Annotated in this window: 45 protein-coding genes, 2 rRNA genes, 3 pseudogenes and 1 riboswitch (1 of these 51 only partly in view); of the genes and pseudogenes, 20 read left to right on the top strand and 30 right to left on the bottom strand. The window is 45.2% G+C overall.

Annotated elements, in window-relative coordinates:
- Positions 1–5 precede the first annotated feature (5 nt).
- The 14 genes and pseudogenes from ACXAC1_RS01900 to ACXAC1_RS01965 form a co-directional block, all read right to left on the bottom strand.
- Positions 6–1,595, bottom strand: coding sequence for an ABC-F family ATPase (locus ACXAC1_RS01900; protein ID WP_133560652.1), 1,590 nt, complete (start codon positions 1,593–1,595; stop codon positions 6–8).
- Between the two features lie 115 nt (positions 1,596–1,710).
- Positions 1,711–3,744, bottom strand: a complete 2,034-nt coding sequence (locus tag ACXAC1_RS01905; RefSeq protein ID WP_475058157.1) for a putative bifunctional diguanylate cyclase/phosphodiesterase — start codon at positions 3,742–3,744, stop codon at positions 1,711–1,713.
- A gap of 79 nt (positions 3,745–3,823) precedes the next feature.
- The gene (locus ACXAC1_RS01910; protein WP_475058160.1) at positions 3,824–4,579 is read right to left on the bottom strand and encodes a substrate-binding periplasmic protein; all 756 of its coding nucleotides are present in this window, start codon (positions 4,577–4,579) and stop codon (positions 3,824–3,826) included.
- Positions 4,579–5,583, bottom strand: a complete 1,005-nt coding sequence (locus ACXAC1_RS01915; RefSeq protein ID WP_475058163.1) for a GGDEF domain-containing protein — start codon at positions 5,581–5,583, stop codon at positions 4,579–4,581. The genes ACXAC1_RS01910 and ACXAC1_RS01915 overlap by 1 nt, the downstream gene beginning before the upstream one ends.
- Positions 5,584–5,718: 135 nt before the next feature.
- Complete coding sequence (locus ACXAC1_RS01920; protein ID WP_475058165.1) at positions 5,719–6,303, bottom strand: hypothetical protein; 585 nt, start codon at positions 6,301–6,303, stop codon at positions 5,719–5,721.
- A 136-nt stretch (positions 6,304–6,439) separates the two neighbouring features.
- Complete coding sequence (locus ACXAC1_RS01925; RefSeq protein WP_475058167.1) at positions 6,440–7,687, bottom strand: sirohydrochlorin chelatase; 1,248 nt, start codon at positions 7,685–7,687, stop codon at positions 6,440–6,442.
- Positions 7,688–7,753: 66 nt separating this feature from the next.
- Complete coding sequence (cobN, locus tag ACXAC1_RS01930; protein WP_475058170.1) at positions 7,754–11,602, bottom strand: cobaltochelatase subunit CobN; 3,849 nt, start codon at positions 11,600–11,602, stop codon at positions 7,754–7,756.
- 12 nt (positions 11,603–11,614) lie between these two features.
- On the bottom strand, positions 11,615–12,691 hold the full coding sequence (gene cobW / locus ACXAC1_RS01935; RefSeq protein ID WP_475058172.1) for a cobalamin biosynthesis protein CobW: 1,077 nt from the start codon (positions 12,689–12,691) through the stop codon (positions 11,615–11,617).
- 9 nt (positions 12,692–12,700) lie between these two features.
- On the bottom strand, positions 12,701–13,480 hold the full coding sequence (cobM, locus tag ACXAC1_RS01940) for a precorrin-4 C(11)-methyltransferase (RefSeq protein ID WP_475058174.1): 780 nt from the start codon (positions 13,478–13,480) through the stop codon (positions 12,701–12,703).
- A 21-nt stretch (positions 13,481–13,501) separates the two neighbouring features.
- The gene (cobJ, locus tag ACXAC1_RS01945; RefSeq protein ID WP_475058177.1) at positions 13,502–14,278 is read right to left on the bottom strand and encodes a precorrin-3B C(17)-methyltransferase; all 777 of its coding nucleotides are present in this window, start codon (positions 14,276–14,278) and stop codon (positions 13,502–13,504) included.
- Positions 14,279–14,378: 100 nt separating this feature from the next.
- Positions 14,379–14,678, bottom strand: coding sequence for an MliC family protein (locus tag ACXAC1_RS01950; protein WP_475058179.1), 300 nt, complete (start codon positions 14,676–14,678; stop codon positions 14,379–14,381).
- A 74-nt stretch (positions 14,679–14,752) separates the two neighbouring features.
- Positions 14,753–15,247 (bottom strand): CZB domain-containing protein, encoded by a 495-nt coding sequence (locus ACXAC1_RS01955; RefSeq protein WP_475063764.1) that lies wholly within the window; start codon positions 15,245–15,247, stop codon positions 14,753–14,755.
- Between the two features lie 6 nt (positions 15,248–15,253).
- Positions 15,254–16,249: pseudogene (locus tag ACXAC1_RS01960) on the bottom strand (methyl-accepting chemotaxis protein); the annotation flags it as partial.
- Positions 16,250–16,253: 4 nt separating this feature from the next.
- Positions 16,254–16,790 carry a PAS domain-containing protein gene (locus ACXAC1_RS01965; RefSeq protein WP_475058181.1) on the bottom strand — a complete coding sequence of 179 codons (537 nt, stop codon included), beginning with the start codon at positions 16,788–16,790 and terminating at the stop codon, positions 16,254–16,256.
- Between the two features lie 214 nt (positions 16,791–17,004).
- A riboswitch (FMN riboswitch) is annotated at positions 17,005–17,152 on the top strand.
- 100 nt (positions 17,153–17,252) lie between these two features.
- On the opposite strand from ACXAC1_RS01965, the gene ACXAC1_RS01970 reads away from it, so the two are divergent.
- A complete protein-coding gene (locus ACXAC1_RS01970; RefSeq protein ID WP_133560679.1) occupies positions 17,253–17,738 on the top strand; it encodes a 6,7-dimethyl-8-ribityllumazine synthase in 486 nt (161 codons plus the stop codon).
- Positions 17,739–17,789: 51 nt separating this feature from the next.
- On the opposite strand, the gene ACXAC1_RS01975 is transcribed toward ACXAC1_RS01970, so the two are convergent.
- Positions 17,790–18,398, bottom strand: a complete 609-nt coding sequence (locus tag ACXAC1_RS01975) for a hypothetical protein (RefSeq protein WP_475058184.1) — start codon at positions 18,396–18,398, stop codon at positions 17,790–17,792.
- A gap of 149 nt (positions 18,399–18,547) precedes the next feature.
- On the bottom strand, positions 18,548–20,722 hold the full coding sequence (locus tag ACXAC1_RS01980) for a malate synthase G (RefSeq protein WP_475058186.1): 2,175 nt from the start codon (positions 20,720–20,722) through the stop codon (positions 18,548–18,550).
- Positions 20,723–21,085: 363 nt separating this feature from the next.
- Between ACXAC1_RS01980 and ACXAC1_RS01985 the strand changes: the two genes are divergently transcribed.
- Positions 21,086–22,681: an isocitrate lyase gene (locus tag ACXAC1_RS01985; protein ID WP_475058188.1), complete on the top strand. Its 1,596-nt coding sequence runs from the start codon at positions 21,086–21,088 to the stop codon at positions 22,679–22,681.
- A gap of 229 nt (positions 22,682–22,910) precedes the next feature.
- Positions 22,911–23,456 carry a glutathione peroxidase gene (locus ACXAC1_RS01990; RefSeq protein WP_475058191.1) on the top strand — a complete coding sequence of 182 codons (546 nt, stop codon included), beginning with the start codon at positions 22,911–22,913 and terminating at the stop codon, positions 23,454–23,456.
- Positions 23,457–23,494: 38 nt separating this feature from the next.
- Here the strand turns inward: ACXAC1_RS01990 and ACXAC1_RS01995 are convergent, their stop codons facing one another.
- From ACXAC1_RS01995 to ACXAC1_RS02005, 3 genes are read right to left on the bottom strand one after another with little or no spacing between them, the layout of a single operon-like run.
- Positions 23,495–23,896, bottom strand: a complete 402-nt coding sequence (locus tag ACXAC1_RS01995) for an MmcQ/YjbR family DNA-binding protein (protein ID WP_475058194.1) — start codon at positions 23,894–23,896, stop codon at positions 23,495–23,497.
- Positions 23,883–24,377 (bottom strand): GNAT family N-acetyltransferase, encoded by a 495-nt coding sequence (locus ACXAC1_RS02000; protein ID WP_475058197.1) that lies wholly within the window; start codon positions 24,375–24,377, stop codon positions 23,883–23,885. Before ACXAC1_RS02000 ends, ACXAC1_RS01995 begins: the two co-directional genes overlap by 14 nt.
- Positions 24,374–25,477, bottom strand: a complete 1,104-nt coding sequence (locus ACXAC1_RS02005; protein ID WP_475058199.1) for an AbrB family transcriptional regulator — start codon at positions 25,475–25,477, stop codon at positions 24,374–24,376. Before ACXAC1_RS02005 ends, ACXAC1_RS02000 begins: the two co-directional genes overlap by 4 nt.
- 250 nt (positions 25,478–25,727) lie before the next feature.
- Between ACXAC1_RS02005 and ACXAC1_RS02010 the strand changes: the two genes are divergently transcribed.
- Entirely contained in the window at positions 25,728–27,293 is a 1,566-nt protein-coding gene (locus tag ACXAC1_RS02010; RefSeq protein WP_475058201.1) for a methyl-accepting chemotaxis protein, read from the top strand.
- Between the two features lie 12 nt (positions 27,294–27,305).
- Here the strand turns inward: ACXAC1_RS02010 and ACXAC1_RS02015 are convergent, their stop codons facing one another.
- Positions 27,306–27,926, bottom strand: a complete 621-nt coding sequence (locus tag ACXAC1_RS02015; RefSeq protein WP_475058203.1) for a phosphatase PAP2 family protein — start codon at positions 27,924–27,926, stop codon at positions 27,306–27,308.
- Between the two features lie 156 nt (positions 27,927–28,082).
- On the opposite strand from ACXAC1_RS02015, the gene ACXAC1_RS02020 reads away from it, so the two are divergent.
- From ACXAC1_RS02020 to ACXAC1_RS02080, 13 genes are all read left to right on the top strand, one after another.
- Positions 28,083–29,231, top strand: a complete 1,149-nt coding sequence (locus tag ACXAC1_RS02020) for an MFS transporter (protein ID WP_475058206.1) — start codon at positions 28,083–28,085, stop codon at positions 29,229–29,231.
- A 614-nt stretch (positions 29,232–29,845) separates the two neighbouring features.
- Positions 29,846–30,919: a TRAP transporter substrate-binding protein gene (locus ACXAC1_RS02025; RefSeq protein WP_475058208.1), complete on the top strand. Its 1,074-nt coding sequence runs from the start codon at positions 29,846–29,848 to the stop codon at positions 30,917–30,919.
- Between the two features lie 117 nt (positions 30,920–31,036).
- Complete coding sequence (locus tag ACXAC1_RS02030; RefSeq protein ID WP_475058211.1) at positions 31,037–31,645, top strand: TRAP transporter small permease subunit; 609 nt, start codon at positions 31,037–31,039, stop codon at positions 31,643–31,645.
- Between the two features lie 9 nt (positions 31,646–31,654).
- Complete coding sequence (locus ACXAC1_RS02035) at positions 31,655–33,004, top strand: TRAP transporter large permease (protein WP_475058213.1); 1,350 nt, start codon at positions 31,655–31,657, stop codon at positions 33,002–33,004.
- Positions 33,005–33,079: 75 nt separating this feature from the next.
- Positions 33,080–34,237 carry an iron-containing alcohol dehydrogenase gene (locus ACXAC1_RS02040; RefSeq protein WP_475058215.1) on the top strand — a complete coding sequence of 386 codons (1,158 nt, stop codon included), beginning with the start codon at positions 33,080–33,082 and terminating at the stop codon, positions 34,235–34,237.
- A gap of 82 nt (positions 34,238–34,319) precedes the next feature.
- On the top strand, positions 34,320–35,816 hold the full coding sequence (locus ACXAC1_RS02045; protein ID WP_475058217.1) for a CoA-acylating methylmalonate-semialdehyde dehydrogenase: 1,497 nt from the start codon (positions 34,320–34,322) through the stop codon (positions 35,814–35,816).
- 196 nt (positions 35,817–36,012) lie between these two features.
- Positions 36,013–36,783: an IclR family transcriptional regulator gene (locus ACXAC1_RS02050; RefSeq protein WP_475058219.1), complete on the top strand. Its 771-nt coding sequence runs from the start codon at positions 36,013–36,015 to the stop codon at positions 36,781–36,783.
- Between the two features lie 364 nt (positions 36,784–37,147).
- Entirely contained in the window at positions 37,148–37,582 is a 435-nt protein-coding gene (locus ACXAC1_RS02055) for a MarR family transcriptional regulator (protein WP_475058221.1), read from the top strand.
- 1 nt (position 37,583) lies between these two features.
- Positions 37,584–38,648, top strand: a complete 1,065-nt coding sequence (locus ACXAC1_RS02060; protein WP_475058224.1) for an HlyD family secretion protein — start codon at positions 37,584–37,586, stop codon at positions 38,646–38,648.
- Positions 38,638–39,657 (top strand): DUF2955 domain-containing protein, encoded by a 1,020-nt coding sequence (locus ACXAC1_RS02065; protein ID WP_475058227.1) that lies wholly within the window; start codon positions 38,638–38,640, stop codon positions 39,655–39,657. Before ACXAC1_RS02060 ends, ACXAC1_RS02065 begins: the two co-directional genes overlap by 11 nt.
- A 222-nt stretch (positions 39,658–39,879) precedes the next feature.
- Positions 39,880–40,878 (top strand): ABC transporter substrate-binding protein, encoded by a 999-nt coding sequence (locus ACXAC1_RS02070; RefSeq protein WP_475058230.1) that lies wholly within the window; start codon positions 39,880–39,882, stop codon positions 40,876–40,878.
- A gap of 59 nt (positions 40,879–40,937) precedes the next feature.
- Complete coding sequence (locus tag ACXAC1_RS02075) at positions 40,938–41,837, top strand: ABC transporter permease (RefSeq protein WP_475058233.1); 900 nt, start codon at positions 40,938–40,940, stop codon at positions 41,835–41,837.
- Positions 41,830–42,999, top strand: a complete 1,170-nt coding sequence (locus tag ACXAC1_RS02080) for a quaternary amine ABC transporter ATP-binding protein (protein ID WP_475058236.1) — start codon at positions 41,830–41,832, stop codon at positions 42,997–42,999. Before ACXAC1_RS02075 ends, ACXAC1_RS02080 begins: the two co-directional genes overlap by 8 nt.
- Before the next feature lie 26 nt (positions 43,000–43,025).
- On the opposite strand, the gene ACXAC1_RS02085 is transcribed toward ACXAC1_RS02080, so the two are convergent.
- A complete protein-coding gene (locus ACXAC1_RS02085) occupies positions 43,026–43,691 on the bottom strand; it encodes a glutathione S-transferase (RefSeq protein WP_475058238.1) in 666 nt (221 codons plus the stop codon).
- A gap of 146 nt (positions 43,692–43,837) precedes the next feature.
- On the opposite strand from ACXAC1_RS02085, the gene ACXAC1_RS02090 reads away from it, so the two are divergent.
- On the top strand, positions 43,838–44,671 hold the full coding sequence (locus ACXAC1_RS02090; RefSeq protein WP_475058240.1) for a polyphosphate kinase 2 family protein: 834 nt from the start codon (positions 43,838–43,840) through the stop codon (positions 44,669–44,671).
- Between the two features lie 213 nt (positions 44,672–44,884).
- Here ACXAC1_RS02090 and ACXAC1_RS02095 read toward each other — a convergent pair whose 3' ends face one another.
- From ACXAC1_RS02095 to ACXAC1_RS02105, 3 genes are all read right to left on the bottom strand, one after another.
- Entirely contained in the window at positions 44,885–45,109 is a 225-nt protein-coding gene (locus ACXAC1_RS02095) for a hypothetical protein (protein ID WP_475058243.1), read from the bottom strand.
- Between the two features lie 2 nt (positions 45,110–45,111).
- Complete coding sequence (locus ACXAC1_RS02100) at positions 45,112–45,324, bottom strand: hypothetical protein (RefSeq protein WP_475058245.1); 213 nt, start codon at positions 45,322–45,324, stop codon at positions 45,112–45,114.
- A 174-nt stretch (positions 45,325–45,498) separates the two neighbouring features.
- Positions 45,499–46,574 (bottom strand): IS3 family transposase gene (locus tag ACXAC1_RS02105; RefSeq protein ID WP_475058248.1). Its coding sequence is split into 2 segments (ribosomal slippage): positions 45,499–46,313 and positions 46,313–46,574, totalling 1,077 coding nucleotides; the frame shifts between segments, so codons are not numbered across the junction.
- Positions 46,575–46,926: 352 nt separating this feature from the next.
- Here ACXAC1_RS02105 and ACXAC1_RS02110 point away from each other — a divergent pair.
- Positions 46,927–47,151 (top strand): annotated as a pseudogene (locus tag ACXAC1_RS02110) (IS5/IS1182 family transposase); the annotation flags it as partial.
- Positions 47,152–47,182: 31 nt separating this feature from the next.
- Here ACXAC1_RS02110 and ACXAC1_RS02115 read toward each other — a convergent pair.
- Positions 47,183–49,423, bottom strand: a complete 2,241-nt coding sequence (locus tag ACXAC1_RS02115) for a methyl-accepting chemotaxis protein (protein WP_475058250.1) — start codon at positions 49,421–49,423, stop codon at positions 47,183–47,185.
- A 252-nt stretch (positions 49,424–49,675) separates the two neighbouring features.
- On the opposite strand from ACXAC1_RS02115, the pseudogene ACXAC1_RS02120 reads away from it, so the two are divergent.
- Positions 49,676–50,291, top strand: a pseudogene (locus tag ACXAC1_RS02120) (IS3 family transposase); the annotation flags it as partial.
- A 28-nt stretch (positions 50,292–50,319) separates the two neighbouring features.
- On the opposite strand, the gene ACXAC1_RS02125 reads toward ACXAC1_RS02120, so the two are convergent.
- The 5 genes from ACXAC1_RS02125 to ACXAC1_RS02145 all read right to left on the bottom strand — a co-directional run.
- Positions 50,320–51,651, bottom strand: coding sequence for an IS4 family transposase (locus ACXAC1_RS02125; RefSeq protein ID WP_475058252.1), 1,332 nt, complete (start codon positions 51,649–51,651; stop codon positions 50,320–50,322).
- 99 nt (positions 51,652–51,750) lie between these two features.
- Entirely contained in the window at positions 51,751–52,302 is a 552-nt protein-coding gene (locus ACXAC1_RS02130; RefSeq protein ID WP_475058255.1) for a DUF2058 domain-containing protein, read from the bottom strand.
- 238 nt (positions 52,303–52,540) lie between these two features.
- Complete coding sequence (locus ACXAC1_RS02135) at positions 52,541–53,704, bottom strand: IS256 family transposase (RefSeq protein ID WP_475058256.1); 1,164 nt, start codon at positions 53,702–53,704, stop codon at positions 52,541–52,543.
- 214 nt (positions 53,705–53,918) lie between these two features.
- A 5S ribosomal RNA gene (gene rrf, locus ACXAC1_RS02140) occupies positions 53,919–54,033 on the bottom strand.
- A gap of 165 nt (positions 54,034–54,198) precedes the next feature.
- Positions 54,199–56,735: ribosomal RNA gene (locus tag ACXAC1_RS02145) — 23S ribosomal RNA — on the bottom strand (it continues 350 nt past the right edge of the window).

Below are 56,735 nucleotides of genomic sequence, written 5' to 3' on the forward strand. Positions count from 1 at the left end.
TGATTTTATAACTCTCTTGACGCAAGGAACTCGTCGTAATTGCCTTGGAAGTGCTCGATCTTGTGATCTTTAATATGCAAAATCTCTGTCGCAAGAGACGATACAAACTCTCGGTCGTGACTTACGAAAATCAATGTACCTGGGTACATTTCTAACGCCATGTTGAGAGATTCAATCGATTCCATGTCCAAGTGGTTGGTTGGCTCATCCATCAGCAGAACGTTCGTTTCTTCAAGGATCAGTTTACCGAAAATTAGACGGTTCTTTTCACCACCAGAACACACCTTGGCTTTCTTCTTAAAGTCATCCGCAGAGAACAACATACGACCTAGGGTCGCGCGTACCACTTGATCATCATCCGATGGTTTACGCCATTGCGTCATCCAGTCAAACAGTGTCATGTCATTATCAAACAAATCGTTACTGTCCTGAGGGCAGTAGCCAAGGGTAGCGTTTTCCGCCCACTTCACCGTACCTTCTTGTGCTTCAATTTCATTCATTAAACAACGCAGCATGGTGGTTTTACCCACACCATTTTCCCCCAGAACTGCTAAGCGCGCACCCGCCTCAAGGATCAAGTTACCACCTTTGAATAACTTCTCACCTTCAAAGCCGTGACCTAGATTTTCAAGGATCAACGCTTGGCGATGAAGCTTCTTCTGTTGATTGAAGCGGATAAATGGATTCTGACGGCTAGAAGGCTTGATGTCTTCTAGTTTGATTTTTTCAAGCTGACGCGCACGAGATGTGGCTTGTTTTGCTTTCGATGCGTTAGCTGAGAAACGAGCTACGAACTGTTTTAGGTCAGCAATTTGTGCTGACTTTTTCGCGTTAGCGGCCATCATAGATTCACGAGCTTGCGCCGACGCCAACATAAAGTCATCGTAGTTACCTGGGTAAACACGTAGTTCACCATAGTCGATGTCTGCCATGTGAGTACACACGGAGTTTAAGAAGTGACGGTCGTGGGAAATGATTACCATGGTCGACTTGTACTGGTTAAGCATCTCTTCCAGCCAACGGATCGAGTCGATGTCCAAGTTGTTAGTCGGCTCGTCTAGAAGCAGAATATCTGGCTCAGAGAATAATGCTTGCGCCAATAGCACACGCAGCTTCCAGCCCGGTGCGACTTCACTCATCGGGCCAAAATGTAACGATTCATCAATACCAGCGCCAAGCAAAATCTCACCTGCTTTACTTTCCGCGCTGTAGCCGTCCATTTCAGCGAATTCGCCTTCTAACTCAGCAACCTTAATGCCGTCTTCTTCGCTCATTTCTGGCAAGCTGTAGATACGGTCTCGTTCTTTCTTTACTTCCCAAAGCTCTTTGTAGCCCATGATAACCGTATCGACGACAGAGTATTCTTCAAACGCAAATTGATCCTGGTTTAGCTTACCCACACGTAAATTAGGGCTTACAGAAACGTTACCAGATGTTGGAATCAAGCTGCCGTCTAAGATTTTCATAAGAGTGGATTTACCACAGCCGTTCGCGCCAATTAGGCCATAACGGTTGCCATCACTGAATTTAACGGAGATGTTTTCAAAAAGAGGTTTGCTACCAAACTGCATGGTAACGTTAGAAGCTACGATCATGGGGAATCCAGAAATTGATAAAGCCCCAATGAAGGGGCTTAGTGATTGATGAGCGTACTATAAAGCCTGTGTTTGAAAAGTCTATGGCATTGATGAAATTTTCATCATGAATGCTTTAAGTTGGCAGCAAGGTTCGCTCTTGCTTTAACAAGGTATAAAACTCTTCATGATGTAACGGTTTAGAGAAGAAATACCCTTGATATAAACGGCAGCCTCGCTCGGTCAGCAAGGTTCGTTGGGCTTGCGTTTCCACTCCTTCGGCAATTACCTCAAGCCCAAGCTTTTCAGCCATTAGCATAATCACATCAATAATTGGCGTTTCATCACTCTCGTGATCGATAGGTGCCACAAAAGAACGGTCAATTTTTAACACATTCAGTGGTAGCTGACTTAGATACCGTAATGAAGAGTAGCCTGTACCAAAGTCATCGATTGAAAAAGCGATACCTTTCGCCTGCAAGGTTTTCATAGTCTCAATGGCGTGTGAGAAATTATCTATCAACAAATTCTCTGTAATTTCGAACTCGATTGCTATGTTTTTTAAATGATATCGTTGCAGAATTGGCTCAATTCGAGAAATAAAATCAGCTTGCATAAAATGAGAGGGGCTAACATTAATCGATATATGCTTAAATGTTTCTGGTAACCCTAAGCCCTGCCATGCTTCTATTTTTTGGAGCACCTCTTCGAGAACCCACTCTTCTATTGCACTAATTTGACCGGATTCTTCTGCAATGGAAATGAACTCGAGTGGTGAAATCACACCTTTATCCGGGTGATGCCAGCGGAGCAAAACTTCAGCACCAGAAATCACATTCTGGTTGGTTACCTGTGGCTGGAGCCATATCTCAAGTTGATTGAGTTCAACCGCGTGGTGAAGGCCTTCCTCTAAATGCCAGCGACTCTGCGCTAGCTGCTGCATGCTGACATCAAAAAACCTATAGCCATGACGTCCACTTGCTTTTGTCTGATATAAGGCAGTGTCTGCTCGTCTCAAAATAGAAGCACTGCTATCCTTTTTTTGCGGGAATATGGTAACACCAATGCTTGTTGTACAATGAATAATATGACGACCAATTTGTACCGGAACGGATACTAGCTCGTTCAATGATGCCGCCATATCTTTAGCGGCATTCTCGGCATCCGTTTCAAATCCATATTCTGGCGGTAACATAATGACAAATTCATCGCCACCAAAACGAGCCGTCACTGCTTCATTGGGAAGAGCGCTTTTCAAACGGTGAGCAAACGTAACCAGCAACTGATCACCTACTTGGTGACCCAAAGAATCGTTAATTGTTTTAAAGCGGTCTATATCTAGATACATCACTGAACCGAAACCAGGCTGGAGCTTCAACAGATCAAGCTTCTGCTCTAAGGTTTCGATAAACAACCTTCTGTTGGCCAAGTCTGTTAACGTATCATAATAAGCAAGCCGTTTTATTTGACGGTTGGCTTGGTCATTTTTATGCCAAATTTGCTCAACGCTTTGAACAAGCTCACCTAATTCATCAGATTTCGCGTAAGGTAACAAAGTTGTATTTTTATTCTCATCCTGATCAAGTTGTACAACCCATCGAGAAATTTCTTGGATTGGCTTAGAGAGGACGTAGTAGAAAACCACAAAAAGCACGCTACTTAATAATACAGTTGCTACGAAACCAGATATAGCCAAAGTAACTGCCCGCCTAGTCAGACCACTTGCTATATAATGTCGATCAAGCACAAGTATCAACTTAGCATTACTTTCATTTATCGAAGGGATTTCGATATCTCGCGTATACTTTTCTGATAAGCCAATTAAGGTGAAACTAAGGTCTGTTAGCCAATCAGAAGAGCTTGATTCGCTTGGAAAAGCTACACCTTTTAGCTCACCAAAATCATCAAAAATTTCAACCGATGAAAACAGCGGGTCAGCTAATATGATTTCCGCCAAATTCTGTACTTGTACATCATCTAAATTATAGATAGAACGCTCTAAAGTAGGAGTATAAAGCGTAACAAGGCGTTCAATATTTGCACGTAAGTTTTCACGAACATGGTCAAGGTCGTTATAGAGCTGCAATGCAGCGGATAATCCACCGATAAGAAAAGATGTAACTAGAATAATTTTCGCTTGTTGAAATGCTATCCTTTGCCCCAATTTCAATGTTAATACCTTTACCTTAAAGCTTAAATGTTAATACCTTTACCTTAAAGCTTAAATGTTAATACCTTTACCTTAAAGCTTATCTAGTTGTATTTAAATATGATGCTCGTATAGCCTCTAATACACCATTAGCTTTAATTTTCTCTAAGCCAGCATTGGCCGTAGCTAATATTTTTTGCGCCCCAGGAAAACCTTTACTAACACAAAGATGAAGAGGCAACCTTGGTTCACGAATCAGCGGAGTTACCTTTAGTTCGTTGCTCATACCCATTTCATTTACAACATACCGCGCGGGATACTCAGCCATATAAAGTAAGTCTACATTACGATATCGAACCGCTTTAATCGCACTGTCCAGATCTGGTGCTGCTTGATGACTAATATCAAATTCTTTTAGTTTTTTTTGCATTCCCCACCCATCAACAGTTGCTACTGAAAAATGTTTTAAATCTGGTACACTCTTAATATCAACTGTACGCAAATTAGATGGGCTCACTACTGCGCGAATCACATAAGACAAAGGGTCACTGAAATATATGTAGTTACTTCTGCCTGGGCGAGCTGTGCATGAGACAGTGCCTGGGATAAGCCCTAGTTCCATTGATTTAAGAATACGTTTCCAAGGCATCACTTTGAATATAACTTGCTCACCTTGCGCCGCGAAAGCAGAGGTGACAATATCAACGTCCATACCACTGATGGTTTGGTCATTCTCATTAACTAATATGTGCGGGGGATAATCTACAACATAAAACTCAATGGCTTGAATATACGCCGCATAGCAAGTCAGCATACTCATAATCAGAGTTACAAAGCTCTTTTTTAGCCATAACATTAATCTGATACCACACAGTTCCGACCCTGACGTTTAGCAGAGTACATTCTTTGGTCAGCCAGAACAATTAAGTCAGTCGCCTTGTTCACCTCATCGATACACGCCACCCCCAAGCTCACAGTAACATTAATTTCTTCGCCACCAACAACGAATGGGGTATTGGATACAACAATACGAATGCCTTCAGCCTGATCTATCAATTCAGCTTTGTCAGACTCAGCAAGCAAACAGAACTCCTCTCCTCCCTGCCGATAAAGTCGTATATTAGAGAAGGTATGTTGGATTCGCTGAGTAAGCTGACTTAGCAGTTCATCTCCCGCTTCATGTCCATAAGTATCGTTGACACTTTTGAAGTAATCAAGATCCAGCATCATTAACCCCAAGCCACTGCGAGCCTGGAGGTACTGTTCGAAGTCTTGCTTGAATGCTAGGCGGTTCTTGATTCCAGTTAAAGCGTCTGTTCTAGCAAGATCTACTAAGTCTTCTTCTACTCTAAGGCGGTTCCTCTCGTATACGTGCGAAACGCCCATTACACATAAATAGCAAAAAAAGAAGTTAATAAGAACAGATGCAAGCCCTGTGTGAGTTTCCTGTTGACCTTTAATTGAAAGCATCAATAGCATGGTCAACATCACGCCGATAGAAACAATAGACCCTTTTCTCAAGCCTAATGCTAAATAACTTAATATTGGCAGTAGCATTGGCCAAACAATTAAACCATTTGTTAATGGTCGCACCCATACCGCATACAGAACAATGAAGCTCAAAAACAAAACATAACCGTACTGAGGCCAAGAAATGCGTGACCATTGCTTTACATGCAAATAAACATAAACAGAATACGCTGCAAGTAGCATCTCGACAAAGGCGAGTGTGCGCCCGTTTTCATTTAACAAGAAATTCCAAAATGAAAGTATTCCGCTCAGGCTTCCGACAATAAAGCACATGCCCTGCCATACCTTATCCTGTAAGCGTTTACTGATCGAAATACTGATATCATGCATGATATCACCTCAGATTATGGTGAATAATCATTCAATAATACTTTTCAAAGCATAATATGAAAAGTAACACTTTGCTAAAGCCTTGTTACTGAGGGTTAATCTACTGTCTTTAGAGGGGCTGTAAACTGCCTAACTCTAAGATCGAAATGTATAGGTTAATATGTCTGCTATTTTAGGGTCTAAGTCTATCCCTACCGCAGCAATATCTGCCTTTTCAACTTGATATAATAAAGGCTTCATTTCTCTCAATTTGACGATACCTTTAGGATCTTCAGTTAGTAAAACCGCTACATATGAAAACGCATCATAAAAGGCAAAACCATTATCTTTGAGCGCATTCAAATAAGAATCTAAAGTCTCTTCGCCAAATACTTGCTTGATAGCAGTAACAGCACCATACACGGCCGCACCTTCACTTAGAGCAGTAGCTTGATTTTCTTTGCCATCACTAGGAAATAATCCTTTCACTAACACCTGTATGACATCCGCCAACAACATGACTTCGTTGGTGAAACTGCGCGCTGGTACTTTAACTTTATAGGCAAAAGGTTGTTCTGATAAAGGCATACTCAATTCAGGCGTCGCAATGTCCGAGCTTACTTCAAATCCCAAAAACTGTGCCTTCTCGTAGGCAGGTCCAAACAAAAACTCAACGGCAGGCAACCAAGCGTCACGGATTTTGTTTAGTTTTAGAACTTGCTCTTGTTGTATTTCAGACACGTGTATCTCCCAAACTGATCAACATATCTCTGAGGAGTTCAGAGGTTTGCGGCAGACCATAGCATATTTCAAATGGCGGCTCTAATGATGGTTCTAGGACCCGCTCTAAAACCTGTTTAGGTGCGGGTTTTGAAGGTTAGCGCTGATGTGCTTGCGCTGTTTTATTGCAATCGCCATCTAGACGATCTTTTTCCTGTTCTAAAATCTCTTCGGTAAATTGCCCCATAAAGCAACAACAAATGCCTTCACCAATCATAGTACGCGGTCCCATTGGATGGCCGATATGTTGGTAAACTCCATGGTGATGGTGCCCATGATCATGAGAATGGCCATGTGCGTGCCCGTGATGATGGTGGCCATGACTATGATCATGACTGTGGGAATGTTCGTGTGCATGGCTATGAGAGTGGTCATGGGAATGATCAATAGCTTTAATCGCGCTAAAGGTCATCTCATGCTTTTGATCCGACTCTGACAGGCCTTGGGTATCGTCTTCAGGGTCCACGAACTCAGCATGATGATGATGCACATCCACTTCACCCGCCGCTAAACGTCGTTTGAAAGAACTCATCAAGGTCTCTTCTGCGCTATTGAATAGCGAACCGTCCATAATTTCATTCACACGGTTTTCAAACGCATCAATGACGCGCTCGTGATCACTCAGATAATGAGCTTGGATAAACTCGATGCCAGGATTTTCCTGCGCTACTTTGTCCACATAGCCTTGGATACGCTTAATCAGACGACCTGTAAATAAGAAGTAAGGTGCAACGACAATACGCTTAAAGCCAAGTTTCACTAACTTCTCAAGTCCAACTCCCACAGATGGGTAAGTCACCCCTGAATAGACCGTATCGGCCCAACCAAAGCCCATGTTTTCATTCACTATACGCGTTAGCTTAGCCGCTTCAGCGTTAGCAGAGGTATCCGATGTACCGCGACCCACCACGACTAACATGGTATCGTACAATTCAGCAGGCGGGTTGTTTGGATCTAGACCAAGAGACTCGTAGATTCGAGCTTGGAATGCTTCGATCATGTCCTCCTGCAGCCCCAGTTCGCGGCCGTAATGCATATCCAGCCCATCATTTTTTTCTTGATACGTAGTCAGTACCGATGGGATATCGTTCTTAGCATGTGTTGCTGCGAACAGCATACCTGGAATAGCATAAATATCATTAACACCCTGCTTGATCAGGTTATTTAACCCCATGTGGATGTTTGGTGCAGAGAACTCCAAAAAGCCGTATTCAACCGGAAGATCAGGAAAACGGGCTTTTAGCCCTTCGGCAACTAAGCCAAACTCACGTTCTGCATCTTTATCGCGGCTTCCATGACCACAAATCATAATGCCTTTCTTTGTCTCTTGGGTTGAAATACTCATATCTCTCTCTGGGTTAACTTTACGCAATAGGCGCATATTCTATAGGGTTTAATTGTATAGACAAGGTTAACGACCTTGTGTTTCCTGACGCTGGTCTATCTCAAGCAATAGCGATTGGATTTTTTCTGCATAGCCCTCTGGCTCGGACCACATCCCACGCTGGATTGCTTCGAGAAGCCGTTCGCCCATTTCTAATTGTGCATCCGGATTATTACGCTCCATAAAATCTCGGTTCACAGGATCAAGCAGTAAAGCCTCTGTCACCTGTTGATACTGATAATCTGCTATTAAATCCGTCGTGGCATCGTAGGCAAACAAATAATCCACTGTCGCGGTCATTTCAAATGCCCCTTTATAGCCATGCTCTTGCATAGCCGAAATCCACTTCGGATTTAATACGCGGCCGCGTATGACACGGTTCAACTCTTCTTTTAACGTGCGTACCTTAGGCTGACTCGGATTGGAATGGTCATTATGATAGACGCTAGGTGCTTGACCACTTAACTGGGTCACAGCATTGGTCATTCCCCCTTGGAATTGGTAATAGTCGTCCGAATCTAACAGGTCATGCTCACGGTTGTCTTGGTTTTGCACTACCGCTTCTAATTGGCCAAGACGGTTAGCAAACGCTTGCTTTGCTTCAAAGCCATCACGTAAATCGCCATCGTACGCGTAGCCGCCCCAATTTAAGTAGGCCTCGGCCAAGTCTGCTTGAGTGTCCCAACAGCGCTCATCGATTAAGCCCTGTAAACCTGCGCCATAAGCACCTGGTTTGCTACCAAAAACACGGTAAGAGGCTTGGCGTTCAGCCTCTTCTACACTAAAGCCTTGGCTGACTAACACTTGCTTGCGCGACTCAACATTGGCACGGATGGTATTGCCGTTGCCGGGCTCTTCGAAGTTAGCGATCGCTTGCACCGCCGCATCGTATAAACGCATTACATTGGCAAAGGCATCGCGGAAAAAGCCCGATACGCGCAGGGTCACATCCACTCGTGGACGACCCAGTTGCAGACAAGATAAGACTTCAAAGTCGGTCACACGATTAGAACCCGGTGCCCAAATGGGACGTACGCCCATTAAAGCAAAGGCTTGGGCAATGTCATCGCCACCGGTACGCATGGTGGCCGTGCCCCATACGGATAAGCCTAAGTTTGTAGGGTAATCTCCATGCTCTTGTAAATGGCGTAGTACCAATGCCTCAGCCGACTTTTGGCCAATGGCCCAAGCAGCAGGAGATGGGATCGCGCGATTGTCCACGGAAAAGAAATTACGCCCCGTTGGCAAGGTATCCAGTCGGCCACGGGTCGGTGCTCCACTTGGCCCAGGTGGAATAAACTGCCCAGATAAACCTTTTAACAAGGCATTAATTTCATCGTGAGCACTTTGCTCCAGAGCCTTCGCTAATGTCTGCCTAGCATGGGCTAATAGCGCCGCAGTATTAGGCAATTGCTGGCGATCGATAGGTTGCTGCTCAATCAACGAAGTAAGCACTAACTCTTGCGCTAACAGTTCCAAACGCTCTTTGGCATCCGCATGGGTACGCCAAACTTGGTCAGAAACTTGTACCAACAACTCTGGCTTTTCACTTTGCCAAACATCACGAGTGGCTTCCATCGGATCAAAGTCTGCCTCTTGAAGTCCTAGGTCTTTTACCAACGCATGCAAGATACCCATGCTGGTCACACTTGAACCACGTGGCAGACGAAGTAACGCAACCAGCGTATCCGCCAATTTATCCTTCTCGGGTAATTCTCCTAAGCGATGTAAACCGTGGCGAATCTGGGATTCTTTGATTTCACAGAGGTAAGCATCTAGCTCTTCCAATACCGACTCATCATCGTCAGCTTGCACACCGGTGAGCTCTTCTAGCAGATGACTGCTTTTGACCTTTTCTAAAATTGAGTCACGCAGCCATGCTTCACGGCGAGTATCCATACCTAGTGCTTGGTAATACTCGTCCACCAAGGTTTCCAGCTCCGCCATATCGCCATAGCTTTCAGCGCGAGTCATGGGCGGCATTAGATGGTCAATGATAACGGCTTGAGTACGGCGTTTGGCTTGTGCGCCCTCCCCCGGATCATTCACGATAAACGGATAAAAGTGCGGTGTTGGCCCCATAGCGATGTCTGGCCAGCAATGTTCTGACAAGGCCGTACCTTTACCCGGCAACCACTCTAAGTTGCCATGCTTGCCCACATGAACAATAGCATCTATTTGATAGACATGTCGCAACCAAAAGTAATAAGCCAAATAGCTGTGTGGCGGAATCAAATCTGGATCATGGTAGTTAGCAGCCAAATCCAAGTTAAAACCGCGGGCAGGTTGAATACCAACAAAGGTTTTCCCTAACCGAATCCCCGCCAGCATCATGCGCCATTCACCATCGACGGCGCGGCATTTATGGTCCTCTTCCGGAGGCCCCCAACGATCCCACACCGCATTTTGCGCTTCGATGGGCAGCTGATAAAAATGTGTTAAATAATCATTAAGACTTAAGCTTTGCCAACATCCGCGCTGGTGCAAGGTATTAGGGTTATTAGTCACTGCGCCCAATAGTGCCTCGATCAGCGCGTTGCCATCTTCAGGTACGTCTTCAATGGGATAACCCGCTTGCTCTAAGGCGCGCAATAGATTCACACTGGAAGCCGGCGTATCTAAGCCCACACCATTACCAATACGCCCATCTTTGGTAGGGTAATTGGCGAGGATAAAGGCTATGCGCTTTTCTGCATTCGGCAAGGCATGCAAACGCGCATAGCGCTTGGCAAGCTGTGCGACAAAGGTCGCCCGCTCAGTGTGTAATTCATAACGCAGTAAATCGATCTGTGCTTGCTCATGAAAATGAGACAAGGCTTTGAAGCTCACCGCGCGAGTGATCACACGGCCATCCATTTCCGGTAACACGATTTGCATCGCGACATCGCGACTACGAAGCCCCTGAGTTTGCCCTTGCCAATCTTCTTCGGTACTGCCAGATAAAATCAGCTGCAAAACGGGTAACGGATGCTCAAAAGCCGATTGAAAGTCGGTCGGCTCGGAGGCCAGATCAGGACTTCCAGCACGGTTAGCGGAAAAGCCAGTACAATTCAAAATCACCTTAGCTTGGCTGCGCTCAATCAGCGTATTCACTAACTCGAGGCTAATCGAGTCTTTCAACGATGACAGGGCAATTTCTAAAGGCACTACGCCCTGCTCAAGCAAAATGTTCGACAGATCAGAAAACACTTGTGTGTTGCCACTTTGAAAGTGGGAACGGTAATACAACACTAACCCCACAGGGTAGCCTTGGGTCAACGCATCACGATAATGATTCTGCCAAGAATGCAAATCGGTGGCTTTACCGTTTAGCACCATCAATGCATTGGGAATGGCAGTGGGCTCAACCCAATCGTCAACACCTGAGAAATAATGATGATCGAGAAAACGTAACAAATGCTCAGCATTGGCATGCCCGCCTTCACGCAGATAGCGCCATACACGCTGTACGCTAATTTGATCAGCAGAAGACGCCTGCATAATCTCGGGGTCAGCACTGTCATCGCCCGGCACAATAATCAGATGACGGTTACGCTTAGCTTTGACCCAAGCTTGTAAACGCTCAAAACCGTAAGGCCAATAATGCTGGCCTCCCAGTAGGGACAGTATGACAACTTGCGCTCGGCCTTTTTGCGTTGGCTTATCTAAAACAGCGTCTTCGTAGAGATCGTAAGCGGCAGGTTTGACCAACTGCATCCAGTTGGCCAAACGTACAGAGGGGGAGTGATCCGTTTGCCAAGCATCTAGCGCTTGACCGAGAGCACTCAACAGCGAGTCGGCAGCCGCTAAGACAATAATGTCAGCAGGGCTTTGACCTAAATCGATGATACCTTCATCGTCTACAAAGCCACCCGGTTTGGCTGCCAATAAATGCACAGTGTTTCTCGCTTAAGCGGTCAGCGCCGCGTTGAGTTTGTCTTCAATCTGGTCTTTGCTGATGCCTTTGCCGATAAACACCAGCTGTGTTTGGCGTAGCTCATCCGGTTGCCATAAGCGATCAAAGTAACGGTCAAGACGCGTACCAACAACCTGAAACACTTGACGCATAGGCTTACCATTCACGGCAGCAAAGCCTTTGATACGGTAGATATTATTGTTTTCCACAAGCTCTTCTAGCGTGTCTTGCAGAGAGTCAGCATCTACTTCACCTAACTTAACCACAAACGAATCAAAATGATCGTGGGCATGATCATGATCGTGTCCGTGTGCATGATGATGATCGTGGTGATTGTGCACGTCTTCGATGCGAGCTTCGGTAGCTGCTTCCAGACCCAACAATACGTCTAGAGCCGCTTCACCGTTTTCGATGTAAGCAATCTTAACGCTGGATTCCACCTCACTTTCGATCACTTGTTTCACACACTCACGTTGTGAAGCATCTAGAAGGTCATTCTTACTGACAACCACTAAATCCGCTGCGCTTAACTGATCATCCAACAATTCCTGTAAAGATGGGTCATGATCCAACGACTCATCCTCCAGACGTTGCGCTTGTACTTTTTCCTCATCGTGAGCAAAGCGGCCCGCAGCCACTGCTGGCCCGTCCACCACAGTGATCACCGCATCCACCGTACAATGCTCTTTGATGCCTGGCCAGTTAAAGGCCTGCACTAATGGCTTTGGTAAGGCTAAGCCGCTGGTTTCAATCAGAATATGGTCGATGTCATCACGACGAGCAACCAACTGCTCCATTACTGGTAGGAATTCTTCTTCTACCGTACAGCAGATACAACCGTTTGCCAGTTCGTAAAAGCCATCTTCGCCACGTTGTGCTGCGCTCTCATCTTCACAATCTAGCGGGCAGGAACGAAGCAGGTCCGTATCAATGTCTAATTCACCAAACTCATTCACAATCACAGCAATGCGCTTACCTGCTGCTTGCTTAAGAACATTTGATAACAGTGTGGTCTTGCCGCTGCCTAAAAAGCCAGTGACGACCGTTGTTGGAATCTTATTTAGTTGCATAGTCAATCCTTACACCTCACCATCGTTTTTACGGTGAATTTTGCGGTAAATATGAGCTTGTGACTTGTCGTATAAGTACGAGTCGGCAAAGTCTTCTGTATCTAATACATGTCCAACCAAGATTAAACTGGTTCGGGTAAATTTCTTCGCACGCACTTTTTCTACGATGTCCTTTAATGTCCCTGTCACGTAGTCCTGATCAGGCCAACTGGTGCGATAACACACCGCGACTGGGCAATCCTCGCCATAATGCGGGAGGAGTTCTTCGACAATCTTATGTATACGAGTGATGCCAAGGTGAATCGCTAATGTGGCACCGCTTTTCGCAAGCGTTGGCAAACGCTCACGTTCAGGAAAAGGTGTTTTACCTTCATAGCGAGTCATGATCACCGTTTGAGAAACACCGGATAACGTCAGTTCCTTTTGTAGCATAGCAGCAGAAGCCGCCACCGCACTGACACCAGGGATCACTTCATAATCGATGTTTAAGGCCTCGAGACGGCGCATTTGTTCTCCGATCGCACCATAAAGAGCAGGGTCGCCACTTTGCAAGCGTGCCACATGTTTTCCTTCAGCGGCAGCTTGGCGAATGATTTCAGTGGTTTCATCAAGATTCAAAGAAGCGGTGTCGTAAATCGCTTCAGCACGATCCCGTACATTATCAATCACTTCTGTCGGGATCAGCGAGCCCGCATATAAGATCACTGAACAGCACTCAATGGTCTTCAATGCTTTAACCGTCATCAAGTCTGGATCACCAGGCCCAGCTCCAATAAAGAATACTGTCATGAATAAACCCTTAATTAGTCGTTAAAGCTTCTTTGAATAACCACGAGGCGTATAAATCCAGTGTTTTTCACCGTTTACAATATGGCGCGACTCACTGTTACCTACGCTGACCATGGTGAACATATCCACATCTTTGGCATCTAACTCACCTAAAGTAGTAAAAGTAATCTCTTCTTCTGGACGAGTTAATTGACGGCCTATCATAACTGGGGTGGAAGCAGGACGGTATTGCAGCAATACATCGCGTGCGTGATTCAACTGCCAATCACGCTTACGTGAAACAGGGTTATAAAAGGAAATGACAAAATCACCGGCCCCAGCGGCATGAATACGCTTATCAATGGTTTCCCATGGGGTCAGTAAATCGCTTAAAGACACGGTGCAAAAATCATGGCCGAGCAAGGCTCCAACTCGACTCGCTCCCGCTTGCATCGCAGAAATACCAGGGATGACCTCGATCTCGACATCCAGCCATTCAGGATGGTTTTCTTTACCTTGAAGTTGCTGATCCAAGAGCTCAAATACCAGAGTGGCCATGGCGTAAATACCAATATCCCCACTGGATATGAGTGCGGTAGATTTACCTTGTGCGGCAAGATCAAGCGCTAAACGCGCACGGCCAATTTCTTCTCCGAGAGGTAAATCATGAAAGGTTTTGCCTTCACTTAGCTCACCTAACAGCTCTAAGTAATAACCGTAGGCAACCCAATCAGAGCAAGCCGCTAAAGCCTTGGTAGCATTCGGTGCAACTAACCCTAAATCACCAGGCCCCATTCCCATTACAAATAGCTTGCTCATACTCTCACTCTCATTTGATTTTGAAGCGATTATACACTGCCACCAAAGTAAGACGCATGAAATCGACCTGTAAAAAAATGAGGAATGTTCAAGAGGTTAGTTATTTATTTGCAAGGAGTTTGCAGGTGATGGAGCGGTCACCATTATAAATCAAGGTGGCCTTTTGACCTTTATCCCAAAAGCTTAATACATCACCCAAATATAGAGAGCCCGATGCGGAATATGAGCGCTCAAGGATATAAGCGTAGTGATTAATTACGACTCTGGCTTTATCTTGTTCAAATCCCACTGCAACATTTAACCCTTGGCAGTGGTAGTTGAGTAGCCCCTTAGGATCTTCAGCAAAAGAATATGTGGTGAGTAAATTTAACAATATGACGCAAACCCAATGCTGTTTCATGTTGAATCCATTCAATCAATAAGAGTAGTAAGAATATAACTTAACGCTATTTTCCCTTAGATACAAATTAGCCGTTAAACACGACTAATTTGAATCTCTAATTCTTCCATATGCTCATCAGTTAACTTATTGACCCAGTGAATAACTTGGCTGCTTCCCTCTTCAGCGGAGCGCATTGAGTCAACAATCGCATTGCGTAATTCAACTTTGCTGCTCCAATCAGTCGACATTTTCGCAATCGCTGCATGAACTGAGTCATGCACTTGCTTATGTGGCTGCTCAAGTTGCTTAAAGGACGAAGACTTAGAAATTTGCAAGTCTCTTGCCTCACCGTAATACCATTTACCCATTCGGCATGAGTGATGATCGACCTTCGCTGCCTTATACTCATTTGACTCTGTCACAGCATTTAGAGCTACATAGCCATTTTGCTTATAAATGACATGATCGAGCTTAATCAATGAGTGATAAATGACCGTCGCCACGCCATCAACATTAAGCGCTGAAATACGAGAGGATCGGGCAAGTTGATTAAACTGCTGCTCAAATCCTCCAACTAATTCCTGCATATTTGCGCTCAGCTCCTTGGACTCTTCGGTGATACGACTGACTTCACTTACCTGCTGACTCAAAGTAGATAATACCTGATCCACAGACTCTGCCGTTTCTTTCGTTCTGTTCGCTAACTGCTTGACTTCATCCGCAACGACCGCAAACCCTCGCCCTGCCTCTCCTGCCCGCGCGGCTTCAATCGAAGCATTTAACGCCAATAGATTGGTCTGCTCTGCGATGTCTTTAATAGTTACCAGCGATGAAGATACCTTTTCTGAATCTCGACTTAAGGCTTCAACTACATCGGAGACCTTAATGATGGTTTCGCTTACGGTATGAATCGAATGTCGAATCTGCTCGACTGCGCCAAGGCTGTGCTCAGCGGAACTGGCGTTCCCTGAAGCTTGCTCCCCTATATTTCTAACCTCTTGATCTACTCGCATCAAATCCGATTGTGCTTCACGCAAGTTTCCGATTAAATTTTCAGTATTGAGCTCATGAAGCTTAGAAGACAATTCATTACGGTTGATTAAAGAAACATTCGAATGCATCGCAGCAACGGACTCTTGAACGGCATTGATTGAATGCTTCATATTTCCTGGCAAACCAACCGCGATCGGCCTGCGGTGGAAATCGCCTTTGGCCACAAAAGTAAACGTCGTATCAAGCTCTTTGAAATACGTTTCAATACGATCGAGTAAATCATTCAACTCCCACGCAACAATCCCTAGTTCGCCAAGCCCTTTAGTACTAGTAATGCGGTGATGTAACTCCCCTTTTCGACAGGCAGAAATCGTAAATGAAAGTCGATTTAGGGTTTCAACTAAACGTAACCCTTGGAAGATCACTAAGGCAAAGGAACAAGCCATTAAAGTAGAAGCAATAAAATAAAATGTCGTGCTTTTTATGGAAAAATGGTTAATCAACATGGCGACCAATAGTGTTAACACCAATGCCCCAAGCCCAATAAACTGTGTACGCAAAAACGGGATACTGCGACTAGTGTGATTTTTTTGCATGGCTTCACTTCCCTTTTTGATACAAGGTAAACATAGCTTCGTTAAACGTTGGAGCCATTGCGTAGACTTGGTCTAACAACCATTCCACAGAACGGTTGATACCATCATTACCAGGATATTGGCTTTCAATATCTCTCATTTGTTTGTATAAACCCTCACATAAAGACACTGCTGCAGAAGAGGGTTGACGTCTTACTGAAAAATAACCTTGCAGCGCCCCATGCTCATCCAAATCAGCCGTAACATTCGCAAATACCCAATAAAACCCACCGTCTAAACACCGGTTTTTGACAAAGCCAAAAAACTCATCCCCATCTTGCAGCATTTTCCACATTAAGCGGAAAACTCCTCTTGGCATATCTGAATGCCGAATTATATTGTGTGCTTCCCCCAGTAACATTTGCTCAGAGAAACCCGATATATTCATAAAGCTTCGATTCGCGTAGAGAATCTTTCCTTTTTTGTCCGTCTTACTAACAATTAAATCATCATCCTTGAGTTTAACCTCATGGTCTAAATTCTTTGATTGACCAACTTTCATAACAGGATTCCTCAATCATCCATTGTTAGATACTTAAGCGATAATGCGATTAATTTTACTCTCGTTAATGAATGATTAGCTGTCCTAAATCAATTAGGACCTATAAGTTAGTGTTATCTGACATAAATTGTTCGTTTTTGTGCAATGAATTTCCTGTTTTCACTTTGACACTTAACAGGCAATAGTTCTAAAGTATCAAACGTCGCTCAAGCGACTTCGTTCTCGGGGCGGGGTGAAACTCCCCACCGGCGGTAATGAGCACAATCTCAAAGCCCGCGAGCGCCTTCTTTATTTGAGAAGGGTCAGCAGATCTGGTGTGAATCCAGAGCCGACGGTTATAGTCCGGATGATAGAGGACGGCGTAGACAAGATTTACCAATTTAGACTTTGATCGTTTTCAAAGCGGTTAGGCCTTGCCTCCCGTTCGCCCTGATTCAGCATTTTTTTGTGGAATACATATTTATGAATCAGAGCTCAACGAATTCTCTTACATTTAATCCAGCTACAAAGCGAGTGGCTTTTTTACATGCTTCTTGGCATAGCGACATTGTTCTACAATGTTGGGAAGGCTTCAAAGAAGTCATGTTAAGCCATGGCTACTCAGAAGATAATTTAGAATTGATTGCCGTTCCTGGCGCTTATGAAATCCCTCTTCAGGCTAAGCTACTAGCGAAAACAGGTAACTACCACGCTATTGCAGCAAGCGGCCTTGTTGTAGACGGTGGTATCTACCGTCATGATTTCGTTGCGCAAGCAGTCTGTAACGGCTTAATGCAGGTTCAACTTGAAACGGAAGTACCGGTTCTGACTGCAGTTCTAACGCCGCATAACTTCCATGAACATGATGAGCACTCAAGCTACTTCAAGCGCCACTTCGTGAAGAAAGGGCAAGAGCTAGCAGAAGCAGCAAACCGCACGATGCTGCTGACAGAATTAGCTAAAAGCTAACGCTCTAAATACATAACAAAGGCAGCTTCGAGCTGCCTTTCGTTTTATGTACTACCAAACCAAATTAAATCCAGCTACGACACCATTACCCAAACGCTCTTCATCGAAGCTATCGGATAAAATACCTTCATGATAGTAATGGCCAAACACCCCTAAATTATCCATCAATCGCCAATCTAAACCCGCTTTCACAGCGAACTCCGTTAGCACATCGTTGTTCCAATCAAAGGAAAGAAAGGTTGGTCGTATGTCACCGCCGACAGTCCAAGTCAGCTTTTGCATCAAAGGTACAAAAAGAGCAGCCTTACCACTCAGCCCTGTACGCTTATAATCACCATGCTCGGTTCGGCTTAATCCGAGGGTAATGTCCGCACCACGAGGATCTTCTCCATTCCCCTCGACACTAAACCCGCGAAATCCTAACAACTGGATTCGAGTCCCTACTCCATGGTCCAAATCCACCTGCTCATAGTACAACCCACCAAAACCTGGCCGGTTATTTTCTGGCTTAATCCCAAGTCCTACACCAAACTGAGAGTATTCACTGCCCACACTTCCTTCAAGCATCAAAGTACCGACATTGTTTTCAACGGTTTTCGTGGCTGCTGAAGCCATGGAGGTTGCCAGTGTCAGTCCCAACACACCTAATAGCTGTTTCATATCGTCTCTCTTAAACATCATCCATTTATCAAATCACTCTTCCTAAGCAATTTAGTGCTATAGAGTAGGGAGAATCGTCACATGAAACAAATAAAAAAGCTCGATTTACCTGATACAGGGCAAACCGAGCGATCACTAGACAATTTGTGTTAGGCGTTCAGTGCTTTAAACTCTAAACGTCGAGCATGCAACAGTGGCTCTGTGTAACCATTTGGCTGCTCTTTTCCTTTGAACACCAAATCACAAGCTGCTTTAAACGCTACTCCGTCAAAATTAGGCGCCATCGCTATGTAAGCTGAGTCTTGCGCATTTTGTTCGTCTACCACTGCCGCCATACGCTTCATTGATGCCATCACCTGCTCTGCACTGCAAATACCATGTTCTAACCAATTGGCAATATGCTGCGAGGAAATCCGCAGCGTGGCTCGGTCTTCCATAAGACCAACATTATTGATGTCTGGTACCTTAGAGCAACCCACTCCTTGATCGATCCAACGAACAACGTAGCCTAAGATCCCTTGAGCATTGTTATCCAGTTCAAATTGAATCTGCTCATCCGTTAATGTGGTTGGGTCATCCAGCAAGGGGATGGCTAAAATATCATCTAGGCTAGCGCGCTCACGCATCGCAAGTTCTGCCTGACGTTCACGCACATTCACCGTGTGGTAGTGGCTAGCATGTAAGGTTGCACCATTTGGTGAAGGGACCCATGCGGTACTAGCACCCGACATAGGGTGGCCGATTTTTTGTTCAAGCATCGCTGCCATTTCATCCGGCATCGCCCACATCCCTTTACCGATCTGCGCTTTACCTGGCAAACCACATTCAATACCCACATCGACATTCCAATCTTCATAGGCCTTGATCCAGGCTTGCTGCTTCATAGCGGTCTTCGGTACAAAAGGCCCTGCTAGCATAGAGGTATGGATCTCATCTCCGGTGCGATCAAGGAAACCAGTATTAATAAATACCACTCGCTCTTTCGCTTGGCGTATACATTCTTTTAGGTTTACCGTCGTACGACGCTCTTCATCCATGATACCGACTTTCAAGGTGTTGCGATCCAATCCCAAGGCTTGCTCTATACGACCAAACAATTCAACTGTGAACGCAACTTCCTCAGGACCATGCATTTTTGGCTTCACAATATTCACGCTTCCAGCACGGCTATTTTTGCGCTTCGTATTACCTTGTAAGTCATGCATTGCAGCTAACACTGTAATCATGCCATCCATGATACCTTCAGGCACTTCGTTTCCATCTGCATCTAAGATGGCTGGATTCGTCATCAAATGACCGACATTACGAATAAACAAAAGACTGCGGCCATGAAGGCTAAATGACTCTCCAGACTTATCTAGGTATTTGCGGTCTGGATTCATGGAACGAGTCACCGTTTTCCCGCCTTTATCAAAAGACTCCTCAAGGGTACCTTGCATCAAACCAAGCCAATTGCTGTACACTTCTACTTTATCTTCGGCATCCACTGCCGCAATCGAGTCTTCACAATCCATAATGGTTGATACTGCTGCTTCAACTAAAATATCTTGTACGCCAGCTTGATCGTGCTGGCCAATAAAGCCATTTGGATCGATCTGGATTTCGAGATGCAGCTCATTATTTTTTAACAGCACTGCTGTAGGGGCATCCGGCTTACCTTGATAACCAACGCATTTTTCCGTCTCTTTTAACTGTACTACGTCGCCATTTTTCATGGTCACGGCTAACTCACCGTCAACAATCTGGTATTGCAATGCTTGAGCATGGGAGCCACTCACTAATGGCGCAGCTTGATCTAACAGTTGTCGACCAAATGCAATCACTCGAGTTCCGCGAACTGGATTGTAGCCACCAGAGCGCTCTGCACCCTCTTCTTCAGGAATTGCATCAGTACCGTAAAGCGCATCGTACAAGCTCCCCCAACGCGCATTGGCGGCATTTAGAGCAAAACGTGCATTTTTCACAGGCACCACCAACTGAGGACCAGCTTGTAAGGCAATCTCAGCATCTACATTCTTCGTCGATACTTTGAAGTCTTCACCTTCAGGTAATAAATACCCTATTTCTGATAAAAAGTGTTTATATGCTGCGGCATCATGCTGTTGCCCATGACGTGCGCGATGAAAATCATCAATCTGTTGTTGAATTTCATCGCGCTTTGCCAATAACGCTTTATTTTTAGGCGCCAAGTCAGTGACAATTTCCTCAAAGCGTTGCCAAAAGACCTTTGGATCAATACCCGTTCCTGGTGCAATGCGTTCATTCACTAGTGTAAATAGGCTTGATGCGATCTGTAGACCGCCTTGTTGAACTCGTTCTGTCATAGCGCTTTCCTTTCTTATACCAGCTTACTCGTGCCAGTTTATTTATTGTTAAGACTGTACTAGATCACGTCAAATACAGAAAATCACATTCACAAAGTAAATACATATATAAAAATCATGAATAAACTTATCTTTAGAAATTTGATTACCCTTTGGTAATTTTCTTACAAAATATGCTTTTCAAGTGATTTAAGACTCACTATGAACTCATTAGCACCAAAAAACACATTCATAAAAAATATTATCACCATAACAAACATAGATTAGATAAATCACAAAAAACATCGCAGACTGAAATGGTGATCAAGAAATGCACGACCGTAGTAAGCGGTGAAGCGACCAAACCATAAAGAGGAATCTGCAATGTCACATTACAAAAACGATATCGACGCAACTGCTACCCTAATCGCTCAACATGGCACGCCTTGGGCAGCTATTAACCCTGAATATGCGGCCCGCATGCGTGCTCAGAACCGCTTCAAAACAGGTCTAGATATTGCTCGCTATACAGCAAAAATCATGCGTGCCGACATGGAGCGCTACGATCGTGATCCTAGCCAATACACTCAATCTCTTGGTTGCTGGCATGGTTTCATCGGTCAGCAAAAAATGATCTCCATTAAAAAGCACTTTAACTCTACTGACCGCCGCTACTTATACCTATCAGGCTGGATGGTTGCTGCTCTGCGCTCGGAGTTTGGCCCTCTGCCAGACCAATCAATGCACGAAAAAACGTCAGTAGCTTCACTGATCGAAGAGCTATACACCTTCTTACGCCAAGCCGATGCCCGTGAAATGGGCGGCTTGTTCCGCGATATGGATACCGCTCGCGAAGCCGGTGATGAAGTTAAAGCAGCCGCAATTCAAAAACAAATTGATGAATACCAAACACACATTGTGCCAATCATTGCCGACATTGATGCAGGCTTTGGTAACGAAGAAGCCACTTACCTACTGGCTAAAAAAATGATCGAAGCCGGTGCTTGCTGTATTCAGATTGAAAACCAAGTATCCGACGAAAAACAATGTGGTCACCAGGACGGTAAAGTAACCGTGCCACATGAAGACTTCCTAGCGAAGATCCGTGCAGTGCGCTACGCATTCATAGAACTTGGTGTAGATGACGGTGTCATCGTTGCCCGCACAGACTCTTTGGGTGCAGGCTTAACCAAGCAAATTGCAGTGTCCTCAAGTGCTGGCGATCTAGGAGCTCAGTACAACGCCTTCTTAGACGTTGAAGAAGTAGATATGAATAGCGCCAACGAGAGCGACGTCCTAATGATTCGTGATGGCAAACTGGTTCGACCAAAGCGTCTGGCAAGCAACTTATTCCAATTCCGTAAAGGGTCTGGTGAGGACCGTGTGGTACTAGACTGTATCACCTCTTTGCAAAACGGCGCCGATCTACTTTGGATCGAAACTGAAAAGCCACACGTTGGCCAAATCAAAGGCATGGTAGATCGCATTCGTGAGGCGGTGCCAAATGCGAAACTTGTGTACAACAACTCGCCTTCTTTTAACTGGACACTAAACTTCCGTCAACAGGTATTTGATGCATGGCAAGAGGAAGGTCGTGATATTTCAGCATACGATCGCACTCAACTAATGAGCGTGGAATACGATAACAGTGAACTTGCAAAAGAAGCAGACGCTCGTATTCGCAACTTCCAGGCAGACGCTGCTCGTGAGGCAGGTATCTTCCATCACTTGATTACATTGCCTACTTACCATACCGCAGCGTTGTCTACAGACAACCTTGCAAAAGAGTACTTCGGTGAGGAAGGCATGCTTGGCTACGTTAAGAATGTACAACGTGAAGAGATTCGCCAGAAGATCGCCTGTGTTCGTCACCAAAACATGGCCGGCTCCGATATGGGCGACGATCACAAAGAATACTTCTCTGGTGATGCAGCCCTAAAAGCGTCTGGTAAAGATAACACCATGAACCAATTCGCTTAACCCGCTTTCTGCGGATGATCAATACTCCACAAGAGTGATCAATTCCCCCCGCGTTGGGCCGCTGTTGCGGCCCATTTTTTAGTCTTTGTCATTTGACCTATTCTCATTCCCAGTTACACTGAAACTTCGCTGTCACGTATTGGTCATTATCTATACGACAGAATGATCAAGGGAACTTATTAAAAAAATAAACCACCAAGTTTATTCATGATGACAAAGGGGTATTGCAATGACTGATATTTACGACATCAACGTAACGGATATCGACGGAAATGAAACCACGCTTGCGCCCTACTGCGATAAGGTTCTACTTATCGTTAATGTGGCATCTAAATGTGGACTGACACCACAGTACGAAGGACTTCAGTCACTGTATGAACACACGAAGGACCTTGGTTTTGAGGTACTTGGCTTCCCAGCCAATGATTTCGCGGGACAAGAGCCAGGGACAGAGCATGACATCAAAAGCTTTTGTCAAACAAACTACAATGTCTCATTCCCAATGTTTAGTAAAATAAAGGTGACTGGCGATAGTAAACATTCACTATACGACTATCTAACTGAACAAGCGCCGATCGCTGTCAACCGACAAGAGATGGAAGAAAAGCTAAAAGGCTATGACATAACTCCCACAGCAGAACCTGAAGTGGTTTGGAACTTTGAAAAGTTCGTTGTGAGCCGTTCAGGACAAGTATTAGGTCGATTTGCTCCAAATACACCATTGGATGATACCAACCTTGTGAACACAATTCGTGTCGCACTTGCCAATGGCTAGTGATCGGTTAGCAAACCTAGAGCAAGGCTGTCCTTGTTCTAGGTTACGTCTTTGACGCCACCAAATAAAACAGCATTAGAATAACGTAACATTAACCAGTCACGTTGCTGCTTTGGCAATTTAGAAAACACAAGCTCATAAGAGTGATCAACCATACGACACACTTCACCTAGTGGTAATGAACCATCTAAATAAACGCTGTTCCAATGCTTTTTATTCATATGGTATCCAGGTTTCACCGCATCAAAGATGCTGCGTAGCTCAATGGCATGATCTGGTTCACATTTTAGATTCACCCGTACACAGCCTTCCACCTCAGTAAACAGCGCAAACATTTTTCCGCACACTTTGTAGACCAGAGCTTCAGGGCCAAACGGATACTCAGAAACCGCTTCCGGCTTTGATTCCACGTACTGAATTAGTGCCTCATAACATGACATTCGCTTCCTCCTCCAGCATCTGCATTACCACGGCATCTTCACCATAACTCGATGAGACGATTTGTGGTATAGAACAGAAACCAAAACGTTGCCAGTAGCCCACACTCGCTTGCACCAATACTAAAAAGAAAGCGTGAAGACCAGCCTTAGCAGAGTTCAGAAAAAGCTGTTCTACCAGCTTAGGTCCAATTCCACTGCCTTGAACCTTACTCGACACGGCAAGGTCGTGAAGAAACACATACTCATCACCCACTCCGTTCTCTAGTTCAACACCCAAACTGGGTAATACTGTTCCTGCCCAAGTATGCGCTAGCAAATAAGCCTGAATCACACCCTCATTCTCGTAAACAAAACAAAGCTCAGGAGAGCGACGCCACTTGCCTTGCAGAACAGACAAAGGTTCTGGCGTAATATCATCGTACGCTTCCTTTTGAATCATCATAATAGTAGGCCAATCACTTGGCTGTATCGCACGAATCAATCTGCTTTCTCCATAAAAGATCTAGACAACCATTGCGCCAGAAGCGGACCTGCAATCATAACCAACAGAAAGCGTGATACCTGCATAGTCATCACAAAACTGGTATCGACGGGAATACTGGCCGCAATAATCGCAACTGAATCCGCGCCACCAGGGCTCGTCCCTAAAAACGCAGAAAGAAAATCAATATCGATCCATAACGTTAAAACCCAAGCAACCAACGCATTCATAAGCAGCAAAAAGCCGATAGACAATACAATATATGGAAATACGCGTAGCGCATGCCTTAATACGTCAGGACTGAAACGAAAACCAATTCCCCAGCCCATTATTGCAAAAGCCACCACAAGCAACGACTCAGGTAAATCAAGTGTTAACCAACCTAACGATTGCAGGCAGAAGCCTGTAAACATTGGGATTAATAGAAAACCTCCAGGCACACTGAAACGACTCGCAAGTGCCAGGCATACTAACCCCGTTATGAGAGTCATCCAAAACGATGACCAACTGATAACTGACCACTGATGAGGGATAATTTGCAAAACCTCTGAATCTACCAAAAGCCCTGCCGTCAGCATCGCAGCTAGCGCACAAAATGCAACCCGAGTGTATTGCATTACCGCCACCAAACGCATGTCGGCTTTGTAATGTTCACTCATTATCGTCATTACCCCTGCCGCCCCAGGAGAAGTCCCCCAGATAGCCGTCGTTCCAGGCAATAATTTCGATTTCGTTAGCACAACACCAACAAGGCCTGAAGCAACCATAGTCATAAGTGTGCCAAAGATAAATGCTGGCCACTGGGCAGAGATATCAGCAAATGTCGAAATGGGTAAATGTGATGCCATCATTAATCCCACCATCACTTGGGCTAACCTAAATGGAATCACGGGCAAAGACATAGGATGATTTGAAACAACCAAGGTAATGGCTGCAATCATGGGGCCTAGCAGGAATGCTGCCGGAGCATGAACATACTCCATAGTTGCTACCAACACACCAGAACAAAGAAATAACGCCACCCAATACCACCATTTATTTTTGTTGGTCGAGGGCTTTGATTGGCTAGCTTGTGATGGAAACGCGTTTGAACGAGACATTGGATTTTGGCATTAGAAAAAATTTGATGGTATCACTCCCCCCCAATGAGATTGCATAACAAAAGAGGCTTTGCGACAGCTTCTGACACATTAGATAAAGTCAACAAACATAGAGCTAGATCAATACTCCCCCCAAGCAATCCATCTTAAACTCCAAATACGTGTACTTTTTATGCACTCCCATGACTATACAAGAGGCCAATGGTCTATGCGCCAATACATATCAGTACGTTGGAAGATTCTATTGCCCATGGCAGCTATCCTTTTTTTGATTATCACGGCGTTAAATCTCTACTCTTCCTACCAGCAAAAAGAGCGGCTTTTAGACCTAACCGAGCATCAGTTACTGGATATTGCCAACGGCTACATGGACAGCATGAACGCCCTGATGTTTACCGGTGCCATGGCAAGCCGAGAAATTCTCCGAGAGAAAATCTCCCAACGCGAAGGCATCGCAAGTGTCCGCATGCTACGTGGGGAGGCCGTCAGCAATATCTACGGACCGGGTTTTGATCATGAAAAAGCGCAAGATGACTTGGACCGAAGAGCGCTGTCTGGTGAAACCATTATTGATGTCAGTAAAGTAGACGGTGAACGGCACATCACCTTGATCCTGCCATTCGAGGCATCCCAAAATCGTCATGGAACAAACTGTCTTACCTGTCACCCCGTTGCCGAAGGTACCGTACTTGGCGCGGCTCGCATTACTTATTCAATGGCGCAGCGAGATCAAGACATTGAGAGCGCCATCATCAAAAATTCAACCATCAACTTTGTTGCAATCTTAGCGGGCTTACTCATCATTTACCTCATTATGCTTAAGGTACTAATACAGCCACTCAACCGCTTGAAGGACACCATGGCTGTCATCGGTGAGAATGCAGACCTCCGCCCCCGTATTCAGCTCGGTTCAAAAGATGAATTTCGTATGGTGGGAGAAGCCACCAACAATATGCTAAACCGGTTTCAGCCAACGATTCATAACTTAACTCAAACCATGGATAACTTAAGTCAATCTGCAGACCAGCTTGCTGAGGTCACCCGAGAGACTAGCGAAGGCGTTGATAAGCAGAAAAATGAAAGTGTGTTATTGGCGCAGTCCATTCAAGAGCTATCCAATGCGGCTGAGGAAGTTGCCCGCAATGCAGCCAATGCTGAAGTCAGCGCAAGTGGAACGAAAGAGTTAGCCGATGACGGGAAAAATATGGTCCTTCATGTAGCACAAACCAATGCAGAATTAGCTCAGAAGGTTGATGCTGCCACAGGCGTTGTCAAAAAGTTAGCTGAAGACGCTCAAGGAATCGGGCGCGTTTCCCAAGAAATCAGTGATATTGCTGAGCAGACTAATTTATTAGCCCTGAACGCAGCGATAGAAGCAGCTCGAGCTGGCGAGCAAGGAAGAGGCTTTGCTGTGGTTGCAGATGAGGTGCGAAGCTTAGCCAGCCGCACACAATTATCTACGGAAGAAATTCGTACCATCATTGAGAACCTATCACAAATTTCAAGCGAAGCGGTTCAAGCAATGGAAATCAGCAAAGCCCAAGCCGACGACAGTGTAGAGGACGCAAACAAAGCAGCTCATGCCTTAGAAGACATCGCTTCAAGTGTCGATCAAATACGTGAAATGAACACAATGATTGCTGCTGCAGCTTCTGAGCAAAGCGCTGTGGTCAATGAAATAAATAACAACATTCACGCCATCAGCGCCATCTCTGAGCAAACCGGTGCAGGCTCCCATAAAATACTGCGCCAAAGCGAAGACATTGCCAGTATCTCTCAATCATTAGACAAGACTATTAACCAGTTTAAATCCTAGTTTTGGTTTGGCTCACGCTTCAAAGCGTGAGCCAAATTGGTTAACAAAGAGAACCCATAGAATACCAATCCCCCAACCAGCAATAACATCCGTGGGCCAATGAACCCCAAGCATGATTCTGCTAACACCTACCAATACCGCGCTGAAAATTGCCATTATGATAAATAGATGCCTTGCCTGAGCGTGAGCCCAATTGCGTGATAATACGACCGCCATCCCCAAAAAGCACACCATTGACATACTGGCGTGTCCAGAAGGAAAACTGGGGGAGTAGACTTCAATCAAGTGCGGGACAAGATCTGGCCTTGCTCGATCGAAAACATATTTCAATCCCAGACTAATGACAACGCCACCAACGGTCATTATTAGTATTTTCGTCGCATCCAACCGTCGCTGAGAGCACCACAAGATAGCTGATAGACTTATCATGATGTACAGTAATACCCAGTTACTCCCCAGCGCCGTGATGTCCCTTACAATAACGGACAACCAGTGTGGGCCAATGAGATTTAAAGAGTCGTCTCTAAATAGCAACAAAACCGTTTGATCGAACCCATTCGGTTGTCCCAAAGAAAACCAAGTACTCGCAAGCACGATGGCACTCAACATTAAGTAAGCAATACGAATTATCAATTTGCCTTCCTTCTTTTGGCAAAAGTTTTGTAATAATAAGTAAATATACCTGCCTTCATTGTTAAAGGGGGTGTTTACGCGTAGTTTCCACCTTCTTTTGACGCTCTAGATCGTTATTCAACCTTATTTGCTTAAGAATTTTTTTAAGGATTTGCCATGCAAGCTTATCAATGGGGCGTTTTTGCTCTCGCTTTGGGTGCCTTCGGCATCGGCACCACCGAATTTTTCCCTATGGGCCTGCTACCAACGATTGCTGAAGGGGTCGATGTTTCCATACCGACAGCAGGTTTGTTAATCAGTGCTTATGCCGTCGGTGTCATGTTTGGTGCGCCTCTTGTCACGTTGTATATGACTCGTTTTAGCCATAAAGCGTCATTGATTGCACTGATGGCAGTATTCTTCGTCGGCAATTTACTGTCAGCGGTTTCTGTTGACTACACCACATTACTGATTTCTCGCATCGTCACTAGCATGTCCCATGGTGCTTTCTTTGGCATTGGCGCTCTCGTTGCCATGAAGCTTGCACCAGTTGGCAAGCAAGGATCTGCCGTGGCATCCATGTTTCTAGGGCTTACAATCGCCAATATCATCGGTGTTCCGATTGCCACATGGTTAGGCCAAAGTATTCATTGGCGCATCGCCTTTGCTGCCACTTCTGCACTTGGACTGGTCGCCATGATCGGCTTATTACGCACATTACCTCATATGGAAAAGCCAAACCGTCCAAACGTTAAGCAAGAACTGCAAGCGATTATGCAGCCCGCCGCGTTGAGAACATTCTTCACCACCATTTTGTGTGCTGGGTCCATGTTTACCCTGTACACCTATGTGACTCCTATCCTTCAAACGCTTGCGAAAATTCCAGAGGCTAATATCGCCTACTTGTTGATGATTGCTGGCATTGGCTTCACCATCGGTAACTTCGTAAGCGGTAAGTTGGCCGATCGCTCGCCTGATCTATCACTTACCGTTTCACTGATTGGACAAGTCATTATTTTGCTTTCTTTTAGTTTTATAACCGTCAATATGATCACAGCCATTGTCTCCGTATTCATTTGGGGGGTTGTGAACTTCATGATTGGTCCACCATTACAAATGAAAGTAATGACCATTGCAGACAAAGCCCCTGGCCTAGCTTCATCTATCAATATCGGTGCGTTTAATCTAGGTAATGCTTTAGGGGCAGCACTAGGTGGTGCAGTGATTACCGTAGGTTTGGGCTATGCTTGGATTCCAGCTACCGCAGCAGTGTTGTCCCTGTCGGCTCTGATTTTGCTTGGTATCAACCGTAAACTTGTGAAATAAAAACCCTAGACCGTCAGCATCATTCGTGGAGCACTTTGACAAAATCCAATCCGTTTAATAGCTGAGAGCCTAAAAATACTCTAAGTAGTATGGGACGATTGAATCGACCTACTTTTTGTTATGCTCAATAATTTTGTAGGCACTTGGCTATATTTTGAAAGAATTCGCTAATTTCTTGATGTTGGCAACGGTCTTCAAACGTCACCATATAAGCCCACACTTTGTGAATGGGTATGAGAAAGACTCCACCTTTAGCAAAGGGCTGATGAAGTAGCGGATTAGAATATAACCCAGCACTTTACCTATACTTTCCGTTACTTTAATCAGATTTTATCGTCATTTTATAGACTTCTATTCAAAATAGCCTATTCCACTTCATCCTCTACGACTTTTATCGTAACTCAATTATTTTGAACATTTTTCAAGCAACTAACGCATTGGAAAACAACACTTTTTGTTAAAAATGATAATTTTAGTATCGTTTTTGGTTGAAAAAAATATTGACGACCTACAAAACTTATATAATGATAACTTTTGTATCGTTATGAACGATCAGTGTAAAAATATAAAAATAACTCTCGGGGAACCCCGATACACAACCAAAGGATTCATTCATGCTACGCATCAAACGCTTGCTCAAGCACACCGTTACCACTACCGCAGTTGCTACTGTCTTGACTATCTCCTCTACTGGCGCACTCGCCTCTGACGAAAAAATTCGCTGGAAAGTTCAAGCTGTCTTTGGTACTCATTTGCCCGGACTAGGAGACCCAATCAAGTTAGTTGCCGAACAAATCAAGGAAGCTACTGGTGGCGATATCCAGTTCAAAGTTTACGAGCCAGGTAAAATCGTACCGCCATTCGGCATTACCGAAGCGGTGAAAAATAAACAGCTCAATGCAGGTTACGCATGGCTAGCATACGACCAGGGGCGTATTCCTGCTGCAGCTCTATTGGCTGCCGTACCATTTGGTATGGAACCATGGGAATACGCTGCATGGTGGTACGAAGGTGGCGGCCAAGCCTTGGGCGAAGAGCTTTACGCTAAGCACAACATCCACCCAGTGCTATGCAGCGTGATCGGTCCAGAAACCGCAGGCTGGTTCAAAAAAGAAATCAACACCATGGAAGACTTAGGAGGGCTGAAAATCCGTTTCGCTGGAATCGGTGGCAAGGTACTCCAAAAAGCTGGCGCGTCTGTGACTTCAATGCCTAGTGGAGAGATTTTCCCTGCTTTAGAAAAAGGTGCCATCGATGCGACGGAATTCTCGATGCCAGCCATCGACCAGATTCTGGGGTTCGATAAGGTAGCGAAAAATAACTACTTCCCCGGCTGGCATCAAACCTTCACCGCATCACACTTAGTGGTAAACAAAGAAGTTTGGGATGACTTATCCGCAGACACCAAAGCCACCATCGATATGGCATGTACCGCTGGTACCATGCGCGCTTTGACCCATGGTGAAGCATTACAAGGTAAAGTGTTGGAGAAATTCAAAGCCGACGGTATTTACACCCGTAAGTTAAGTCCTGAAATGCTCAGCGGCCTTAAAGACCTGACCGACGAAGTCATGGCGGATATCTCTGCAAAAGACGCTGACTTCATGAAGATCTACAAGTCACAGCAAGCCTTCTCAGAAGAATACAAATCATGGCGCGAGCTAGCTTACCTGCCAACTGATTTGTAACCCACCGCCAATCTCATAACTGCTCTGACGCCAATTGCGGCGCCCCTCTCCCGCGTCATTTGACGCGGGTTGGAGTTTCTGCGCCCTGAAGTGCGCAACTTTGCTGTGGAGGATTCTATGAAACCGGAACAACCTAACCATTTAGAACTGGGCGTTGATAAACCGTCGCTCACCCAACAGGCGGTACTGCCAACCACAACCATTTCTCATCGTATAGATGGATTTCTTCATGCCGTTGGCGATGCCTCTTCTTGGATTTGGATAATTTTGATGACTACCATCATCATAAACGTCTTTATGCGCTATGCCATTGGTGAAGGGCGCATCGAATTTGAAGAAATGCAGTGGCATCTGTACGCCATTGGCTGGCTATTTGGCCTATCTTATTGCTTTAGTTACGACGAACACGTTCGTGTCGACTTGATTCACGACCGCATGTCCCTTCGCGCGCAAGCGTGGGTGGAATTCTTCGGCATCCTATTTTTGCTGGCCCCCTTTGTTGTCGTAGTCGCATGGTACGCTATTCCGTTTATTAGCTACTCCTGGACGATGAGCGAAATCTCTACGAATCCAGGTGGTTTGCCATACCGCTGGGCCATCAAAGCCATGCTGTTGATTGGATTTGTATTGTTGGCGCTGGCTGTGGTTTCGCGTTTTTCTCGTGTATTGGCGTTGCTCTTTGGTAGATGTGCGCCGTCAACTCAATACCAACTTAGTCGTGCCTAGGAGACTGATATGGAAATCAATGAAATATTAGCACTCACCATGTTCGCCACCTTTATTGGCTGTCTGTTTAGTGGCTTTCCCGTCGCTTGGGTCATGGGCGGTGTAGCGGTGCTTTTCGCGGTATTGGCGATGGTGGCAGACTACTGGTTCGATGCATTTATCGGCATAGATTGGAATTATGTTTCGATTGTTGTGCCGCGTATTTGGGCTGTAATGACCAATTGGGTTCTTGTGGCGTTACCCATGTTTGTCTTTATGGGTTTAATGCTCGATCGCTCCGGCGTAGCGGAAGACCTGATGACTAATCTTGCGCGATTATTTGGCCGTGTTCGCGGTGGTTTGGCCGTGACAATAACGTTCGTAGGTCTGATGCTGGCGGCATCTACCGGTATTATCGGGGCATCGGTAGTTCTGCTTGCTGTTCTCGGTATCCCGATGATGATGCGCGATGGTTACAGCAAAGAATTGGCTTGTGGCACCGTTTGTTCCACCGGCACGTTAGGAATATTGATTCCTCCCAGCATTATGTTGGTAATGATGGGGGATCGCGTCGGTTTATCTGTGGGAGACCTCTTCCTAGGCGCACTGTTCCCCGGCCTTCTATTGGCAGCATTATATGTTGGTTACATCATGATTTACGCGTGGTTGAAACCTTCCGCTGCGCCAGTACCTGAAGATAGTACCCGCGTCACACTGAGTATTTTGTGGAATGTACTTAAAGCCGTATTACCAACAACCGGGTTGATTTTGGCAGTGCTCGGTTCCATCTTTTTTGGAATCGCAACACCAACTGAAGCCTCCGGAGTAGGTGCATTAGGTGCCACAATGTTGGCAGCTAGCAAAGGTCGTTTGACACCTAAAGTACTGCAAGAAGTTGGCCGGGAGACCACTAAAACCAGTGCTTTTATTTTTGCGTTATTACTTGGTGCAACGGCTTTCTCGCTAGTATTCCGCGGTCTAGGTGGTGACGAAATAATTGAAGGCGCATTACACGGATTGCCATTTGGCCCAACCGGCGTGGTGATCACCATTCTATTTGCAACCTTCTTACTTGGCTTCTTCCTAGATTGGATCGAACTCACTTTGATCATCCTACCATTGGTGGCGCCAGTAGTGGCGAACTTAGGCTTTGATCTAGTGTGGTTCACTATCTTATTCGCAGTATGTTTACAAACATCTTTCCTGACTCCACCGGTCGGCTTTGCACTCTTCTATTTGAAAGGTGTGGCCCCGGCGGGTATTTCCCTAGGCAATATTTACCGAGGTGTTGTGCCATTCATTTCAATCCAGTTATTGGGGTTGATAATTGTCTTTTACTGGCAGGGGATAGTCACTTGGCTTCCGAGCATCGCCTATTAAATACCATTTTTTGCGCCTCAAGCGCTCCCTAAACACATCAATAAGAAAACCAATATAAATAGATAGGAGCACATCATGTCTAGCCAAATTATTTTACCTCGTATCATGCAGGTAGGGGCCTCTGTGTCCCGAGAGTTACCGTCTATGCTCGACGACTTAGGCTGCAAAAAGCCACTAATTGTGACCGACAAAATGATGGTAAAACTGGGCTACATCCAGAACATTACTGACCACTTGATAACACATAACATCTCTCACAATGTATTTGATGACACCGTACCTGAGCCAACCATAGCATCAATCAAAGCTGGTGTTGAAATGGTCGCAGCCGGCGACTATGACTCCATCGTGGCAGTGGGCGGAGGTAGCCCAATCGACAGCGCGAAAGCCATTGCCATTCTTGGTAAACACGGTGGTGAAATGCGGGACTACAAATTTCCGCGCATTGTGAATGAGCTGGGCTTACCAATCATAGCCATTCCGACAACGGCGGGAACCGGGTCAGAAGTCACACGTTTCACCATCATTACCGATGAAACTTGCGATGAGAAAATGCTGTGCGTGGGCGCCGGATTTATGCCGGTTGCGGCCATAATCGATTACAGCTTAACTTTGAGTCTCCCTCCAAGAACAACTGCCGATACTGGCATTGATGCGCTTACCCATGCCATTGAAGCCTATGTTAGCAAGAAAGCAAGCCATTACAGTGACTCTCAAGCCATAGCAGCTATGAAGCTCATCGGCCCTAACTTGCGTACTGCATTCCACGATGGTGGGAATAAACATGCTCGAGAAGCGATGATGCTCGGCTCCACTCTTGCAGGAATCGCCTTCTCCAACGCTTCCGTGGCCTTAGTTCATGGCATGAGTCGTCCCATAGGAGCGTTTTTCCATGTACCGCACGGCTTATCCAACGCCATGCTGTTACCAAGTGTAACGGAATTCTCCATACCAGAAGCCCCTATACGCTATGCGGATTGTGCTCGAGCAATCGGTGTAGCAAGCGAAAGTGACAGTACGGAACGAGCCAATAGTAAGCTTCTAGAAGAGCTACGCTCACTGAACTTGGAACTGGACGTGCCGACGCCGGAGCAATTCGGCATTAGCAAAGACCTCTTTTTCGAAAAAATTCCAACCATGGCGTCACAAGCGCTGGCATCGGGTTCACCAAGCAATAACCCACGCGTTCCGACAGAAGCCGAAGTAGCTAAACTGTATGCGCAACTTTGGTAATGCTTATCGCGCCCTGAAATAGGTATAAACCTAACGGATTACAACAAACACAACACATTACGTTTAGAAGAGGAATATTAACATGACAACCATCGGACATCTGATTAACGGCGCCATCAACATGGAAGGCGAGCGCCAACAGCCAGTTTTTAACCCGGCCACCGGCCAATCCGATAAAGCCGTTTTGCTTGCCAGTAAAGCCACGGTTGAAGAAGCCATCAGCTCGGCTCAAGCTGCCTACCCAGCGTGGCGAAATACGCCGCCTATCAAGCGTGCGCGCATCATGTATAACTTCAAGAATCTCCTAGAGGCGCAAGCAGAAAAAATCTGTCAACTCATCGGCGAAGAGCATGGAAAAATCCTTCACGATGCTATGGGCGAGCTTCAACGGGGTATCGAAAATGTGGAATACGCATGTGGTGTGCCGGAGCTATTGAAAGGTGAGCACAGCCGAAACGTTGGCCCTAACATTGATTCTTGGAGTGAACTCCAGCCGCTAGGTGTAGTCGCTGGTATCACACCTTTTAACTTCCCAGCTATGGTGCCATTATGGATGTTCCCAATGGCGATTGCGACAGGCAACACATTCGTTTTAAAGCCATCAGAACGTGATCCTTCCGCGACGCTTTTCATAGCGCAGCTGCTACAAGAAGCAGGCCTACCAGATGGAGTTATGAACGTGGTCAATGGTGATAAAGTCGCTGTAGATACCCTGTTGACAGACAAACGTGTTAAAGCTGTGAGTTTCGTAGGCTCTACGCCGATTGCGGAATATATTTACAGCACAGCAAGCGCCAACGGCAAACGCTGCCAAGCCCTTGGAGGAGCAAAAAATCACGCCATCGTAATGCCCGACGCGGATATGGACAACGTGGTTAACCAGCTTCTTGGTGCCGCATTCGGCTCATCCGGCGAGCGCTGCATGGCACTTTCTGTTGCCGTCGCCGTTGGTGACGATGCTGCCGACGCCTTGGTTGCGACAATGAAAGATGCTATGCAAGACCTAAAAGTGGGGGCTGCAATCGACAACGAAAACGACTTTGGCCCAGTCATTACCAAGGCACATAAGGAAAAAGTCACCAGCTACATTACCAGCGCAGAACAAGATGGCGCGACCGTGGTGGTCGATGGTCGTCAGCCAAATGTAGATGGATACCCAGATGGCTTCTTTGTCGGAGCAACCCTGATCGATGGTGTTACCCCATCAATGCAGAGCTACCAAGAAGAAATCTTTGGTCCTGTGCTGCAGGTTATGCGTGTTCCAAACATGGAAGAAGCAATGCAGCTTATTAACGATCACGAATACGGTAACGGTACTTGTATCTTTACCCGTGATGGTGAAGCCGCTCGTTACTTCTCTGACCATATCGAAGTGGGCATGGTAGGGATCAACATTCCACTGCCAGTACCAGTCGCCTACCACAGCTTCGGTGGTTGGAAGCGTTCTCTATTTGGTGACTTGCATGCCTATGGGCCAGATTCTGTACGCTTCTACACAAAACGCAAAACCATAACCCAACGCTGGCCCTCTGCCGGTGTCCGTGAAGGGGTTTCTTTTGCCATGCCTACGATGAAATAGTCGATGTGCCGACGCTAAACAAGTTGTTGAACAAAGACTAAATGATGGTGTAAAACGTCGGGGGGAGCATTTCCTCAACTCTTACCCCAACCCCAACCAAAATAAAGTGGCGGCACTCTTGTGGTAACCCGCCGTCACTTTTATTATCAAGGCCCACATCATGCATTTTCATCATAAAGACAGGTAGCATCGCAACATGAATACACTAAAACGAGAAAAAGGGTCGAACATCACCCGCGTCTTAGAAATCATCGAAGCGGTGTCTAAATCTGAGCATCCTCTAAGTGCGGCAGATTTATCCATTCTACTGGATATTCCCAAACCTAGCGTGCACCGCTTGTTACAACAAATGGAAGCCGAAGGCTTTTTACAAACCAATATGCGCGGTTTGATTGTACCTGCTGATCGCTTGCAAAGCATTGCCTTAGGCTTGTTGTATTCTGGACAGTTCAAAGCGCAGCGCCAAGCCATCTTGAAAGCACTTGCCGATAAAGTTGGAGAAACATGCGGTATTTCCATCCCCAATGGTACGGAAATGATTTACTACGATCGCGCGCAAACGAATTGGCCGTTGCAGATTCACTTGCCCATCGGCATCCACACACCTATTTGCTGTACCGCAAGTGGAAAGCTGTATTTAAGCGCCATGACTAAGGAGCGCCGTAAACGTCTTTTGAATCATTTACCCATGACACAGTATGCACGTAACACTCAGATCGATCCGGCAGAACTGGAATTGGCATTACAGCGCATTCGCCAAGAGGAAGTAGGCACCGACAATGAAGAATTTGTCGATGGAATGGTGGCGGTTTCTGTGCCTATCAAAGACGAACAAGGTCGTTTAATAGCCTGCTTATTCTGTCACGCACCGGTCATTCGCAAAGACCTAGGCGCCTTACTAAAAAATGTTCCGTTGCTGCGAACCGCAGCGGCAGAGCTTGGCAAATTAATAGATGAAGGTCACTAAGACCACGCCGACTAAGCGTTATTCCAACCTCCCAGATTTAAGCTTGCTGCAAACAAATCTACATCGTGACCAAGCCCATATACAACCGCAAATTAATCTGCGGTTTTTCTGACAAAATACTCTTTTGCCTATGAAGAGGCTTTTTTAAAAGTAGATTAGCAGCATTCCCTCCTCTGTCAGGCCCCTAGTCAGATTGTGTTAATATCTTTAAATGTTCTTGTATATACCTTTCCAAACCAACAACCTAAATCGCTGCTTAATTCGGCGCAGTTGATAAAGATTGAGTAAGTCAATTATATTCAATTGCCTAGCAAGCTAGGTAAAATCATAATACCTAGCATGCTAACTAAATTAGGGAGTTCAAATGGAGCAAAATATAGGTTGGAATTTAAGTCGAGCAGCACTTAGCTGGCGACATGTGGTTGATCTCTATATGTCAGACCTCGGCTTCACGCAATCTCGCTGGATCGCAATGCTGCACTTGAAACGAATAGGAGAAGGCTGCACTCAAAGCGAGTTAGCCAGCAACATTGGCATCGAGCAACCCTCTTTAATCCGCACGTTAAATCAGCTTTGCGAGGCAGGCTACCTGCAACGAAAAGAGTCTGAACACGATGCGCGCTGTAAAACACTTTGGTTCACCAGTAAAGGCAAAGAAGTCTTACAGGAAATGCAAACGATAGCAGATCAAGGGCGCCATGCATTACTAGATGGACTGAGTGATGAGCAACGCGGACTATTAAATAACGCCTTACTTAGCATTATCACAAACGCACAGAAAATGAGTAGTAAACACTAACATGACACCTGATATACATTTTAATCGATGGATGAAGCGCTCCGTTGTACTTTTCTTAGTCATCTTCGCTTATCTAGTTATTGCCGACACCACGATTCCAATGACTAGTTACTCAACCGTTCAGCGCCCCGTCCTCAGTATTGCGCCACAAGTATCGGGAAAAGTGACTGAAGTTGCCGTCCACAACAACCAAGAAGTTAAACGTGGTGATGTGTTGTTTCGACTCGAAGACGCTGACTATAAAATCGCCTTAAAACAAGCTCAGTTGAGCTTGCAGCAGGCCTATCAGACCAACGCTACGTTAAAAGCAAACATCGCTGAAGCTGAGGCCGAATGGGCTGTTGCTAACGTTGCATTGCAAGAAAGTGAAAGAGAGCTCAAACGTTTAAAATCACTGCAAACGCAACACCTTGTCAGTGAACAGCAAGTAGATCAAGCCACGGCTCAAGTCGCTTCTAACAAAGCAAACCTTCACGCTATCGATGCTCGTAAAAACGCCATTGCCATCGCCCTAGGTGACGACGAGAGTAATAACATCGCTGTGAACAATGCCCGAAGCGCCGTTGCTGATGCACAACTCAACCTATCGCGCACAACGATTCTGGCGCCACAAGATGGCGTCATTTCTAATATGCAGCTGGTTCCAGGGATGGTCACCCAAAGCGGACAGTCTCTTTTATCCTTAGTCATCAGTGGGCAAGATCGTATTACGGCAGATTTTCGAGAAAAAAGTATTGCCAGTGTGACACCTGGAACCCCTGCTCTGATCGTCTACGATGCCTTCCCAGGAAAATTATTTGAGGGCGTTTTGACCAGTCGAGACTCTGGTATTTCTCAAGGACAAAACATTGCAAATGGTATTCTTGCGACACCTGATGATAGTGACCGCTGGGTCAGAGATGCACAACGCATTCGCGTTTATGTTAACCAAACAGGTCAAATCCCATCATCATTAGTGAGTGGTTCTAAAGCAACCGTCATGGTGGAATCAAGCGACTCTAGCTTGCTACGCCTAATTGGCCATATACAAATGCGCATCGTAAGCTGGCTACACTATGTTTACTGAGATGAAACCTACGGAGAAAAAGCGCTTACTTCGTATTGCGTTTGGCACCACCATTGGCTTTTCTGTATGTAAAATCATGGATTGGCCTTATGGCGTTTTCTTTACTGTTTTTCCTATGTTGCTATTGGGCATGGTGCCGACGTTTAACCGCACTTTAGCACTGGAGTTCATCGTAGGTGCAGCAATTAGTGCCCTTGAGATGTGGGTTCTACAAACGTTTTTCAAACCCTTCCCACTCGCCATGCTACTCGCGGTATTCTTTATTTTTAGCTACCATTTTCGCTTTATGCTCACCAGCCGCTACTTCTTAATGTGGGCCTCGGGATTGATCACGCTTTCCACTTTATTGAATTTTGGCAGCTACGACGCAGGACAAGCGACGGATATGGTCGTCGCAACGGTGTTAGCAGCCTTAATTTCCGTAGTGAGTGCCTACCTTCTGTATTGGCTCATTCCCGACACTGAGCCCTTTAAAGGCGCACCGCCAGCGAAACCTTCCGCTTCTCAAATTAACCATAGGACGATTCTAGGAGCTTTACTGGCTACGATTTCTTTTGCTGTATTTCAAATTGCAGACTTAAAGGACTCACTCTCAGCGCAAGTTGCGACGATGCTTATTCTCTTCCCTATGACGTATCAAGGCTCTGTCATTAGCGCTAAAAAACGAGCTAAAGGTGTGGCCTACGGATGTGTTTTAGCACTGTGTGCGCAAGTTTTACTGTATGACCTGATTTCTCATTTACTTTTAGTCGCTTTATCTTTGTTTATGACTGTAATGATTACAGCTTACTTTCATTTGGTAGAACGCTCTGGATCAGGTATTGGCTTTGGTGCCTTAACAACCATTGGGATACTTTACGGCCAGTATTTAACGCCACAGGGAGATATTTTCTTCAGCGCTTTATACAGGTTTAGTTCTGTTTTAGTAGCAATGTTTTGCGTACTTGTCGTGGCTTACCTACTAGATAACTGGCTCAACCGCTATAAATGGACTCAGAACAACCCATAATTGTCTATTTTATCAACAACCGCCGCACTCTCTCCTAGTGCGGCGCTTACCCTTACACAACTCCCTCTTTTCATAACAAACGACAACATTATTCACTTCGACACTGATAAATAATGTTTCTATGCTAATAACTTATTTGATTACTAATAGTTTGATGTGTAAATTAATAGGCAAAATAATCAAATAATTCGCATACAATCAATTATCCCAAAGGAACTCGGCATGATAAAAAAAGCACTCATCACTTCCGCCGGAGCACTGTTTGCTTGCTCCTCATTCGCTGCTGACTGCGGCAAGGTCACTATCGCAGAAATGAACTGGAACTCAGCCAGCTTGATGGCGAATGTTGACCAATTCATCCTAAAGCATGGCTTTGACTGTGACGCCGAGCTGGTTCCTGGCGACACCATGCCAACTGGTACCTCTATGATTGAAAAGGGTGAACCTGATATTGCTCCTGAATTGTGGACCAACTCCATGAAAGCGGCTTTGGATCGCGGGGTTGAAGAGGGTCGCTTACAAGTTGCAAGTAAGTCGCTATCTGATGGTGGTGAAGAAGGCTTCTGGGTACCGCAATACATGGTCGATGAATACCCAGAGTTAGCCACTATTGAGGGGGTTAAAAAACACGCCAAAGAATTCCCACATCCAGAGGATGATTCCGTATCAGGTTTCTACGGCTGTCCAGCTGGTTGGAACTGTCAAATCACAGCACGTAACCTATTTACCGCGCTTAATCTAGAAGAGTCTGGCTTTGAGTTAGTGGACCCTGGCTCTGGTGCAGGCTTATCAGGTGCCATTGCACGCGCCTACGAACGACAAGAACCATGGTTCGGTTACTACTGGGCACCAACCGCAGTGCTTGGGAAATACAAAATGGTTAAGGTTGATTTTGGCAGCGGTGTCAATGAACAACACTACTTGGAGTGTATCTCTAGTGAAACATGTCTAGAGCCTGAAGTGACTATGTATCCGCCTTCCCCAGTTTACACTGTCACAACGACAGAGTTTGCAGAAAGAGCACCTGAAGCATTCGCCTACATGGAAAACCGTTCTTTTACGAATGCTGAAATGAACAGTTTGCTTGCTTGGATGGAAGAAAACCAAGCTGATGGTGCTTATGCCGCAGAGAACTTTATGTTTGAACATGAAGACATCTGGTCTGCTTGGGTAAGCCCTGCTGTTAAAGAAAAGCTCATCACTGCTTTAGATAACCTTTAAAGGTTTTTAGAAGGCGTCTACACGACGCCTTCTCCCGCTTTATATAAGAGACATGATTTATGGCTGACGCATCCTGGTTAACTGAATTTCCAGATATGAGTCGTCGCGAGCTACTGACGATCCGCAAAACTTTAGATAGCGCATACCGCGACTTTTCCCGTGAATACGGCGACTCAATTGAATCCCTTTTTGATCCTTTGTTAAGTTTTCTAGTTTGGTTTGAGCATCTACTCATCCAAACACCATGGTGGATTATTCTGTTCATCATGACAGCCATCGTGCACTTTGCCACTCGCTCATGGAAGCTCAGTACCGGTGTCGTTATCTCACTGCTTTTAATAGGTTATTTTGGCATGTGGGAGGATACGATGCGTACACTGAGTATCATCACAGTCTGTACGCTACTCTCCATTGTATTAGGAATACCAATCGGTATATTGATGTCTCGGTCAGATCGGGCCCAATCAATCGTTACTCCGTTGCTGGATGTAATGCAAACCATGCCAGCTTTCGTCTATTTGATCCCTGTGGTGATGCTGTTAGGCATCGGTAAGATCCCTGGTGTGATTGCCGTTGTCATATACGCTATACCACCCGTGATTCGCTTAACCAATCTAGGCATTCGCCTAGTCAGTAAAGAGATACTTGAAGCGGCCACTGCTTATGGCGCTACGCCTACACAACGACTATTTGGAGTTCAACTTCCTTTGGCAATGCCAACCATCATGGCCGGTATTAACCAAACCATTATGATGGCATTAGCAATGGTAGTAATCGCATCCATGATTGGTGTGAAGGGTCTAGGCCAACCTGTATTGAAGTCTATTACCAACCAATATTTCACTTTAGGCTTGTTAAATGGCCTCGCGATTGTAGCGCTTGCTATCATTTTTGACCGCGTTTCTCAAAGCTACGCTAAACGCACCCAGAAACATTTAGAGGGACAGGATCATGGCTAGCAATGAAAACGCTTTAATTGAAATCGAAGGCCTATACCAAATCTTCGGCCCTAGTGCAGAGAAAGTCCTGCCAAAGGTAAAAGCCGGTGCAAGCAAAGACGAAGTTTTGGCAGAAACAGGCCATACGGTAGGTTTGCAAGATATAAATCTCGCCATTGATAAGGGCGAAATCTTTGTCATCATGGGACTATCAGGATCAGGCAAGTCCACATTAATACGCCACTTCAATCGCCTAATTGATCCCACAGCTGGGAAAATAAAAGTGAACGGCGATGACATCATGACATTGCCTATGAAAGAGTTAACTCAATTTAGGCGTCACAAGATGTCAATGGTATTCCAACATTTTGGTCTACTTCCGCACAGAACGGTTATTGAGAATGTTGGCTATGGGCTATCCATTAAAGGATTAAAACGTAGCGAATGGGAAGACAAAGCAAAAGAATGGCTGGATACCGTTGGTTTAGCTGGCTATGAAGAGCAATACCCTTCGCAGCTCTCTGGTGGCCAACAACAGCGTGTAGGTCTCGCGCGCGCTCTGTGTACTGACGCAGAAATTTTGTTGATGGACGAAGCTTTTTCCGCTCTTGACCCGCTTATCAGATACGACATGCAGAGTCAGTTGATTGAATTGCAGGAAAATCTTCACAAGACAATTATCTTCATCACCCATGACCTAGACGAAGCGCTTCGTCTAGGTGATCGTATTGCGGTTCTTAAAGATGGCAAGCTAGTTCAGGTTGGTAAACCCGTTGATATCATATTGAACCCTGCTGACGACTACGTCAGAGCATTCGCAAAAGACGTCAATCGAGCTAGGGCATTATTTGTTAAGAATGTGATGTCGCCCGCGCTGCCGATGTGCTCATCGGATAATTTAGAGGACCTCAAATTGCAGCTTAACGAGCATGGCGTTGCCTTCAGGAAAATAGGTGATGGCGTGTTCGAAGCCTGTACAGAGATAGACTCTAATGACAACGCTGTCTGGCTAGCTGTTGCAAGCTTAAAGCGTAATCAGCTACTACAAGATATCTTGCCCACCATGCTAGAAAGCAAACAACCACTCCCTGTTATCGACAAGAACCAGCAGTTGTGTGGTTATCTAAGCCACAAAGCATTAGCAAAAATGCTGCAGCTTCCTCATCAAACTGAAGCAGCCTAGATCAGCTTCAACTCAGCCAACACACCTCAAGAATTGAGGTGTGTTGGAAATATAATAGTGGGCTGGCCTTCCTGCCAAGGTTCATACTTTGACATGATCGCTGCAAATTGCTCTGTGTCTATGAAACCACTCAACCAACGCTTTAAATTTGGATAATTTGAATCCGCAAACCAAGTTGGTTTTACCCCAGCAAACTGACGAATAAATGGAAATATTGCGACATCAGCTAACGTCATCGACTCTCCCATTAAGTAAGGATAACGGCTGAGGCGAACATCTAATCGCTTTAGAAAACGCTCACCTTTTTGCCGATAAAACTCTTCCGTGAATTCAGGGTGCCGATCTGCGTACTTATATCGATCCAACCAATACTTAAAGCAGCGGTCATTATAAGACACCCAAGTCTGAATCTTCGTTTGCATCACTTTGTGTTGAGGCCAAAGCTGTAAGCTCATGCTAGACGCCGGAGCTTGGTTAATCGCCCACATCATAATGTCAAAACTTTCAGGGTAACGTTTGCCATCAACAATTAATTGAGGCACTGTCGAGCGTCCACCAAGCTTTAACAATGCCTCAGGCTTATTCTTTAACACAACTTCCCTCAACTCTACTGATTGAGAAAGCAAAGCAAGTGTGTAGCGTGCTCGCATCGCATAAGGACAGCGTCGAAAGCTATAAAGTATTGCTGGCAAAAAACTCTCCACTATTCAATCATTTGAAACATAACCATTATAAGGAAAGCAAAGAGACTGCTAAAGCGATAACACCATATGGATAGCGTCTATCCAAAAGTTTGTATATTGTTGAATAAATTCATCTACTGGAAATGGAGCAAGGAATGTTCTCCCCAAGTGCGATCACTCTAATACCATCCCCTCCTCGTCTCAATGACATTGATACAACTGATAAGAATTATGAGTTAAAGAATAAGGAGCAGTACCAAAAGAAACTGAAAAAAGCTCAAGAGCTGATGCTTCAGGTGCAGCAAGCATATTTCCATCAAGGTAAACGAGCAATTATTGTTTTCCAAGGCTGGGATGCTGCGGGGAAAGGTGGTGCAATTCGCAGAATCACTGAAAAGCTCGATCCGCGTGGCTATCGAGTACATCCAATCGCTTCACCAACAAAAGACGAGCAAGGCCGACATTACCTATATCGATTTCAGGCCCGTCTACCTAAGCCTGGCTCCATCGCTATTTTTGACCGCTCTTGGTACGAGCGTGTATTAGTTGAACGCATTGAAGAGTTTGCTTCGCCTCACGAGTGGCAACGGGCTTACCAAGAAATCAATGAATTTGAACGCATGCTGACTGATGATGGTGTCCGTATCATTAAAATTTTTATGCATATCTCTAAAGATGAGCAATTAAAGCGCTTTGAAGAACGCCTCAACAACCCGATGAAGCAATGGAAACTGACGGAAGAAGACATTCGTAACCGTGCAAAATGGGACGAATACGAAACTGCTACGGATGAGATGTTCCAGCGTACTTCAACTCTTTCAGCTCCATGGACTATCATTCCAGGTAATAAGAAATGGTTTGCTCGTATAGAGGTACTCAATACTGTAATCGAAGCGCTCTCAAAAGAAGTAGACTTAAGCCCACCACCTATAGATCCAGCCGTTGTCAAAGCTGCCCGTAAACAGTTGGGCATACAAATAAACGATTAGATATCACTTACTAAAAGCAAAAGGGCCGATTAAATCGCAATGCTGTTCACTTAAGGGGAGCAGCATTGCGATACACCGGATAACGGGTCTTGTTTATCTTTACCGTCCTAGGTCTAGAAGGCCTAGAGCGGTAGTTTATACACAACTCTCCAATACCTGATCTTAGGTGAGCTGAGCGAGTTCCAGTCTTTGATACTGGTTGTGCTTGTGCCATCACAATGAGCTGACTCGCAATATAGCAGTATGCCGCCATTTAACTAGGGCTGCTCGGGGCTTAGCTCTGTAGTAGAGCATATTAATACCATGTTCAGCACTTTGTTTCGTCTTTTCTTCACGACGACGCTTCTGCTCGGCACGCCCCCAAGCAGAAGACTCGGCCATGTCGCGGCGGTGAGCCTGTTTTTCTATTTCAGTTAAAGCTCTTACTTTTCTATTCATGCTTAGACTTTACTACCCGCGGTCCAGCCATCCGGGTTTGGAGCAGGTGCAATAGTTGTCCCATTATTGAGATCGAAACCACCACTACCGCCTGTTCCTTTAAAGCTTTTTATAAGAGCAACTAACTGATCGTTTGAGTCTATGTAAGCTTGGATCGGTTTATCAAGGATAATTAACTCTAAAGTGTTCTGTGCTGAAGTAGACCTGCTGATCATTTAATACTTTCGATGGAGAAACCTTTCCATCATAACTGTACTCATACGCTAAGAAAGTATTGTCCCTATCAGGAAGCAATATATTCTGTACATTAACAGGAGTAGAGCCTTTGCATGAGTTACAATTAACACAAGGGTAATCCTCCCTTTTTTAACTTAGCTCAAAAGTAGAGGTTAAGCAGCCATTAGAGGTGGCTTGCCTCCGTTAGCTGTATGTGGTCTTTCGTGATTGTAAAACCACAACCATTTCGTTGCATAGTCTTGCACTTCCTCAAGTGTTTCAAAAAGATGCTTGCTTACCCATCCATATCTAGCTGTTCGATTATATCGTTCAATATAAGCATTTTGTTGTGGATTGCCAGGTTGGATGTATTCAACTCTAATGCCTTTCTTTTTAGCCCAACGAGTAAACTCATGACTCACAAATTCCGGCCCGTTATCACAACGCAGTATCTGTGGTTTATCTCGCCATTCAAGCAATTGCTCAAGCGTGCGTATCACCCTCAAGGTCGGTAAGGAAAAGCCTGCTTCCATCGCTAGTCCTTCGCGCTTGAAGTCATCGATTACGTTAAATAGACGATAGTGGCGACCATCGATAAGTTGGTCATGCATAAAGTCCATAGACCAAACCTGATCTCGTTTGGTTGGCTCCTTCAAGGGTTCAGGTACGTTCCGCTTTAAGCGTCTTCTTGGGCGGATTCGTAGATTCAACGCCAACTCGCAATAGATTCGATAGACACGTTTATGATTCCAAGTGTGGCCTTTTACGTTTCTTAGATAAAAGAAGCATTGCCCAAACCCCCAATCCGTTTGAGTCTCTGCTAGGTCAACTAAAAGTTTAGCGATCAAAGCATTGTCATCATTCAAAAGGCTCTTGTAACGATAACAGGTTTCACTGATCATAAAAGCAGAGCAGGCCAAACGAATGCTCACCGCCTTATTCGCTACAGCATGAAGTGACATCTCTCGTCGAAGGGATGGCTTCACCACTTCTTTGCCATGGCTTCCTGTATGATCTCCGCCTTTAACCGTTCTTCTGCATACATCTTTTTAAGACGACGGTTTTCTTCCTCAAGTTCTTTCATACGAGCCATTAAAGAGGCATCCATATCACCATATTTGGACCGCCATTTGTAAAATGTTGCCGAGCTCATACCATGCTCTCGACATAGCTCAGGAATGGGTGTGCCTGCCTCTGCTTGCTTTAGTATGGCCATGATTTGGCTATCGGTATAACGTGATTTTTTCATGCAGAACCTCCTGCGTTTAGAGTACGAGAAAATTCTACTTTTGGCTGCTGTTATTTTTCGGGGGGATTACCCAAGCTAAAAGGAAATTACTCCACACCTTCTCTAGAGCCTCATTTGTATCCTTCGGCTCAATATGTTCTACCGCAAGCAAAGTCTTAATAGGTCGTTCACAGTAACTACAACATAGCCCCAATCGGCTGACTAAATCAGGTTTAGCATCCTCGTATTTATCAAAGTTATCACTTACGGGCGACAGACCTTTACTAACTGGACGCACACCAACTATTCCCCAAGCTTTCAACACGTTGCATTTCAAGGAATGCGTGATAAGCGAGGTTATCTGCATAGGGAGCAACCCATCATCGGGCACCTCAAATCAGATGGAAAACTCAGACGATGCTTCCTCAAAGGCATACTAGGCGATGCGATTAACGCGATCTTAAGTGCCTGTGGTCAAAACCTTCGTAAGCTGCTGAAGTGGCTAAATTTTGCCTTGATCTGGGGTTGCTTTTATAGCGGAATGAAATGGAAGCCAGTCTTATTGCCGCGAAGACTAGAAAATGAGATGGCGCTTTAGTCTAAAAGCGCCATTATTCAGGGACGACTATTTAAGATTTAAAAGTAATGCATTGGCTCTTTAATGAATGGCTTAGTTGCGCAAGTTGCTGGCTGGTTTGAGCAACTTGGGCTGCACCTTCATTTGATGTTTTACCAATATGAACAATCTGATCAACGCTGCTGTTTATCTCATTGGCAACGAGTGTCTGCTCTTCCGCCGCACTGGCTATTTGTATATTAACATCGGTCATGTTGCTTACATTACTTGCGACAAGATCCAGCGCTTCACATACTGTTCGAGCTTGGTTCATTGTTTCTTCAGCATGTTGGGCATTGGTTCTCATCGCATTAACCGCTTTTTCGCTGCTACTTTGTAGTACTTTAATAATATCATCAATTTGTAATGTTGATTCTTGAGTTCTTGCTGCAAGTGTTCTGACTTCATCTGCGACGACAGCAAAACCTCTACCTTGTTCGCCAGCACGCGCTGCTTCGATCGCCGCATTTAGTGCCAATAAGTTGGTTTGCTCTGAGATGTCACTGATTACATTAAGAATGTTAGCAATGCGCTGACTGTCGTTGCTTAGCTGATTAATGATATTGGCGGATTGCTTAATCTCATTGTTCAAGCCTTGAAGATGTTGCTCTGTATGCTCTAACTTATCACGACCTATCATTGTGGCTTCATCTGCTTTTTTAGCTGATTCGGCTGCTTGCGCCGCATTACTGGCAATATCGTTGACGGTAGCTGTCATTTGATTCATTGCTGTCGCCAGCTGCTCACTTTCTACTAGCTGCTGATGCATATTCTGTTGAGTTTGATCGCTAATAACGCCTAGATGTTTGGCTGATTCATCCACATCATTTGTCGCCCCTTTGATTTTCTTTATAACGCTATCAAACGCCTCCATAAGGCCATTGAAATTATGGCTGATTTGAGCAACTTCGTCTTTACCTCGAACGGGCACCCGGATACTAAGGTCTTTTGTGTCTGCTACATCCCGTAAGATGCGGTTTAGGCTTAGTATAGGTTGTACCAGTTTTCTTGAAAAAACAATCCCGATTAAGACCGCGAGTAAGCTGAAAAGAGTCAGTGTGATCAGGGCGCTTATAATAATACTGTGAGTTAGATCATTTATTGTGGCAAAGGCTTCTTCGGTGTCAATTTCACTTAATAATACCCATTTTAAACCTTTGAACTGAACCGGTGTAAAAGCAGAAATTACAGACACATTGCGATAGTCGTTGATAATGTTATATCCAGTTTGCCCTGACAAACCTAAACGAACACTTTCAGTGTCAATCGCTTGTAAACCGATATTACTGTTACGTTTTACGATAGCGTTCACTACATCATTGCTTGCGCCTCCGTTGCGTAGCGCTTGGCTAAAACCGTCCGCGTCTTCAATTAGAAATCGACTTACAGTGATCGCTTTGGATTTTTGATTGACCAAATACGTTTCGCCGGAATCCCCTAAACCAGACTCTTGCCAGTTATGATTACCAGTCATAATGTTGTTAATGCCGTCAATTGGCATTTGGAAGATTAATATACCCACACGTTGCCCTCTGTCGAAGATAGGGCTAGCAATAAATGAAGCATAGCTGTTATAAGATGGGAGGTAAGCCTGAAATTGTGTGATTGCAGACTCACCTTGATCAAGAGACATCGCTGCTTGATAAGCTTGCGCTAATCCAGAGCTTTTGTAAGGCCCATCTTTCAATGACGTTGCAAAATCGACTTCTTTATAGACACTGTAAACAACATCACTTGTTTCTGCGGATACGACAAAAATGTCATAGAAGCCAAAGTGTTCTAAGAAATTACGGAAGTAGGGATGATAAGCACTATGTGCTTGATCGTAGTCTGTTTTTTGATCTGTAGCGTCTAGTAAATGCTTTGATCCAAGAGGGTGCTTATTAGCACTGATGTACTGTTGTTGAAGGGCGAGAGCCGAATCACTTAGCGAAGTATACAAAGGGTCCAAGGATAGACTTTCACCAGGATTATTGTATTTGAAAGTTGTTAAAAAAGATTGTTGATAATAATTTTTAACCGCTTTAAATTGCGAGTCTCTTGATACATTGGTCTGCGAAGAATAGTTTTTATAAGCTTGAGTGAACGCCCGTGTAGCTTCAATGATTAAAGGGCTGCTCGATTCAGAGAGCAGCTGATCATTAATAGTATTTAGATAGTTTTCAAGGCTCGATTTTTTGGCTTCGCGAATAGCAATTAGTCGTTCTGCCGCTGCTTGCTCTAGTGCGACTGTCGAATCTTTTTTCATTTGCATTACTAACACCGTCGTTAGTAAAGCAAGAGATATTATAGTTGTAATAACTAAAATAAGGATGGACTTTAGCTTAATGGACATAATATATGTCTCCATTAATAGTGGACATGTTTCCACCATAACATTACTGATAAGGCTGAAATGTAATGTTTTTTTAGATTATGTTAAGCCGTCCCTGAATAACTCTCTGAATCGCCACTAGTTAGCTAGAGACCTTTTAGTTAGATAAAATGATCTAAATGAGAGGTATTTATGAGCAAAACACGTTACCCAGAACAATTCAAAACTGAAGCGGTTAAGCAAGTGACTGAAGCAGGCTTTAAGACACCACCACTCACAGCTTATGCGCTTGGATTAAACGATATGGCCCTGAGGCAGAATCGTTTGTAGAGGCCTCTGCTGAGTCGAGCGAGATTCTTCGTCTTCGTAAAGAACTCAAGCGAGTGACGGAAGAGTGCGATTTGTTAAAAAAAGCCGCGGCGTACTTCGCAAGCCACCCAGACTAAGATACACCTTTATCAGGGATCACTGTGCTGACTTTTCAGTATGTCGACTGTGTAATCTCTTCGATGTTCACCCTAGTGACTATTACGCTTGGTTGAAAGAGCCAAAATCAAAACTTGCTAAGGAAAATGAACGATTAACAGGTCTAATCAAACAACTCTGGTTGGAATCGGGTTGTGTCTACGGTTATCGAAAGATCTATCAAGACCTGAAATCCTTGAATGAATCTTGTGGTATTAATCGAGTGCATTATCTGATGCGAAGAGCGGGACTCAAGACCCAGGTGGGTTACCGTAAGCCTAGAACTCGATCAGGAGAAACTCATACGATAGCCAGCAATGTGCTTGAAAGACAGTTTAATCCAGAAAGCCTCGCATATGCGGCAATGCTGTTCACTTAAGGGGAGCAGCGTTGCGATCCACCGGATAACGGGTCTTGTCTATTTTTACCGTCCTAGGTCTAGAAGGCCTAGAACGGTAGTTTATACACAACTCTCCAATACCTGATCTTAGGTGAACCAAGCGAGTTCCTGTCTTTGATACTGGCTGTGCTTGAGACAGCACAATGAGCTGACTCGCAATATAGCAGTATGCCGCCTTAAAGCTTATTTCACTTGGGGATTTCTGACAAGCAATGGCTGTTTGCCCTGCTTCACGCCTTACAACATTGTAGGCTAGTAATAAACTCCAAACCTCCTGATAAATCAGTTCCACTTTCTTGCTTCTAAGAGTGAGAGCATTATTGTTCATTGAGCTTTTGATATCTCTAAAGCCTAGTTCGATTTCCCAGCGCTCATGGTATAACTTGCTCACCATTTCTGTATTGAATTTCGCATAGGGCAAGGAAGTATAAACCGTCTTCTCAACCTTATTGATTTCATAAGTCACCGCGCGGACATCCCAGTATTCAGGTAGGCTTGAATTGCGTTTTTTAGCCTGATCTGAGACCTTCATGCGCAGTAATCTATCCCGTGAGTTGTACTGCTCAACCTCCTCATAAACCAACCCCTTACGGGCAGGGATTAACCAATGGCGATTGTCATTGTCACGATTGATGCTAAGCAAAAGGTCGGCTCCCCAAAAACCTTTATCTAGCAGTGTTACAGAGTGGTCAGGGATACGAGATACAAAGTTCTCAGCCATTCGAATTTCACCTTTGCGATAGGGACTGATTTGGGCATCAAGCATGATGTGAGACCTTGTATTCATAAGACTGACTAGCCTTAGCATAGGATAAGGTGTTTGACGGTTAGTCGAGGTGTTACCAGACCCAAAGTGCTCTCGTAACTCGGGCGTGTCAGGCGTTCGGAACAACGCACCATCAACAGCGAAAACTTGCAGTCCATTCCAGTCATCTGCTGGGTAACGCTCACTTCCCCAATGATAACCTGTTTTGCGAAATAACCACTCAAGAGGCTGGGGACCTAACCGCTGGCGAGCGGAAGAAATGCCACTTTTTGCTAGTAAACAGTCATTAGCCAAGCCTTGGGAGCAGATGTTTAAACGTCGTGCCACATCAGCAATAGGTTCATCTCTGAAGAGCGACATGCCTAACACTAACCAAAGCACCTGATCTGATGGTAATCGCCGCCTACGAATGGTTGCACTCTGAGTGAGCGTAAGGGCGGATTCGACCCACTCAACAGGGATGTTTTGAGTAAAAGTACTTTGGTCTGAGAATTGGTGTAGTTCGTCGATTTCAAGCAAGGTTTGGTGAAGAGGCATAAAAAATCCAGTAGCCTGATGGTTACTGGATTTTAACTAATTATGCTGTTATTTTCTTAAGTGAACAGCATTGCGACTAAATCGGCCCTTCTTATATTCTTACCACATCAAATCATCAGGGATTTGGAATTCAGCATAAGGATCGTCTTCATCGATCTCTTCCGCTTTAGAAGAGCTATTCAATACTAGAATCATTTCAGGTTCTTTTTCCTGAACCTTCTCGGCGATACCTTTTGGTACGATCTCGTATTGGCCTTCCAGTTTAGCAATCGCTAGACGCCCCTCAGATAGATCCTTATGCATCTTCTCAGAGACATATAGCTTCTTCACTTTTTTATCATCTGTAAAGTTATAGGCAATCTCACCGTCTTCTTTTGGAACACGGTTTTGAATAATGATCTGACGGATTTGACCTAGAATAGCTTTGTGTTCAATTTCAGCTTGACGCTTTAGATTCAGCTCTTTATCACGTGCCGCTTTCTCTTCCTTCTGACGCTTCAACTCAGCTTGACGTGCTTTTTCAGCCGAATTGTCTAGCTGACCTTTCTTCATCTTTTGCTTGGTCTGAAGCTTCTCAGCTTTAATCTTATTCGCTTTTTTCTTATCGACAATACCAGCACCTAACAGCTGCTCTTGTAAGGACTTAGCCATGTAAAACCTCTAATAAACGCACATCATATACTTCGCGTATTATATCGTTTTTCAAAAGTAATGCCCTGCACTTTTTTAAAAGCCAAGGTACGCCCTGCTCCCCTCTCTTTTGTTAAATGGTTTGTTTTTTGGTCGAAACAAAAACATTTAATGAGAGAGGGGCGCCTAATACAACGACCTTTACGGTATCGTCCCATTGAGTGTGTCTCTGCTCTCATCAAACATCTTTATTTATCTCTTATTTAAATAAATTGCTCTTTTGGAATCGACTCACTGGGTGACGATAAGTACTGCTATTCATATCAATCGCAACCTTGCTTAAAAGAGTTAACACTGATTCAACATTAGGCATCGAGTTTCTAATTTTCAATGTTCTTTTGAAGGCTTTGTTCAGTCGCTCAATCCAGTTGGTGGTGTAAATCATATTTCGGATATCATACTCGAAGCTTAGATAAGTTGAGTAATATGAGAGCCAATATGGATCAGCTAGCCTTTTCATATGAGGGTAGTAGCGCTGCCACCGTTGGGCCACTTGTTGTGCTCTGTCTAGCAACTGTTCTTTTGTATCCTCCCGATTTTCAATTTGAAAAATCTCATTCAAGTCACTGACGACGGCTAGGCGATGCTGCTTTTTGACCTTGTTCAGTATGGATCGCTTGAGATGTAGCACACACTTTTGAATTGAAGCATCAAAGTGCTTTTCTAATGTGCTATCGAGTTCGGTAAGGTTATCGATGACGAATAAGTCTGTTTGCTGCATTCCCCTGTCTTTAAGATCTTGGCAAATCTCATCCCAAAAACTTGATGACTCTGTTGGTGCATTATAGATACCAATCACTTCTCGAGTCATATCAGGTAAAACCGCTAACGCTATGTAATACGCCTCACTGGAGACTCTTTCTCGTTTGGTTTTCACAAACGTGGCATCAAGATATACGATGGGATAATAGCTGTTTAGTGGCCGTTCTCTAAACTCTCGCATTGCATCGGACAAGCTAACAGTAATACGAGAGATCTGGCTTTTTGACAGATGCTGACCGTAGATAGTATGTGTAATGGATTCGATATCACGCGTTGTTAAGCCCTTAGCATACAGCTCAAAACACAACTCATTCAGCGTGTCCGATTGATTCCTCATAATATTGAGTAGTGTCGGCTTGAAGTGCCCTAATCGATCCCTTGGGATTTGCAGTGATAAAGCCTCTCCGATACCAAAGCCATTCACGTTGCGATAGCCATTTGCTTTATTGCCTTGTACAGCAGCCTCAAGATAAGCTGCTCGCTCGGCCTTCATCAGGCTGTTGATCGCCATCTCGAGTAATTTATTGATACCGTCAGGCTGCAAAGTTAGCTGATCAACGGCGGCTTGTATCTGTTGAGTGTTTAGTTTTAAAGTGTCCATAGTCTCTCTTTTGTTAAATGGTTTGTTTTTTGGTCGAAACAAAAACATTTAATGAGAGAGGGGCGCCTAATACAACGTCCTTTACTAGACACACTTCTGGGGACGGTATGGATTCTATCGGGGATAGAACCCCAGGGGTGATCAAGGCAAGGTATTTTCTTCAGACGTAAAAAAACCCTGACAGCTGAGCTATCAGGGCTTCTTTAAATTAAAAGCTTGACGACGACCTACTCTCACATGGGATCTCCCACACTACCATCGGCGATGGCGCTTTTCACTTCTGAGTTCGGGATGGGATCAGGTGGTTCAACGCCTCTATGATCGTCAAGCAAACGGGTTTGCGTTCGTTCTGGCTGGCTTGTTGCCTTGTCCAAAACACGCAAGTTCGTAAACTTGATATCTTTAACAATTAGACTTTGAAGTAGTCGATAACCAAGGTCAAACCGTTGGTTTGTATCGTAAATCTTTGTAGCTTAAAACCACTTTGGTGTTATATGGTCAAGCCTCACGAGCAATTAGTATTGGTTAGCTCAACGCCTCACAACGCTTACACACCCAACCTATCAACGTCCTAGTCTCGAACGGCTCTTTAGGGAACTCTAAGTTCCAGTGAGATCTTATCTTGAAGGAGGCTTCCCGCTTAGATGCTTTCAGCGGTTATCCCGTCCGAACGTAGCTACCCGGCAATGCCACTGGCGTGACAACCGGAACACCAGAGGTTCGTTCACTCCGGTCCTCTCGTACTAGGAGCAACTCTTCTCAAATCTCAAACGTCCACGGCAGATAGGGACCGAACTGTCTCACGACGTTCTAAACCCAGCTCGCGTACCACTTTAAATGGCGAACAGCCATACCCTTGGGACCGGCTTCAGCCCCAGGATGTGATGAGCCGACATCGAGGTGCCAAACACCGCCGTCGATGTGAACTCTTGGGCGGTATCAGCCTGTTATCCCCGGAGTACCTTTTATCCGTTGAGCGATGGCCCTTCCATACAGAACCACCGGATCACTAAGACCTACTTTCGTACCTGCTCGACGTGTCTGTCTCGCAGTTAAGCGCGCTTTTGCCTTTACACTCTTTGCATGATTTCCGACCATGCTGAGCGCACCTTCGTGCTCCTCCGTTACTCTTTGGGAGGAGACCGCCCCAGTCAAACTACCCACCACACAGTGTCCTCGATCCCGATTAGGGACCTGAGTTAGAACCTCAAACATACCAGGGTGGTATTTCAAGATTGGCTCCATGCAAACTGGCGTCTGCACTTCAAAGCCTCCCACCTATCCTACACAAGTAGGTTCAAAGTTCACTGTGAAGCTATAGTAAAGGTTCACGGGGTCTTTCCGTCTAGCCGCGGATACACAGCATCTTCACTGCGATTTCAATTTCACTGAGTCTCGGGTGGAGACAGTGTGGCCATCGTTACGCCATTCGTGCAGGTCGGAACTTACCCGACAAGGAATTTCGCTACCTTAGGACCGTTATAGTTACGGCCGCCGTTTACTTGGGCTTCGATCAAGAGCTTCGCTTACGCTAACCCCATCAATTAACCTTCAAGCACCGGGCAGGCGTCACACCCTATACGTCCACTTTCGTGTTTGCAGAGTGCTGTGTTTTTAATAAACAGTCGCAGCCACCTGGTATCTTCGACCGGTCAGAGCTTACGGAGCAAGTCCTTCACCCTAACCGGCGCACCTTCTCCCGAAGTTACGGTGCCATTTTGCCTAGTTCCTTCACCCGAGTTCTCTCAAGCGCCTTGGTATTCTCTACCTGACCACCTGTGTCGGTTTGGGGTACGGTCAATGTATATCTGAAGCTTAGAAGTTTTTCCTGGAAGCATGGCATCAACCACTTCGTCCAAAAGAGGACTCGTCATCAGTTCTCGGCCTTAAGTACCCGGATTTGCCTAAGTACTCAGCCTACCGCCTTAAACACGGACAACCATCGCCGTGCTGGCCTAGCCTTCTCCGTCTCTCCATCGCAATATACATCGGTACGGGAATATTAACCCGTTTCCCATCGACTACGCTTTTCAGCCTCGCCTTAGGGGCCGACTCACCCTGCCCTGATTAGCATGGGACAGGAACCCTTGGTCTTCCGGCGAGGGAGGTTTTCACTCCCTTTATCGTTACTCATGTCAACATTCGCACTTCTGATACCTCCAGCCTGCCTTACAGCTTGACCTTCAACGGCTTACAGAACGCTCCTCTACCGCTTACACATACGTGTAAACCCGTAGCTTCGGTGTACAGTTTGAGCCCCGTTATATCTTCCGCGCAGGCCGACTCGACTAGTGAGCTATTACGCTTTCTTTAAAGGATGGCTGCTTCTAAGCCAACCTCCTAGCTGTCTAAGCCTTCCCACATCGTTTCCCACTTAACTGTAACTTTGGGACCTTAGCTGACGGTCTGGGTTGTTTCCCTTTTCACGACGGACGTTAGCACCCGCCGTGTGTCTCCCGCGCTCATACTCATTGGTATTCGGAGTTTGCATGGGGTTGGTAAGTCGGGATGACCCCCTAGCCCAAACAGTGCTCTACCCCCAATGGCAATACGCGAGGCGCTACCTAAATAGCTTTCGAGGAGAACCAGCTATCTCCGAGCTTGATTAGCCTTTCACTCCTATCCACAAGTCATCCCCGGACTTTTCAACGTACGTGGGTTCGGTCCTCCAGTTAGTGTTACCCAACCTTCAACCTGCTCATGGATAGATCGCCCGGTTTCGGGTCTAATCCTAGCAACTGAACGCCCTATTAAGACTCGGTTTTCCTACGCCTCCCCTAAATGGTTAAGCTTGCTACTAAAATTAAGTCGTTGACCCATTATACAAAAGGTACGCAGTCACCGAACTAAGTCGGCTCCCACTGCTTGTACGTACACGGTTTCAGGTTCTATTTCACTCCCCTCACTGGGGTTCTTTTCGCCTTTCCCTCACGGTACTGGTTCACTATCGGTCAGTCAGGAGTATTTAGCCTTGGAGGATGGTCCCCCCATATTCAAACAGGATATCACGTGTCCCGTCTTACTCGATTTC

Source organism: Marinomonas sp. AWM4_232, from assembly GCF_056158325.1.

Coding starts and splice junctions, on each gene's coding strand:
- ACXAC1_RS01915 (WP_475058163.1), bottom strand. CDS start 5,583: ATGCATGATATCAGTATTTCGATCAGTAAACGCTTACAGGATAAGGTA.
- ACXAC1_RS02005 (WP_475058199.1), bottom strand. CDS start 25,477: ATGTCTCGTTCAAACGCGTTTCCATCACAAGCTAGCCAATCAAAGCCC.
- ACXAC1_RS02045 (WP_475058217.1), top strand. CDS start 34,320: ATGACAACCATCGGACATCTGATTAACGGCGCCATCAACATGGAAGGC.
- ACXAC1_RS01950 (WP_475058179.1), bottom strand. CDS start 14,678: ATGAAACAGCATTGGGTTTGCGTCATATTGTTAAATTTACTCACCACA.
- ACXAC1_RS01970 (WP_133560679.1), top strand. CDS start 17,253: ATGAATCAGAGCTCAACGAATTCTCTTACATTTAATCCAGCTACAAAG.
- cobW (WP_475058172.1), bottom strand. CDS start 12,691: ATGCAACTAAATAAGATTCCAACAACGGTCGTCACTGGCTTTTTAGGC.
- ACXAC1_RS02010 (WP_475058201.1), top strand. CDS start 25,728: ATGGCAGCTATCCTTTTTTTGATTATCACGGCGTTAAATCTCTACTCT.
- ACXAC1_RS02115 (WP_475058250.1), bottom strand. CDS start 49,423: ATGCAAATGAAAAAAGATTCGACAGTCGCACTAGAGCAAGCAGCGGCA.
- ACXAC1_RS02135 (WP_475058256.1), bottom strand. CDS start 53,704: ATGGACACTTTAAAACTAAACACTCAACAGATACAAGCCGCCGTTGAT.
- ACXAC1_RS01925 (WP_475058167.1), bottom strand. CDS start 7,687: ATGAGTATTTCAACCCAAGAGACAAAGAAAGGCATTATGATTTGTGGT.
- ACXAC1_RS02035 (WP_475058213.1), top strand. CDS start 31,655: ATGGAAATCAATGAAATATTAGCACTCACCATGTTCGCCACCTTTATT.
- ACXAC1_RS01985 (WP_475058188.1), top strand. CDS start 21,086: ATGTCACATTACAAAAACGATATCGACGCAACTGCTACCCTAATCGCT.
- ACXAC1_RS02060 (WP_475058224.1), top strand. CDS start 37,584: ATGACACCTGATATACATTTTAATCGATGGATGAAGCGCTCCGTTGTA.
- ACXAC1_RS01975 (WP_475058184.1), bottom strand. CDS start 18,398: ATGAAACAGCTATTAGGTGTGTTGGGACTGACACTGGCAACCTCCATG.
- ACXAC1_RS02070 (WP_475058230.1), top strand. CDS start 39,880: ATGATAAAAAAAGCACTCATCACTTCCGCCGGAGCACTGTTTGCTTGC.
- cobJ (WP_475058177.1), bottom strand. CDS start 14,278: ATGAGCAAGCTATTTGTAATGGGAATGGGGCCTGGTGATTTAGGGTTA.
- ACXAC1_RS02095 (WP_475058243.1), bottom strand. CDS start 45,109: ATGAATAGAAAAGTAAGAGCTTTAACTGAAATAGAAAAACAGGCTCAC.
- ACXAC1_RS02100 (WP_475058245.1), bottom strand. CDS start 45,324: ATGATCAGCAGGTCTACTTCAGCACAGAACACTTTAGAGTTAATTATC.
- ACXAC1_RS02075 (WP_475058233.1), top strand. CDS start 40,938: ATGGCTGACGCATCCTGGTTAACTGAATTTCCAGATATGAGTCGTCGC.
- ACXAC1_RS02030 (WP_475058211.1), top strand. CDS start 31,037: ATGAAACCGGAACAACCTAACCATTTAGAACTGGGCGTTGATAAACCG.
- ACXAC1_RS02040 (WP_475058215.1), top strand. CDS start 33,080: ATGTCTAGCCAAATTATTTTACCTCGTATCATGCAGGTAGGGGCCTCT.
- ACXAC1_RS01965 (WP_475058181.1), bottom strand. CDS start 16,790: ATGAAAGTTGGTCAATCAAAGAATTTAGACCATGAGGTTAAACTCAAG.
- ACXAC1_RS02080 (WP_475058236.1), top strand. CDS start 41,830: ATGGCTAGCAATGAAAACGCTTTAATTGAAATCGAAGGCCTATACCAA.
- ACXAC1_RS02125 (WP_475058252.1), bottom strand. CDS start 51,651: ATGCCTCTTCACCAAACCTTGCTTGAAATCGACGAACTACACCAATTC.
- ACXAC1_RS01955 (WP_475063764.1), bottom strand. CDS start 15,247: ATGCAGGAATTAGTTGGAGGATTTGAGCAGCAGTTTAATCAACTTGCC.
- ACXAC1_RS01990 (WP_475058191.1), top strand. CDS start 22,911: ATGACTGATATTTACGACATCAACGTAACGGATATCGACGGAAATGAA.
- ACXAC1_RS02050 (WP_475058219.1), top strand. CDS start 36,013: ATGAATACACTAAAACGAGAAAAAGGGTCGAACATCACCCGCGTCTTA.
- ACXAC1_RS01995 (WP_475058194.1), bottom strand. CDS start 23,896: ATGTCATGTTATGAGGCACTAATTCAGTACGTGGAATCAAAGCCGGAA.
- ACXAC1_RS02055 (WP_475058221.1), top strand. CDS start 37,148: ATGGAGCAAAATATAGGTTGGAATTTAAGTCGAGCAGCACTTAGCTGG.
- ACXAC1_RS02065 (WP_475058227.1), top strand. CDS start 38,638: ATGTTTACTGAGATGAAACCTACGGAGAAAAAGCGCTTACTTCGTATT.
- ACXAC1_RS02090 (WP_475058240.1), top strand. CDS start 43,838: ATGTTCTCCCCAAGTGCGATCACTCTAATACCATCCCCTCCTCGTCTC.
- ACXAC1_RS01910 (WP_475058160.1), bottom strand. CDS start 4,579: ATGTTATGGCTAAAAAAGAGCTTTGTAACTCTGATTATGAGTATGCTG.
- ACXAC1_RS02020 (WP_475058206.1), top strand. CDS start 28,083: ATGCAAGCTTATCAATGGGGCGTTTTTGCTCTCGCTTTGGGTGCCTTC.
- ACXAC1_RS01980 (WP_475058186.1), bottom strand. CDS start 20,722: ATGACAGAACGAGTTCAACAAGGCGGTCTACAGATCGCATCAAGCCTA.
- ACXAC1_RS02130 (WP_475058255.1), bottom strand. CDS start 52,302: ATGGCTAAGTCCTTACAAGAGCAGCTGTTAGGTGCTGGTATTGTCGAT.
- ACXAC1_RS01900 (WP_133560652.1), bottom strand. CDS start 1,595: ATGATCGTAGCTTCTAACGTTACCATGCAGTTTGGTAGCAAACCTCTT.
- cobM (WP_475058174.1), bottom strand. CDS start 13,480: ATGACAGTATTCTTTATTGGAGCTGGGCCTGGTGATCCAGACTTGATG.
- ACXAC1_RS02025 (WP_475058208.1), top strand. CDS start 29,846: ATGCTACGCATCAAACGCTTGCTCAAGCACACCGTTACCACTACCGCA.